The 54,957-nt window shown below is 69.5% G+C and carries 55 protein-coding genes and 1 tRNA gene (1 of these 56 only partly in view); 38 read left to right on the top strand and 18 right to left on the bottom strand.

Annotated features, from left to right (window positions below; all coding sequences use genetic code 11):
* From ACILR4_RS14705 to ACILR4_RS14605, 21 genes are all read left to right on the top strand, one after another.
* A protein-coding gene (locus tag ACILR4_RS14705) for a TIGR03759 family integrating conjugative element protein (protein WP_298432652.1) crosses the window boundary here: on the top strand, positions 1-183 show its 3' end. 540 nt of this gene lie to the left of the window's left edge; only the last 183 of its 723 coding nucleotides appear in the window; its start codon lies off the left edge, out of view; its stop codon occupies positions 181-183.
* Entirely contained in the window at positions 168-752 is a 585-nt protein-coding gene (locus tag ACILR4_RS14700; protein WP_298432654.1) for a transglycosylase SLT domain-containing protein, read from the top strand. Before ACILR4_RS14705 ends, ACILR4_RS14700 begins: the two co-directional genes overlap by 16 nt.
* Positions 749-1,303: an integrating conjugative element protein gene (locus tag ACILR4_RS14695; protein ID WP_298432656.1), complete on the top strand. Its 555-nt coding sequence runs from the start codon at positions 749-751 to the stop codon at positions 1,301-1,303. The genes ACILR4_RS14700 and ACILR4_RS14695 overlap by 4 nt, the downstream gene beginning before the upstream one ends.
* Before the next feature lie 28 nt (positions 1,304-1,331).
* Positions 1,332-3,491 carry a type IV conjugative transfer system coupling protein TraD gene (gene traD / locus ACILR4_RS14690; RefSeq protein WP_324384418.1) on the top strand — a complete coding sequence of 720 codons (2,160 nt, stop codon included), beginning with the start codon at positions 1,332-1,334 and terminating at the stop codon, positions 3,489-3,491.
* Entirely contained in the window at positions 3,488-4,237 is a 750-nt protein-coding gene (locus ACILR4_RS14685) for a TIGR03747 family integrating conjugative element membrane protein (RefSeq protein WP_395701601.1), read from the top strand. The genes traD and ACILR4_RS14685 overlap by 4 nt, the downstream gene beginning before the upstream one ends.
* A gap of 114 nt (positions 4,238-4,351) precedes the next feature.
* Positions 4,352-4,738 (top strand): RAQPRD family integrative conjugative element protein, encoded by a 387-nt coding sequence (locus ACILR4_RS14680; protein WP_298432662.1) that lies wholly within the window; start codon positions 4,352-4,354, stop codon positions 4,736-4,738.
* The gene (locus ACILR4_RS14675) at positions 4,735-4,974 is read left to right on the top strand and encodes a TIGR03758 family integrating conjugative element protein (RefSeq protein ID WP_298432664.1); all 240 of its coding nucleotides are present in this window, start codon (positions 4,735-4,737) and stop codon (positions 4,972-4,974) included. The genes ACILR4_RS14680 and ACILR4_RS14675 overlap by 4 nt, the downstream gene beginning before the upstream one ends.
* A 23-nt stretch (positions 4,975-4,997) precedes the next feature.
* Complete coding sequence (locus tag ACILR4_RS14670) at positions 4,998-5,363, top strand: TIGR03745 family integrating conjugative element membrane protein (protein WP_127805064.1); 366 nt, start codon at positions 4,998-5,000, stop codon at positions 5,361-5,363.
* A 12-nt stretch (positions 5,364-5,375) separates the two neighbouring features.
* Positions 5,376-5,804: a TIGR03750 family conjugal transfer protein gene (locus ACILR4_RS14665; RefSeq protein ID WP_298432666.1), complete on the top strand. Its 429-nt coding sequence runs from the start codon at positions 5,376-5,378 to the stop codon at positions 5,802-5,804.
* Entirely contained in the window at positions 5,801-6,493 is a 693-nt protein-coding gene (locus tag ACILR4_RS14660; protein ID WP_298432669.1) for a PFL_4703 family integrating conjugative element protein, read from the top strand. The genes ACILR4_RS14665 and ACILR4_RS14660 overlap by 4 nt, the downstream gene beginning before the upstream one ends.
* Complete coding sequence (locus ACILR4_RS14655) at positions 6,490-7,410, top strand: TIGR03749 family integrating conjugative element protein (RefSeq protein ID WP_395701600.1); 921 nt, start codon at positions 6,490-6,492, stop codon at positions 7,408-7,410. The genes ACILR4_RS14660 and ACILR4_RS14655 overlap by 4 nt, the downstream gene beginning before the upstream one ends.
* The gene (locus ACILR4_RS14650) at positions 7,400-8,869 is read left to right on the top strand and encodes a TIGR03752 family integrating conjugative element protein (RefSeq protein ID WP_324384428.1); all 1,470 of its coding nucleotides are present in this window, start codon (positions 7,400-7,402) and stop codon (positions 8,867-8,869) included. The genes ACILR4_RS14655 and ACILR4_RS14650 overlap by 11 nt, the downstream gene beginning before the upstream one ends.
* Complete coding sequence (locus tag ACILR4_RS14645) at positions 8,850-9,284, top strand: TIGR03751 family conjugal transfer lipoprotein (protein ID WP_127805054.1); 435 nt, start codon at positions 8,850-8,852, stop codon at positions 9,282-9,284. Before ACILR4_RS14650 ends, ACILR4_RS14645 begins: the two co-directional genes overlap by 20 nt.
* Complete coding sequence (locus ACILR4_RS14640; protein ID WP_395701599.1) at positions 9,284-12,166, top strand: conjugative transfer ATPase; 2,883 nt, start codon at positions 9,284-9,286, stop codon at positions 12,164-12,166. Before ACILR4_RS14645 ends, ACILR4_RS14640 begins: the two co-directional genes overlap by 1 nt.
* A gap of 13 nt (positions 12,167-12,179) precedes the next feature.
* Complete coding sequence (locus tag ACILR4_RS14635; RefSeq protein WP_395701598.1) at positions 12,180-12,926, top strand: DsbA family protein; 747 nt, start codon at positions 12,180-12,182, stop codon at positions 12,924-12,926.
* A gap of 194 nt (positions 12,927-13,120) precedes the next feature.
* Positions 13,121-13,615: a DNA repair protein RadC gene (gene radC / locus ACILR4_RS14630; protein WP_395701597.1), complete on the top strand. Its 495-nt coding sequence runs from the start codon at positions 13,121-13,123 to the stop codon at positions 13,613-13,615.
* Positions 13,616-13,771: 156 nt separating this feature from the next.
* Positions 13,772-14,218 (top strand): TIGR03757 family integrating conjugative element protein, encoded by a 447-nt coding sequence (locus tag ACILR4_RS14625; protein ID WP_395701596.1) that lies wholly within the window; start codon positions 13,772-13,774, stop codon positions 14,216-14,218.
* Positions 14,215-15,165: a TIGR03756 family integrating conjugative element protein gene (locus ACILR4_RS14620; protein WP_395701595.1), complete on the top strand. Its 951-nt coding sequence runs from the start codon at positions 14,215-14,217 to the stop codon at positions 15,163-15,165. Before ACILR4_RS14625 ends, ACILR4_RS14620 begins: the two co-directional genes overlap by 4 nt.
* Before the next feature lie 9 nt (positions 15,166-15,174).
* The gene (locus tag ACILR4_RS14615; protein WP_395701594.1) at positions 15,175-16,578 is read left to right on the top strand and encodes an integrating conjugative element protein; all 1,404 of its coding nucleotides are present in this window, start codon (positions 15,175-15,177) and stop codon (positions 16,576-16,578) included.
* Positions 16,575-16,928, top strand: a complete 354-nt coding sequence (locus ACILR4_RS14610) for a hypothetical protein (protein ID WP_006411722.1) — start codon at positions 16,575-16,577, stop codon at positions 16,926-16,928. Before ACILR4_RS14615 ends, ACILR4_RS14610 begins: the two co-directional genes overlap by 4 nt.
* 15 nt (positions 16,929-16,943) lie before the next feature.
* Positions 16,944-18,461, top strand: a complete 1,518-nt coding sequence (locus tag ACILR4_RS14605) for a conjugal transfer protein TraG N-terminal domain-containing protein (RefSeq protein WP_395701593.1) — start codon at positions 16,944-16,946, stop codon at positions 18,459-18,461.
* Between the two features lie 5 nt (positions 18,462-18,466).
* Here the strand turns inward: ACILR4_RS14605 and ACILR4_RS14600 are convergent, their stop codons facing one another.
* From ACILR4_RS14600 to ACILR4_RS14590, 3 genes are all read right to left on the bottom strand, one after another.
* Positions 18,467-18,838: a DUF3742 family protein gene (locus ACILR4_RS14600; RefSeq protein ID WP_395701592.1), complete on the bottom strand. Its 372-nt coding sequence runs from the start codon at positions 18,836-18,838 to the stop codon at positions 18,467-18,469.
* An 86-nt stretch (positions 18,839-18,924) separates the two neighbouring features.
* The gene (locus ACILR4_RS14595) at positions 18,925-19,389 is read right to left on the bottom strand and encodes a type II toxin-antitoxin system YhaV family toxin (protein WP_395701591.1); all 465 of its coding nucleotides are present in this window, start codon (positions 19,387-19,389) and stop codon (positions 18,925-18,927) included.
* Positions 19,389-19,706: a type II toxin-antitoxin system PrlF family antitoxin gene (locus ACILR4_RS14590; RefSeq protein WP_003454724.1), complete on the bottom strand. Its 318-nt coding sequence runs from the start codon at positions 19,704-19,706 to the stop codon at positions 19,389-19,391. The genes ACILR4_RS14595 and ACILR4_RS14590 overlap by 1 nt, the downstream gene beginning before the upstream one ends.
* Before the next feature lie 313 nt (positions 19,707-20,019).
* Between ACILR4_RS14590 and mobH the strand changes: the two genes are divergently transcribed.
* A complete protein-coding gene (gene mobH, locus ACILR4_RS14585) occupies positions 20,020-21,867 on the top strand; it encodes a MobH family relaxase (RefSeq protein WP_395701590.1) in 1,848 nt (615 codons plus the stop codon).
* Between the two features lie 26 nt (positions 21,868-21,893).
* On the opposite strand, the gene ACILR4_RS14580 is transcribed toward mobH, so the two are convergent.
* A complete protein-coding gene (locus tag ACILR4_RS14580; protein WP_003454714.1) occupies positions 21,894-22,199 on the bottom strand; it encodes a helix-turn-helix domain-containing protein in 306 nt (101 codons plus the stop codon).
* Between the two features lie 104 nt (positions 22,200-22,303).
* Between ACILR4_RS14580 and ACILR4_RS14575 the strand changes: the two genes are divergently transcribed.
* Positions 22,304-22,930, top strand: coding sequence for a substrate-binding domain-containing protein (locus ACILR4_RS14575; protein ID WP_395701589.1), 627 nt, complete (start codon positions 22,304-22,306; stop codon positions 22,928-22,930).
* 22 nt (positions 22,931-22,952) lie between these two features.
* On the opposite strand, the gene ACILR4_RS14570 is transcribed toward ACILR4_RS14575, so the two are convergent.
* The 3 genes from ACILR4_RS14570 to dacB all read right to left on the bottom strand — a co-directional run bounded on the left by ACILR4_RS14570 (position 22,953) and on the right by dacB (position 26,720).
* On the bottom strand, positions 22,953-24,806 hold the full coding sequence (locus ACILR4_RS14570) for a tyrosine-type recombinase/integrase (RefSeq protein ID WP_395701588.1): 1,854 nt from the start codon (positions 24,804-24,806) through the stop codon (positions 22,953-22,955).
* 239 nt (positions 24,807-25,045) lie between these two features.
* A tRNA-Gly gene (locus ACILR4_RS14565) sits at positions 25,046-25,119 on the bottom strand.
* Between the two features lie 26 nt (positions 25,120-25,145).
* Positions 25,146-26,720 (bottom strand): D-alanyl-D-alanine carboxypeptidase/D-alanyl-D-alanine-endopeptidase, encoded by a 1,575-nt coding sequence (dacB, locus tag ACILR4_RS14560; protein WP_395701587.1) that lies wholly within the window; start codon positions 26,718-26,720, stop codon positions 25,146-25,148.
* Between the two features lie 96 nt (positions 26,721-26,816).
* On the opposite strand from dacB, the gene trmB reads away from it, so the two are divergent.
* A complete protein-coding gene (gene trmB, locus ACILR4_RS14555; protein ID WP_395701610.1) occupies positions 26,817-27,515 on the top strand; it encodes a tRNA (guanosine(46)-N7)-methyltransferase TrmB in 699 nt (232 codons plus the stop codon).
* A gap of 9 nt (positions 27,516-27,524) precedes the next feature.
* On the opposite strand, the gene ACILR4_RS14550 is transcribed toward trmB, so the two are convergent.
* Complete coding sequence (locus ACILR4_RS14550; RefSeq protein ID WP_395701586.1) at positions 27,525-28,349, bottom strand: undecaprenyl-diphosphate phosphatase; 825 nt, start codon at positions 28,347-28,349, stop codon at positions 27,525-27,527.
* A 114-nt stretch (positions 28,350-28,463) separates the two neighbouring features.
* Between ACILR4_RS14550 and ACILR4_RS14545 the strand changes: the two genes are divergently transcribed.
* The 5 genes from ACILR4_RS14545 (at position 28,464) to ACILR4_RS14525 (ending at position 35,737) form a co-directional block, all read left to right on the top strand.
* Positions 28,464-29,111 (top strand): TetR/AcrR family transcriptional regulator, encoded by a 648-nt coding sequence (locus ACILR4_RS14545; protein WP_395701585.1) that lies wholly within the window; start codon positions 28,464-28,466, stop codon positions 29,109-29,111.
* 45 nt (positions 29,112-29,156) lie between these two features.
* Positions 29,157-30,332 carry an efflux RND transporter periplasmic adaptor subunit gene (locus tag ACILR4_RS14540; protein WP_395701584.1) on the top strand — a complete coding sequence of 392 codons (1,176 nt, stop codon included), beginning with the start codon at positions 29,157-29,159 and terminating at the stop codon, positions 30,330-30,332.
* Positions 30,333-30,350: 18 nt separating this feature from the next.
* Positions 30,351-33,515, top strand: a complete 3,165-nt coding sequence (locus ACILR4_RS14535; protein ID WP_395701583.1) for an efflux RND transporter permease subunit — start codon at positions 30,351-30,353, stop codon at positions 33,513-33,515.
* A 64-nt stretch (positions 33,516-33,579) separates the two neighbouring features.
* A complete protein-coding gene (locus tag ACILR4_RS14530) occupies positions 33,580-34,233 on the top strand; it encodes a protein-L-isoaspartate O-methyltransferase (RefSeq protein WP_395701582.1) in 654 nt (217 codons plus the stop codon).
* Positions 34,234-34,387: 154 nt separating this feature from the next.
* Positions 34,388-35,737 carry a TolC family outer membrane protein gene (locus ACILR4_RS14525; RefSeq protein ID WP_395701581.1) on the top strand — a complete coding sequence of 450 codons (1,350 nt, stop codon included), beginning with the start codon at positions 34,388-34,390 and terminating at the stop codon, positions 35,735-35,737.
* A 4-nt stretch (positions 35,738-35,741) separates the two neighbouring features.
* On the opposite strand, the gene ACILR4_RS14520 is transcribed toward ACILR4_RS14525, so the two are convergent.
* Both ACILR4_RS14520 and ACILR4_RS14515 read right to left on the bottom strand, forming a co-directional pair.
* Complete coding sequence (locus ACILR4_RS14520; RefSeq protein WP_395701580.1) at positions 35,742-37,025, bottom strand: 3-deoxy-D-manno-octulosonic acid transferase; 1,284 nt, start codon at positions 37,023-37,025, stop codon at positions 35,742-35,744.
* Positions 37,026-37,077: 52 nt separating this feature from the next.
* Positions 37,078-38,466, bottom strand: a complete 1,389-nt coding sequence (locus ACILR4_RS14515; RefSeq protein ID WP_395701579.1) for a phosphomannomutase/phosphoglucomutase — start codon at positions 38,464-38,466, stop codon at positions 37,078-37,080.
* A 122-nt stretch (positions 38,467-38,588) separates the two neighbouring features.
* Here ACILR4_RS14515 and ACILR4_RS14510 point away from each other — a divergent pair, with 122 nt between their 5' ends.
* The 5 genes from ACILR4_RS14510 (at position 38,589) to ACILR4_RS14490 (ending at position 43,351) form a co-directional block, all read left to right on the top strand.
* On the top strand, positions 38,589-39,662 hold the full coding sequence (locus ACILR4_RS14510; protein WP_395701578.1) for a sensor histidine kinase: 1,074 nt from the start codon (positions 38,589-38,591) through the stop codon (positions 39,660-39,662).
* Positions 39,663-39,673: 11 nt separating this feature from the next.
* Positions 39,674-40,432 (top strand): LytR/AlgR family response regulator transcription factor, encoded by a 759-nt coding sequence (locus tag ACILR4_RS14505; RefSeq protein ID WP_395701609.1) that lies wholly within the window; start codon positions 39,674-39,676, stop codon positions 40,430-40,432.
* Between the two features lie 89 nt (positions 40,433-40,521).
* Entirely contained in the window at positions 40,522-41,976 is a 1,455-nt protein-coding gene (locus tag ACILR4_RS14500; protein WP_395701577.1) for an AlkA N-terminal domain-containing protein, read from the top strand.
* On the top strand, positions 41,973-42,470 hold the full coding sequence (locus ACILR4_RS14495) for a methylated-DNA--[protein]-cysteine S-methyltransferase (protein WP_395701576.1): 498 nt from the start codon (positions 41,973-41,975) through the stop codon (positions 42,468-42,470). Before ACILR4_RS14500 ends, ACILR4_RS14495 begins: the two co-directional genes overlap by 4 nt.
* Positions 42,467-43,351 carry a DMT family transporter gene (locus ACILR4_RS14490; RefSeq protein ID WP_395701575.1) on the top strand — a complete coding sequence of 295 codons (885 nt, stop codon included), beginning with the start codon at positions 42,467-42,469 and terminating at the stop codon, positions 43,349-43,351. The genes ACILR4_RS14495 and ACILR4_RS14490 overlap by 4 nt, the downstream gene beginning before the upstream one ends.
* Before the next feature lie 6 nt (positions 43,352-43,357).
* Here the strand turns inward: ACILR4_RS14490 and ACILR4_RS14485 are convergent, their stop codons facing one another.
* Complete coding sequence (locus tag ACILR4_RS14485; protein ID WP_395701574.1) at positions 43,358-44,605, bottom strand: hypothetical protein; 1,248 nt, start codon at positions 44,603-44,605, stop codon at positions 43,358-43,360.
* Between the two features lie 55 nt (positions 44,606-44,660).
* Between ACILR4_RS14485 and argG the strand changes: the two genes are divergently transcribed.
* On the top strand, positions 44,661-46,013 hold the full coding sequence (gene argG / locus ACILR4_RS14480) for an argininosuccinate synthase (protein ID WP_395701573.1): 1,353 nt from the start codon (positions 44,661-44,663) through the stop codon (positions 46,011-46,013).
* Between the two features lie 12 nt (positions 46,014-46,025).
* On the opposite strand, the gene ACILR4_RS14475 is transcribed toward argG, so the two are convergent.
* The 5 genes from ACILR4_RS14475 to rimO all read right to left on the bottom strand — a co-directional run bounded on the left by ACILR4_RS14475 (position 46,026) and on the right by rimO (position 50,717).
* Positions 46,026-46,691, bottom strand: a complete 666-nt coding sequence (locus ACILR4_RS14475) for an AAA family ATPase (RefSeq protein WP_395701572.1) — start codon at positions 46,689-46,691, stop codon at positions 46,026-46,028.
* Positions 46,692-46,718: 27 nt separating this feature from the next.
* Positions 46,719-47,090, bottom strand: a complete 372-nt coding sequence (locus tag ACILR4_RS14470) for a type II toxin-antitoxin system prevent-host-death family antitoxin (protein WP_395701571.1) — start codon at positions 47,088-47,090, stop codon at positions 46,719-46,721.
* A gap of 99 nt (positions 47,091-47,189) precedes the next feature.
* Positions 47,190-48,107: a diguanylate cyclase gene (locus ACILR4_RS14465; RefSeq protein ID WP_395701570.1), complete on the bottom strand. Its 918-nt coding sequence runs from the start codon at positions 48,105-48,107 to the stop codon at positions 47,190-47,192.
* Between the two features lie 23 nt (positions 48,108-48,130).
* Positions 48,131-49,297 (bottom strand): PLP-dependent transferase, encoded by a 1,167-nt coding sequence (locus tag ACILR4_RS14460; RefSeq protein ID WP_395701569.1) that lies wholly within the window; start codon positions 49,295-49,297, stop codon positions 48,131-48,133.
* 19 nt (positions 49,298-49,316) lie between these two features.
* On the bottom strand, positions 49,317-50,717 hold the full coding sequence (rimO, locus tag ACILR4_RS14455) for a 30S ribosomal protein S12 methylthiotransferase RimO (protein ID WP_395701568.1): 1,401 nt from the start codon (positions 50,715-50,717) through the stop codon (positions 49,317-49,319).
* Positions 50,718-50,945: 228 nt separating this feature from the next.
* On the opposite strand from rimO, the gene ACILR4_RS14450 reads away from it, so the two are divergent.
* From ACILR4_RS14450 to phaR, 3 genes are all read left to right on the top strand, one after another.
* A complete protein-coding gene (locus ACILR4_RS14450) occupies positions 50,946-52,070 on the top strand; it encodes a hypothetical protein (RefSeq protein ID WP_395701567.1) in 1,125 nt (374 codons plus the stop codon).
* The gene (locus tag ACILR4_RS14445) at positions 52,067-53,299 is read left to right on the top strand and encodes a hypothetical protein (RefSeq protein ID WP_395701566.1); all 1,233 of its coding nucleotides are present in this window, start codon (positions 52,067-52,069) and stop codon (positions 53,297-53,299) included. The genes ACILR4_RS14450 and ACILR4_RS14445 overlap by 4 nt, the downstream gene beginning before the upstream one ends.
* Positions 53,300-53,365: 66 nt before the next feature.
* Complete coding sequence (gene phaR / locus ACILR4_RS14440) at positions 53,366-53,953, top strand: polyhydroxyalkanoate synthesis repressor PhaR (protein ID WP_395701565.1); 588 nt, start codon at positions 53,366-53,368, stop codon at positions 53,951-53,953.
* Between the two features lie 7 nt (positions 53,954-53,960).
* On the opposite strand, the gene ACILR4_RS14435 is transcribed toward phaR, so the two are convergent.
* Both ACILR4_RS14435 and ACILR4_RS14430 read right to left on the bottom strand, forming a co-directional pair.
* Positions 53,961-54,602 carry a PEP-CTERM sorting domain-containing protein gene (locus ACILR4_RS14435; RefSeq protein WP_395701564.1) on the bottom strand — a complete coding sequence of 214 codons (642 nt, stop codon included), beginning with the start codon at positions 54,600-54,602 and terminating at the stop codon, positions 53,961-53,963.
* A 44-nt stretch (positions 54,603-54,646) separates the two neighbouring features.
* Positions 54,647-54,957 (bottom strand): hypothetical protein (locus ACILR4_RS14430; RefSeq protein ID WP_395701563.1); only part of this gene is annotated, 311 nt, incomplete at its 5' end.

The following is a 54,957-nucleotide window of genomic DNA, read 5'->3' as shown; positions in this document are numbered from 1 at the left end:
GGTAGCCGCCAGGACGACGCCCGCATCCGCCAATGGGCGACGCAGGCTGGCATCGACGCCGGCCGCGTGCGCTCGCGCGCCATCACGCTCAACCATGACGCCGGGCGCTGGCTGTCGCTTGGCCTGCCCGGCGATCTGCCCGCCGTGGTGCGCGAGGTCAACGGCCAATGGCAGCGGCAGTAACCCACCGCGCGGGCTGCGCGGCCCTGGTCCTCGGCCTCAGCGCCCATGCCGCCATCGCCTTCGGCCAAGAAGTGCCACCACCGGCCTACCAGCTCGCCGCCCAGCAGGCGGGCGTGCCATCGCCGGTGCTCTACGCGTTGGCGCTGCAAGAGAGCGGCGCACGGCTGCGCGGCCGGCTGATCCCCTGGCCGTGGACGCTCAACGTCGCCGGCCGCGCCGAACGCTACGCGACACGCGCCGATGCCTGCGCAGGCATCCGCCGGGCGCTGGCACGCACGCCGGCCAATCGCATCGACGCCGGTCTCGGTCAGGTCAACCTCGGCTACCACGCGCACCGCTACGCGCATCCCTGCGATCTGCTCGACCCCTACCGCAACCTCGCCATCGCCGCGGAAATCCTGCAAGAGCAGCACACGCCGGGCGAGGACTGGCTGGTCGCCATCGGCCGCTACCACCGCCCCGCAGGCGGTGCGCCGGCCGCCCGCTACCGCCGCAGCGTCCACCAGCACCTGACCCGCGTGCTCGGGCCGGGCGCTTCACTTCCCTCTGCCCGGAGTTCCATGCCATGAACCGCATCCTCCTTGCCGCGACCGCGGCGCTGCTGGCCGCCACCGCCGACGCGCAGGATCGCGGCCCCGCCACCAAGAGCAGTTCCCCGCCGCTGATCGTGGTCGAGGACAAGGGCGGCACCTCGGCGCTGCCGTACTACCGGGCCTTGAACCCGCAGGATACGCAGCCAGGCCAACCGACCACGCTGCAACCAGTACCCCGCATCGGCAGTCCTGCCAAAGCCGAGGCGGCCATGTTGCCCGTGCGGTCGGCGCGGCTCACACCGGGCGACGAGCCGCGCCGCGTGATCCGCGCGCCGGGCCTGACGCCGCTGTTCCTGGTCGGTGACGACGACCGCTCGCGCGCCTGGCTCAAGCAGCGGCGCGTGGAGCTGCAAGCGCAGCGCGCCGTGGGCCTAGTGGTCAATGTCGCAACACCCGAGGCACTGGCCGCGCTGCGCCGCCTCGCGCCGGGTCTGGTGCTGTCCCCGGCCTCGGGCGACGACCTGGCACACCGCCTGGGCATCAAGCACTACCCGGTGCTGATCACCGCCACAGGCATCGAGCCCTGACGCGGTAGAGCCAGGTGAAGCGCCCACCATGGCCCACTCCCAAGCCGTCGAAGTCTTGCTGCGGCCAGCGGTGGAGCTTTACACCGTCGCGGTCTGTGCGGGCGCCGCGCTTCTGTGCCTGGTGGCCCCGTGGTCGCTCGCGCTGAGCCCCTTGCTCGGCCTGGGCAGCGCGCTGGCCTTCCTGACCTTCGGTGCGATCCGCTTCCGGGACGCCTGGGCGATCCTGCGCTACCGGCGCAACATCCGGCGCCTGCCGCGCTACGTGATGACCAGCCGCGACGTGCCGGTCAGCCAGCAGCGGCTATTCGTCGGCCGGGGTTTCCGCTGGGACCAACGCCACACGCACCGGCTGATGCAGACCTACCGGCCGGAGTTCCGCCGCTATGTCGAACCGACGGCGATCTATCGGGCGGCACGGCACTTCGAGGAGCGCCTGGAGTTCGCACCGTACCCCCTGTCCAAGCTGGCGAAGGCCCTGGCCTGGGACAGCCCGCTCAACCCGGCGCGGCCGCTACCGCCAGTCGGTGGTCTGCCGCGCCTGCACGGCATCGAACCGCACGAGGTTGACGTCACCCTGCCTTTGGCCGAGCGCGTCGGCCATTCGCTGGTGCTCGGCACCACCCGCGTCGGCAAGACCCGCCTGGCCGAACTGTTCATCACCCAGGACATCCGCCGCAAGGTGGGCGGCCAGCACGAGGTCGTGATCGTCTTCGACCCCAAGGGCGACGCCGATCTGCTCAAGCGCATGTACGTGGAAGCCAAACGCGCCGGACGCGAAGGCGAGTTCTACGTCTTCCATTTGGGCTGGCCGGACATCAGCGCCCGCTACAACGCCGTGGGGCGGTTCGGGCGCATCAGCGAAGTCGCCACGCGCATCGCGGGCCAGCTCTCCGGTGAAGGCAATTCGGCCGCCTTCAGGGAGTTCGCGTGGAGGTTTGTCAACATCATCGCTCGTGCTCTGGTCGAGCTGGGGCAGCGGCCCGACTACCTGCTGATCCAGCGCCACGTCATCAACATCGATGCGCTGTTCATCGAGTACGCCCAGCACTACTTCGCCAGGAGCGAGCCGAAAGCCTGGGAGGTCATCGTCCAGCTCGAAGCCAAGCTGAACGACAAGAACATCCCGCGCAACATGATCGGGCGGGAGAAGCGCGTCGTCGCGCTGGAGCAGTACCTCTCGCAGGTGCGCATCTACGACCCGGTGCTTGACGGGCTGCGCAGCGCGGTGCGCTACGACAGGACGTACTTCGACAAGATCGTGGCGTCGCTCCTGCCGCTGCTGGAGAAGCTGACCACCGGCAAGATCGCGCAGTTGCTCGCGCCGAACTACTCGGACCTGGGCGACCCGCGGCCGATCTTCGACTGGATGCAGATCATCCGGAAGCGGGCCGTGGTCTATGTCGGGCTGGATGCGTTGTCGGACGCTGAGGTCGCGGCCGCAGTGGGAAATTCCATGTTCAGCGATCTGGTGTCGGTCGCCGGGCACATCTACAAGTTCGGTATCGACGATGGCCTGCCGGGCGCGTCGGCAGGCGTGAAGGTGCCGATCAACGTGCACGCCGACGAGTTCAACGAGCTGATGGGCGACGAGTTCATTCCGATGGTCAACAAAGGCGGCGGCGCCGGGGTGCAGGTCACGGCCTATACGCAGACCATGAGCGACATCGAGGCCCGCATCGGCAACCGCGCCAAGGCCGGCCAGGTCATCGGGAACTTCAATAACCTGTTCATGCTGCGCGTGCGCGAGACCATCACGGCCGAGCTGCTGACGCGGCAACTGCCCAAGGTCGAGGTCTACACGACAACGGTGATGAGCGGTGCCACCGACAGTTCCGACCCGACCGGCAACACCGCGTTCACGTCCAACACGCAGGACCGCATCAGCAGCAACAGCGTTCCGCTGATCGAACCGGCACACGTCGTCGGCTTGCCCAAGGGGCAGTGTTTTGCGCTGATCGAGGGCGGCCACCTGTGGAAGGTGCGCATGCCCTTGCCGGCGCCCGATCCCGACGAGGCCATGCCCAAGGATTTGCAGGAGCTGGCCGGCTACATGCGCCAGCACTACGTCGAGGCCGGCGACTGGTGGGACAGCAAGGGGCTTCCCGGCCTGCAGGATCAGGCGCTGCCCGACGATCTGCTGGCGGACTTCAAGCAGATGGCGAGCGTGGATGAAGGGGCCGCGGCATGAGCGACCCCGCCGTCGCCGTCCAGCGCCAGCAGGTCCGCCAGCAGGGCCTGATCGCGGGGCTGGTCACGCTGCCGTTCCGGCTGTTCGGCGTGCTGTGTGGCTCGCTGCTGCTGTGCATCGTGATCGAGTGCATCGGCATGCACTTCTTCTGGCCCGAGCAGGGCTGGCGCCACGCGCAGGGCATGCTGAACTACGAGCTGTCACAGGTCTCGGAGCATTTCACGCGCAGCGTGCTGGTGCAGGAACCGGGGCGCAGTGCACGGCAGCTCGTCGAGTGGGCCTACCAAGGACTGTTCGTGAAGACGGGACTGCTGGACTGGATACGCGATGCCGCCTCGCAATCCCGTGCCGGCGCCCACAGCCAGGTGCAGGACTTCCGCCACTACCTCGGACAGGTCTACGTGCACGTGGAGAGCTACCTGATCGCCTCGGCCTACACCGTGTTGGTGTTCCTCGTGCGGCTGCTGGTGCTGATCCTGATCCTGCCGCTGTTCGTGATGGCTGCTTTCGTCGGCCTGGTCGATGGGCTGGTGCGCAGGGACGTGCGCGGCTTCGGCGCCGGGCGCGAATCGGGCTTCGTCTATCACCGGGCCAGGGCGAGCCTGATGCCGCTGGCGGTGCTGCCCTGGGTCACGTACCTCGCGCTGCCGGTCAGCGTGCATCCGCTGCTGATCCTGCTGCCCAGCGCGGCGCTGCTGGGCGTTGCCGTGGCCATCTCCGCGGCCACCTTCAAGAAGTACCTGTAGGCGCGTCGTTCCTTGCGCTGCCGGAAAGCGGTGGCGGGCCGGTTCCGATTGATTGCAGCGCCGGAAGACCGGGCGTTCGAGCATGAGCCATCCGCATCCCCGGAGAACGGCTCGATGGAAACCTTCCGCAGTCCTGCGCATGTCCGGCGCCACGCCATCGCCGCGCTATTGGCCGCGCTCCTGCTCGCCGCTGCGGGGCTTCAGCCGGCCGTCGCTGCCGATGCCGCCGACAACGCCGCAGAGCGCGAGATGCTCGCCGCGGTAACGCGCCAGCTCGAACTGCTGGATCGCCTCGCCGAGCGTGGAGCCACCACCGCACCGCAGGAGCGCGCCCGCTACCACTTCGACTACGCCCGGCTGCGCGCCGACCTGCAGCGCATGCGCGCAGGCTTGCGGGACTACCTCGTTCCCCAGCGCGCCCAGCCGCGCGATCCCGTGCCGCTGGCCGGCGACTACACGCGAAGCGGCGCGGCCAGCGACAAGGAGGCGCCGTCGCCATGACGCCTTCCGCCGATCAGGTCGCCGCCTTCCAGGCCAACGGCGGGGTCGCGCCCGCGGCCGTCTCCACCGTCGTGCTCGGTTTCGTCTTCGCCGTTCTGCTGCTGTGGGGCGTGTGGGCGATGCGCACCGCCTATGTCGGCTGGGCCGAGCACCACCTGACCCAACGCCAGTTCCTCGGCGTCATCGTGCGCTTCGTCGCGATGTACCTGGTGCTGGGCTTCTTCCTCCTGTCCTGACCACCATGAAAGGGTGTATCACCATGAACGCTTCGCTGATTCCTCGTCGCCCCGCTGCGCGCATCGCAGCCATGCTTGCCCCGCTGGGCCTCGCTGCCACGCCGCTCGTCTCGCTGGCGGCCCTGCCCACCTTGGAAGACCCGTCGCGCGGCACCGGCAGCGGCATCATGCAGACGCTGCAGAACTACGGCTACGACATCGTGCTGCTGATCGCGCTGCTCGTGGTCGCCTCGATGTTCGTCGGCGTCTGCTACCACGCCTACACGCGCTACGCGGAGATCCACACCGGCCGCGCCACCTGGGGCCAGTTCGGCCTGACGGTGGCGGTCGGCGCGATCCTCCTGGTCGTCGGCATCTGGCTGCTGACCAAGGCCACCGGCGTGCTGTAAGGGCCGGCAACCATGGCTGGCGCCCTGGAGAGCCCGCCGCGCGACGGGCTCGTGACCTTTATGCCGCATCGCCTGAACCGCCATCCGGTGGTCGTGCGCGGGCTCACGGCCGACGAGCTGTGGGTCTGCGCCGGCCTGTCGGGCGCGGTCGGGTTCGTGGCCGGCGTGCCGCTGGCCTGGCTGACCCACAGCATTGCGATGGTGCCCACGCTGGTCGTCGCCGGCATCGGCATCGGCGTCTTCGTGGGCGGCGGTCTGTTGCGGCGGTGGAAGCGCGGCCGGCCTGACACCTGGCTGTACCGCCAGCTTCAGTGGCGGCTCGCGCTGCGCTACCCCGCGCTGGCGGCCCACACGGGCGGTGGGCAACTCATCACCCGCTCGGGCTGGTGGTCCACGCGGCGCCTGCGGCCCAACCCGTCCCTGCGTCGAGGTACAGCATGAGCCGATTCAAGAACGAGGTCGCGCACCTGCAGGCGCATGTGAAGACCTTGCGCCTGGCCGGCGCCGCGCTGTTCGTGGTGGCGCTGCTACTCGGCTTCGGCTGGTGGAGCGCACCCAAGAGCCTGACCATCCACGTGCCGCCCGACCTGCGCTCGGGCAGCACCCGCAAGTGGTGGGACGTGCCGCCGGAGAGCGTCTACGCCTTCACCTTCTACATCTGGCAGCAGGCCCAACGCTGGCCGACCAACGGCGAGCAGGACTACCCGCGCAACCTGCATGGGCTGTCGGCCTACTTCACGCCGAGCTGCCGGGCCTTCCTGCAGCAGGACTACGAATTCCGGCGCAGCAACGGTGAGTTGCGCCAGCGCGTGCGCGGCATCTACGAGATTCCCGGCCGCGGCTACGGCGACGATCCCGCCGCGCGCGTGCGCACCGTGTCGGCGAACGACTGGATCGTCACGCTGGACGTGAGCGCCGACGAGTACCTGGGCGCCGAGCAGGTCAAGCGCGCACTCGTGCGCTACGCGCTGAAGGTCGTGCGCATCGACATCGATCCCGAGCGCAATCCCTTCGGCCTCGTTCTGGACTGCTATGCACGTGCGCCCGAGCGCATCGAAACCCCGCCGCCCCCGGCGCCAGCCGCCAAGCCCGCCAGCCCCGGTGCCAATCTGCAGGGAGACACCCCATGAAGCGCTGCTTCCTTCCGGCCCTGGCCGGCGTCCTGTTGTGCCTGGGTTTCGTGCCCGCGGGCCATGCCATCGAAATCCTGCGCTGGGAGCGCCTGCCGCTGGCGGTGCCGCTCGTGGTCGGCCAGGAGCGCGTGGTCTTCATCGAGCGCAACGTGCGCATCGGCGTGCCGGCCGGCGTCGGCGAGCAGTTGCGCGTGCAGAGCGCCGGTGGCGCGATCTACCTGCGCGCCAGCGCGCCCATCCCGCCCACGCGGCTGCAACTACAGGACGTGGAATCCGGCGCGCTGATCCTGCTGGACATCGCCGCCGAGCCGGCCAAGACGGGCCAGCCTGCGCTCGAACCCGTGCGCATCGTCGAGGGCGATGTGCCGGCCACCCGCTACAGCGAGCCGGCCAGCCCCTCGGCCACCGTGGACGACGATGCGCAGCGCCCGACACCAGCCGCCCGCCGCGCAACGCCGGTGGCCGTGGTGCTGACGCGCTACGCGGCGCAGAACCTGTACGCGCCGCTGCGCACCGTGGAGCCCATGGCCGGCATCGGCCGCGTCAACCTGCGCCGCAACCTCGCGCTGGACACCTTGCTGCCCACGCTGCCGGTGCGCGCGCAGGCGCTGGCCGCGTGGCGGCTCGAAGACCAGTGGGTGACGGCCGTGAAGCTCACCAACACCTCCGGGCGCTGGCTCGATCTCGACCCGCGGGCGCTGCAGGGCGACTTCCTCGCCGCGACCTTCCAGCACCCGACCCTGGCGCCGGCCGGCCGCGCGGCCGACACCACCGTGGTCTATCTCGTCACCCGTGGCCACGGCCTGGCCGAGTCGCTGCTGCCCAAGGTGGCGCCGATCGACGCGACGGTGAACCTGCCTCCGGCGGCGGCGGCCGGCCAGGCCGAAGGAGGAGGAGCGCGCGATGAAAAGTAACCCCCTCCTGAAGTGGCTGCTGATCCCGATGGCGCTGGTGCTGGTGTTCGTCGGCATCAAGCTCTTCTCGGGCGAGCGCAGCGCCAGGCCGGCACCTCCCGGCAGCGCCAACCCGCTCACGCCCGAAGAGATGAAGGCGCTGGGCATCGAAGGCGATACGCCGCGCGATACCGTCGCCACGCTGGTGGCCCAGGTCAAGCAGTTGCGCAACGAACTGCAGACGGCGCTCAACGATAACAAGAACCAGAAGACCGAGAACGAACGCATGCGCGCGAGGGAAAGCGCGATCGACCAGCGCATCCAGTCCGCGCTCGACGGCGAGCGCGGCCGCCTGCAGCAGGACCGCGAGCAGTTGGCCGGCGACCGCCAGCAGACCCAGGGCCTGCTGCAAGACCTGCAGCGGCGCCTGGACGGCCTCTCCGGCAAGAGCGGCCAGGCCGACCTGCCGGTGGGCCTCGGGCTGGAGGAAGGAGACGGCAAGAACTTCGGCGGCAACCAGAGCGGCAGTGCGCGCAACACCAACGGCACGCGCTGGGTGGAGCCGGACGATGCGAAACCCTCGGCGAAGAACGGCAGCAGCGGCGGCTTGAACTTCCCGACCAGCTTCGGGCCGGCGCAGAAGACGCTTTCCGACACGGCCGACGGCGTGGCAAGCACCGTCGCGGATGCGGGCAGCCGCGCCGTGGGCGCGTCGGCCAAGCCGGTCTACACGGTGCCGTCGAACTCGACGCTGATGGGCTCGATCGCGATGACGGCGCTGATCGGCCGCGTGCCAATCGACGGCACGGTCAACGATCCGTATCCTTTCAAGGTGCTGATCGGCCCCGACAACCTCACCGCCAACGGCATCGACATCCCCGACGTGGCCGGTGCGGTGGTCAGCGGCACGGCCTCGGGCGACTGGACGCTTTCCTGCGTGCGCGGCCAGATCCGCTCGGTCACGTTCGTCTTCAACGACGGCACGATCCGCACCGTGCCGGAGGACGGCAATCGGAATCGGAGCAGCGGCAGTCAGGGCAACAGCGCGAACAGCACGACGCAGGGCGGCCTGGGCTGGATCAGCGACCCCTACGGCATCCCGTGCGTCTCGGGCGAGCGGCGCAGCAACGCGCAGCAGTACCTGGGTTCGCAGGCGCTGATCACCGCGGCCGGCGCCGGCGCGGCCTCGCTGATCAAGTCGGACAACGGCAGCGTGGCCGTGGTCGCCAACAGCAACGGCTCGCTCGGCACCGTCGGTATCAGCGGCAACGAGGCGATGGGCCGCATCCTGGCCGGCGGCGTGCGTGACATGGCCGATTGGGTCAACAAGCTCTACGGGCAGGCCTTCGCCGCGGTCTACGTGCGGCCCGGCGCCAAGGTCGCCGTGCATCTGGAGCAGCCGCTCAACATCGACTACGACGCCAAGGGGCGGCGGGTCAATCACCGCATCGGAGGCGCCCATGCGTCGGATTTGGATTGAATCGGCCGCGGCCCTGTGCGCGGTCATGGTGCTGGGCGGCTGCGCGACCAGCAAGGACGAGCTGCTGCCGCACGGCGAGCACACCATGCTCGACGTGTGGAACCAGGAGACGGGCGGCAGCGCCGGTGGCGGACAGGCGGCGCGGCAACTGCTCGATGCGCGTCAGGGCCTGCGCCGGCCGCTGACCGAGGCCGACGTGCAGGCGGCGCCCGCCGCCGCTGCCGCCTACACGCGCACCGCGGCCAACGAGATTTACCGCCAGTTCCACCGGCTGCCGAACCCGGACCTGGTGATGTACGTGTTCCCGCACCTGGCCGGCACCGACCCGGTGCCGGTGCCCGGCTACACCACCGTGTTCCCGCTCTACCAGCGCGTGCAGTACGCGATGCCCGGCGAGCGCCTGGAGGACTACTGATGGCCTGGTCGTTGCCCTGGGCACGCAAGGCCGCCACGCCTGCCGGCCCCGACCTGGATGCCGATGACGCCTGGGCGCAGCATGTCTCGACGCTGGCCGCGCACGGTATTCCCGAGCCCGGTAGCGCGGTGGGCGGCCAGCCGCGCCGGCCGGCCACCGAGGCGGACTTGCAGGCGCTCTACGGCGTGGCGCCGTCCTTCGCCGACCTGCTCCCCTGGGTGGAGTACCTGCCCGATTCCAAGAGCTTGCTGCTGGAGGACGGACAGTCGGTGGCGGCCTTCTTCGAGCTGGCGCCGGTCGGCACCGAGGGTCGCGAGATGGCCTGGCTGTGGCAGGCGCGCGATGCGTTGGAGAACGCGCTGCAGGACTCGTTCGACGAACTCGACGAGAACCCCTGGGTGGTGCAGCTCTACGCCCAGGACGAAGCAACCTGGGACAACTACCTGCGCGGGCTCACGAACTACGTGCGGCCGCGCGCTCAGGGCAGCGCCTTCACCGAGTTCTACCTGCGCTTCTTCGGGCATCACCTGCGTGCGATCGCCAAGCCCGGCGGCCTGTTCGAGGACACGACGGTGACGCGCCTGCCGTGGCGCGGCCAGGTGCGGCGCGTGCGCATGGTGGTCTACCGGCGCGCGAGTGCGTCTGGCGCGTCCCGGCGCGGCCAGTCTCCCGAGCAGGCGCTGACGACGATCTGCGACCGGCTCGCAGGTGGCCTCGCCAACACGGGCGTGAAGGCCCGGCGCATGGAGGCGAGCGACATCCACGACTGGCTGCTGCGCTGGTTCAACCCGCACCCCACGATGCTTGGCCCCGCCGCCGCCGACCGCGAACGGTTCTACGCGCTGACCCGCTACCCCGAGGAAGCCGAGCAAGGCGGGATTGAGCTGGCCAGCGGCGACTTCGCGCAGCGCCTGTTCTTCGGCCAGCCGCGCTCGGACGTGGCGAACGGCACCTGGGTCTTCGACGGCATGCCGCACCGGGTCATCGTGATGGACCGCCTGCGCATGCCGCCCGCCACGGGCCACGTCACCGGCGAGACGCGCAAGGGCGGCGACGCGGTCAACGCGCTGTTCGACCAGATGCCCGAGGACACGGTGATGTGCCTGACGGTCGTCGCGACGCCGCAGGACGTGCTCGAAGCGCACCTGAACCACCTGAGCAAGAAGTCGGTCGGCGAGACGCTGGCCTCGGAGCAGACGCGCCGCGACGTGCAGGAAGCGCGCGGGCTGATCGGCAGCGCGCACAAGCTGTACCGCGGCGCGCTGGCTTTCTACCTGCGCGGGCGCGACCTGGCGCAGCTCGACGCCCGCGGCCTGCAACTGGTCAACGTCATGCTCAACGCCGGCCTGCAGCCGGTGCGCGAGGAAGACGAAGTGGCGCCACTCAACAGCTACCTGCGCTGGCTGCCGTGCGTGTTCGACCCGGCCGCCGACAAGCGCCAGTGGTACACGCAACTGATGTTCGCTCAGCACGCGGCGAACCTCGCGCCGGTGTGGGGCCGCAGCCAGGGCACCGGCAATCCGGGCATCACATTCTTCAACCGCGGCGGCGGGCCGATCACCTTCGACCCGCTGAACCGGCTCGACCGGCAGATGAACGCTCACCTGTTCCTGTTCGGTCCCACCGGCTCGGGCAAGAGCGCCACGCTCAACAACATCCTGAACCAGGTGACGGCGATCTACCGGCCGCGGCTGTTCATCGTCGAGGCGGGCAACAGCTTCGGCCTGTTCGGCGACTTCGCGGCGCGGCTGGGCATGAAGGTGCATCGCGTCAAGCTGGCCCCCGGTGCCGGGGTGAGCCTCGCGCCGTTCGCCGACGCCCACCGGCTGGTCGAAACGCCCAGCCAGGTGCAGACGCTGGATGCCGACGCCCTGGACGAGGACCGCGACGAGGCGGCACAGGCAGCGGATGCCGACGAGCAGCGTGACGTGCTGGGGGAACTGGAAATCACCGCGCGGCTGATGATCACCGGCGGCGAGGACAAGGAAGAGGCGCGCATGACGCGCGCCGACCGCAGCCTGATCCGCCAGTGCATCCTCGATGCGGCCCAGCGTTGCGTGGCCGACCAGCGCACCGTCCTCACGCGCGACGTGCGCGATGCGCTGCGCGAGCGCGCCCGCGATACGGCACTGCCCGAGGTGCGGCGCGCGCGGCTGCTGGAAATGGCCGACGCGATGGATATGTTCTGCCAGGGCGTGGACGGCGAGATGTTCGACCGGCCCGGCACGCCCTGGCCCGAGGCCGACATCACCATCGTCGATCTGGCGACCTTCGCACGCGAGGGCTACAACGCGCAGCTTTCCATCGCCTACATCAGCCTCATCAACACGGTCAACAACATCGCCGAGCGCGACCAGTTCCTCGGCCGGCCGATCATCAACGTGACGGACGAGGGGCACATCATCACCAAGAACCCGCTGCTTGCGCCCTACGTCGTCAAGATCACGAAGATGTGGCGCAAGCTCGGCGCCTGGTACTGGCTGGCGACGCAGAACATCGACGACCTGCCCAAGGCCGCCGAGCCCATGCTCAACATGATCGAGTGGTGGATCTGCCTCTCGATGCCGCCCGACGAGGTGGAGAAGATCGCGCGCTTCCGCGAGCTGAACGCGGCGCAGAAGGCGCTGATGCTGTCGGCCCGCAAGGAGGCCGGCAAGTTCAGCGAGGGCGTGATCCTTTCCAAGAGCATGGAGGTGCTGTTCCGTGCGGTGCCGCCCAGCCTGTACCTGGCGCTGGCTCAGACCGAGCCGGAGGAGAAGGCCGAGCGTTTCCAATTGATGCAGCAGTACGGCATCGGCGAACTGGACGCCGCTTTCAAGATCGCCGAGAAGATCGACCGCGCCCGCAGCATCGAGCCGCTGGCGCTCGATGCGCTGGCGTGACGGGGAGTCCACGATGCGCATCCCTCGATTCGCGCCGTCCCGCACCGTCCTTATCGTCGCGCTGCTGGTGGCCGCGGCCCTGACCACGGCCGCGTGGCTCGGCCTGCAGCCGCCGTCGCCGCCCGCCGAGCCCGCTTCTCCTTCGGCAGAAGCAACGCCTACGCCGGCAACGGCACCAGCCGGCCCGCCCTGGCGCTATGGCCGCGCCGATGCGCGCTTCACGGTGGTCGAGTACGCCGACCTGGAATGCCCGTTCTGCCGCGCGTACTTCGCGGTGCTCAAGCGCTGGATCGACGCGCACCCTGACGTGAGCTGGCAATGGCATCACCTGCCGTTGCCGTTGCACGAGCCGGCCGCGTCCGCCGATGCGCGCCTGGTGGAGTGCGTCGGCGAGGCCGGCGGCCAGGCGGCGTTCTGGCAGGCCGCCGAGTGGGTCTACACGCACACCCGGGGCGACGGCCAGGGCCTGCCCGAGGGCCTGCGCTATCCCGACCTCACGCCGGCCGCGCAGCAATGCCTCGACAGCGACCGCCCCGATGCGCTGATCCGCGCACAGTCGGCGAGCGCGGCGCAGGAGGGCATCAAGGTCACACCCACGCTGCGCCTGCAGGATCGCCAGTCCGGCAAGACGCTGCTGCTGCACGGCTCGGTCGAAGGAGATGCCTTGCTGTCCGCGATCGACCTGCTGGCGGCCAGTGCAGCGGCCGAGCCCGCATCGAAGGAAATGCCTGCCGAGTCTCTCGGCGACATGCCCAGGTAGCCACGATCTTCAAGGCTACGACGCGGCCTGGCCGCGCTGATCGACCCCGTTCGCTTCGCATCCCTGGACGCGAAAAGCCACTGCGCATGTGGTGGCGGATGCCCGCTCTTCTGCCGCTCGTTCTTCATCGTCCCCCGGAGGGTTTGTCCCTTCCGGGACAGGCGTCCTCCGACTTCATTCCGTGGAGGTTCGCCATGTCCTATGTCGTCGCCGACTCGCGTCCCGAGTCGCTCAGCCTGATCGCCGCCCAGCACGAAGACTGGATCATCCGCCAGGCCATCACCTTGCTGGAACAACGCATCTTCAAGGCCGGCCCGATGCTGAACAGTCCCGCCGCCGTGCGCGACTACCTGCATCTGAAGCTGGTCGCGGAGCCCAACGAGGTCTTCGCCGTCGTGTTCCTCAACTGTCAGCACCAAGTCCTCGCCTACGAGCCGATGTTCAAGGGCACGGTCGATCAAACCTCGGTGTACCCGCGGGTGCTGGTGCAGCGCGCCCTGGCCCTCAACGCCTCGGCGGTCATCCTGGCCCACCAGCATCCATCCGGCATGACCGTGCCTTCGGCCGCCGATCAGGCGCTGACCGACCGGCTCAAAGCCGCCCTGGCGATGGTCGATGTCCGGGTGGTGGATCACTTCATCGTCGGCAAGGGCACGCCGTACTCCTTCGCCGAATCCGGCCTGCTGTAGCGGCGCTGACCGCCTGGTCCCCGCGGGAGCTTCGGCTTCCGCTTTTCTTTCGCCTGTCTGCCCAAAGCGGAGCGCGCGCGGTGCGCATTCCTTGTCGCGGGCGGACTGCCTTCGGCGTTCGACTAGAGCCTTGCTCTCATTCCCAGGATGCCCACTATGACGGCTCCCTTCTTGAAACCCATCCCGCGGCTGCGGGCCACGCGCGTCGCCTGCGCAGGAGGGCTGCTGCTGTGCCTGCTCGGCCAGGACGCATCCGCGGCCGACGTGCTGGTCGTGACCGACAGCCGCCATCCCGTGCAGTCCGCATCCGGCGCGCGCGTGATCGAGCTGGACCTGCCCGAGCGCATCGAGGCCGAACTGGCCGCGGGCCTGCCTGCCGATCCGGGCCGCGCGGCCGCGCTCGTGCAGCAGCGTCTGCGCGACGGCGGCCAGGCGCTGCAGCGCCGCATCGGCAGCGCCTATCAGGGCGTCGCCGATGCTTGGGGCTTGGGGCTGGCCAAGGTGCCCGCCGTGGTGGTCGATCGCCGCTACGTGGTCTACGGCGAGACCGATGTCGCGCGCGCCGTGGCCCGCATCGAATCCCACCGGAGGGCACAGCCATGAACCGTCTGCTGTCCGCGTCATCGCGCCGGGCCCGCCTTGCCATCGCCTCGGTGCTGCTCGGCGGCGCCGCTTCGAGCTTCGCGCTGAACACGGCCACCATCGTGTCCTCGGCCCTGTCGCCCGACTGCCTGGAATACCGCGTCGTCGGCATCTGCTACTGGCTGTTCTGCACGTGGACGGGCTGCACGGTTCGCACCTCGGTGAAGGTGCGCCACTACGTGCCCGACGCCGTGGTATCGAGCTACAGCAACACCGGCGAGAACCCGTGGATCGAAGTGCGCGCCATGAGCATGCCCAACCCCACGGCGCAGGCCGGCGGCGACGGGACGACGAACCACGACAACGAGAACAACCTGGCGAAGTTCAAGAACGCCGACGTGATCGGGCATCCCGGTGGTTCGGTGTTCAGCCAGTTCGCCAGCGCCTCCGGCTACGCCTGCCAGGGCGCGGGCACGGCCTTCATGCCGTACCTGCTGAGCACGCTCGACACGCTGGCCTGGCGCTACAACGTGCCGGAGATGGTGTACCCCGAGGCGCTGATCCCCGGCATGCGCGAGATCGGCGGCCGCACGACGCTGAACCTGTGGGGCAACGTCTATCCGCGCGGGGGCTTCCTGCACCAGACCGACGACTACAAGAGCGGCGCCGTCGTCGCGCAGCGCGCGGGCGATGTCGTCACGCGGCGCATGCAGCCGCACGTCTACCAGCCGCTGCTCGCGAGTTCGAGCGACGGCTACTGGCCGGCCGGCACCCTGGTGGAAAGCGACGCTTCCACCGGCAAGTGGCAGGAGCTGACGCCGGCCCTCTCCAACTCCTGCGCGGTGTTCCCGCACTCAAACACGCGCGTGCAGGCCCAGCAAGGCGACTACGCCTGGGCGCTGTGGCGGCCCTATGCCTGCTGCCAGCGCCGCGGCCAGGTCTTCCTCGGCAGCGTCGATTTCCTCTGAGGTGTTCCCATGAAAGCGTCTCTCTCCCGTTTCGCACAGCGCGCCAGGCCCTACGCGCTCAGCATCGCGCTCGCCTGCGCCGTCACGGCAGCAGCAGGTGTCGCCTGGGCGCAGACCCGCATCAGCCCCACCGGCGTCGGCGTGAGCGGCAGCGTCATCGGCGACGACGTGCTCTACAGCATCGGCGGCGGCCGGGCCGTGTCCATGGGCGGCGCCGGGAACATGCAGAGCATCGGCGTGGGCATCGGCTGGAACAGCAACCTCATCTGCGGCGACATGAGCATCACGACGACGCTGCAGAACCAGTTGAACGGCATCACCAACGGCTTCCAGCAGATCATGAGCAACGTGATCCAGAGCGCGACCAGCGCCGTGGCTTCACTGCCCGCGCTGATCATCCAGCGCGCCGATCCGGGCCTCTACAACCTGCTGACCAACGGCGTGCTGCAAGCGCGGCTCGACTTCGACCGCAGCAAGCTGACCTGCAAGGCGATGGCCAACCGGATGGCGGACATGGCTGGCGGCCAGGCTGGGTGGGACCAGCTCGCCGAAGGCTTCGCGCTGCGCGACGCGGTGAGCAGCACCGACGCGGTGTCGGCCGTGGAGCAGGCCGAATCCAACAAGGGCAACAATGGCGTGCCCTGGGTCGGCGGCGGCAACGCGGGCGGTTCGGGCCAGGGCTCGATCAAGGTGGTCGGCGACGTGACCCGCGCCGGCTACAACCTGCTCAACAGCCGCGGCGTCACGGACACCTCATCCATTCCGCGCGCGTCCTGCGGCAACCGGCTGACCTGCCAAACCTGGTCTTCGCCGCAGGCCGCCGCCGACTTCGCTACCCGCGTGCTCGGCGAGCGCGAGCAGCGTACCTGCGAGACCTGCACCAAGACGCAGACGACGCCCGGCGTCGGCCTCACGCCGGTGATTCAGGAAGAGTACGAGACCAAGCTGCAGGCATTGCAAGGCCTGGTGACGGGCTCGACGCAAATGACGGTGGCGAACCTCGAAGCCGCCGGCAGCAACTCGCTGCCGATCACGCGCGGCGTGATCGAGGCGTTGCGCGATGAGCCCGATCAAGACCTGCTGGGCAAGCGCCTGGCGTCCGAGGCCGCGCTGTCGAGCGTGCTGGAGAAGGCCCTGCTGTTGCAGCGCACGCTGCTGACCGGCAAGAAGGAGCCGAACGTCGCCGCCAACGAGTTGGCCGTGAAGGCGGTCGATCAGGAGAACACGGCGCTGGAGCAGGAGATCAACAACCTCAAGACCGAGCTGGAGCTGCGGCGCACGCTGGCCGCCAATTCGGCGATGGCGATCGTGCAGCGCCACGGCACTCGCGCTGCGGGCTCGCGCGGCATCTTCGAGGGCGACACGACGCGCGACCGGCTCAAGGAAGTGCAGAAGCCGCGGAGCGGGCCATGACCAGCCGGGCCTGGCTGCGGCCGGCATGGCTGCTCGGCCGCCGCGTCGGCATCGTGCTGCTGTGGGTGCTGCTGGTGGCGGGCATCGCGGTCGGTGTGAACGTCGTCGGCCTCCATGTCGTCGGCAGCATCGACGGCTGGGAGCAATGGCTGCGGGAGCACTCGGGCCACTTCCTCGTCTGGCGGCTGCTGCTCTACGCAGCGACGGCCTACGGCTGGTGGTGGATGCGTCGGCGCCTGCGCGAACGTGAGCCGTCGGCCGAGACCCATCAGCGCCTGCTGCGCGTCGAGATCGCGGCCGTCGCCACCCTCGTGCTGCTCGAAGGCAGCCAGCTACTGCGCAATGGCTGAGCCCCGGAGAACGCCATGACGCTCAACACAACGGACTACCTGGAGTATTACCTGACCCTGGTCGGGTGGATCGTCAGCAACGGCATCTGGAACATCCTCGTGGCCAGCGGCGTGTTCGCGCTGCCGTTCGTGGTCATGGTGGTGCAGGAATGGCTGCGCGCGCGGGCCGAAGGCGCGGACGAGGGCAACAAGGGGGTGCTGTCCTCGATGCGCATCGAGAACCGCGTGTGGGTGGCGATCGTCGTCATCCTGTTCGCCGGCATCCCCTTCATTCCGGTCGACCTCAGCACCATCAAGTTCGACACGACGCGCTCCGCGCAATGTCAGGTCAGCGTCCCGCAGCCCACCGACACGGGCTGGTCGAACGCCTACACCACGCTCAACAACCAGAGTGCGCTGGTGCCGGTGTGGTGGTTCTTCATGCACGCTATCTCGAAGGCGGTGACGGGCGGCGCCGTGGCGGCGATCCCCTGCGGGACGGATCTGCGTCAGATGCGCATGGACGTGGATGCCACGCGCATCGATGACCCGGTGCTGGCCCAGGAGGTTGGCGACTTCGTGCATGACTGCTACGGCCCCTCGCGTGCCAAGCTGTTCATGTCTCGGCCCACGCTCTCCGACGAGCAGATGAACGACGTGACCTGGATCGGTTCGAGCTACTTCCTGAACAACGCGGGCTTCTACGACACCTACCACTCCAACACGCCGCGCACGGCCTGGCCCTACGACGCGACGCGCGATGCGGGGCTGGCCCAGGTGGATAGCGGCGGGGGCTACCCCACGTGCCGGCAGTGGTGGTCAGATGGCGGCAGCGGCCTGCGCGCGCACCTGCTGGCCCAGGTGGATCCCGACCTGCTGACGCGCATCGGCCGCTGGGCGGGCTTCCTGTCGCAGGGCGAGGTGAACGACTCGGTGATCCGCGCCGTGGTCTCTCCGCGGCAGCAGAAGATGAACCAGGGCTCGGTCTATACGGACTACGGCGGCCAGATCGAGAAGACGCTGCCCAACGTCGTGACGCGCGGCGCCGGCGACCTGGGGCTGACCATGGGCTCGCTGGGCTTCTTCCCGGCGATGGACGTGGTGCGCCAAGCGCTGCCGATGGTGCTGTCGCTGCTCAAGATGGCGCTGGTGATCTGCATCCCGCTGGTGCTGGTCTTCGGCACCTACGAGCTGAAGGCGCTGGTCGCCGTGAGCTGCGTGCAGTTCGCGCTGTTCTTCGTGGACTTCTGGTTCCAGCTCGCGCGCTGGCTCGACAGCACGATCCTCGACGCGCTCTACGGCTGGGGGTTCGGCGCGAACCGGCCGCACAGCAACTTCGATCCGCTGATCGGCCTGAACAACGCCTTCGGCGACATGCTGCTGAACTTCGTCATGGCGACGATGTTCATCGTGCTGCCTACCTTCTGGGTGGCTGCGCTGGGCTGGGTGGGCGTGCGCGCGGGAACGGCAATTCAAGGGCTGGCGGCAGGAACCAGGGACGCCCAAGCCGCTGGCGGCAGGGGTGCGGGTGTCGCTATGAAAGCAGCGAAGTAACGCCTCTAGGCTTGCTCGTCTTCTGGATCGTGGGGGTCGATCCGGTAGTCGTCATGGGTGTAGAGGCCGTACCCGGCAGGGCCGTATCGCCATTCCGGCTTGTGTTCCTCGTCGTAGCTCCCATCGTCGTTGCGGACTACCCAGGCGCCGACCAGCGCGAACGCAAGCAACAGCGCCAGCCAGAACGCGGTGTAGAGCAGGACACCGATCGCAGCGAGCTTGACGGCCAGCAGCGCGGCCTTGGCAATGCCAGGCGCCCATCCCCGCGCGAGCAGCCAGCCCTGCGCCCGCCAATCCAGACGCGCGCAGCTTCGCCACGCCCGGCCCAGTGTCCGGCCGAGACGTTCTGCGAAGGTGGTCTGTGCGGCGGTCTTCATGGTGGCTACCTCATGTTCATCCTGTCGTGTGGCTGTGATCCCTGTCCATATCGCGATTGAATCCTGTGCAGTTCTTCAACCGCGGCCTAGCCTTTGTCCGTTGCTCGCCAGTCGGCCTTGCTTGCGGCCACCAGCGCCGCCCAATCGTCCGGCGGGTTGCCGCGGCCCAACATCTTCTCGAACACCGCATAGGGGTCGGACTTGCTGCCCGCCGACCGCAAGGTCTGCTCGTCGTTGACCCAGGCGAACACGATCGCCTTGGCCTTGGAGTCGTAGCGGAAGAACAGTCGGAACCGCCGACCGATCTTCGCGCGCCGCCAGTGCCGGTAGGCCGGCCCCAAGGTGTTGCCCTGGCGGAATTCGTCGCGCGCGGGATCGCTCGGCACGGCATCCATGATCAACTGGCTCAACGCCCGGAACAGCTTGACGTTGGCGTTGCTCTCGAACCCCTGCGGGTCGTTCTGTTCGGCCCGTTCCGCGGCCGCGTGCAGCTTGCGCAACTGCTCGATCACGCCCTCGTGGAACAGGAGCATCCAGCCGTGCCGCTGCATCAGAGCGCCACTTCGCCTTCGATGTCTTCATCGAGGTTCACCGCGTGGTGCGCGTTGGCCAGCATGGCCCGCGCCAGATCGTCCGGCAGGGACTGGACGTGTCGCCCGGCCCGGATGTCCGCTTCCAGCAGCCCCAGGAAAGCGCCGATGGCCGGGTCTTCATGGTCGGCGTCGGCGCGGGTTACGACGACTTCGCCGCCGCGCAGGTCGAACGCCACTTTGCCGCCGGTGTCCACGCCCAGCGCCTGCCGGATGGACTTGGGCAGCGTGATCTGACCCTTGGAGGTCAGCGTCGCGACTTCGTGGATTTCGGGCATGGCGGCACTCCTGATGGCAATGCCTGAATGGTAAGGAAATTTCCTTACCTTGTCAATCTGGGTGTGCATGGTGCTCCGTCCGGTCGATGAAACGGCTCCATCGTAGGGGCGGCACAGCCAGCCTTCCCGTATCAATCCGACTTGGGCCAAACCCGCATTGGTTGTGGTCTGGCAGGCGTCGTTGCCCTATATCCAAAGGTTTCCGTAAAGGCCAAAGGGCTGGGGAAGGGGCAAGGGAATGGGGCCAAGGGGAAAGGCCCTACCCGAAAAGGCCAAAAGGCTCTCCCGACCGGCCCGCCGTCCGGGGTTCGCCATGCTCTCGCTGTTCCAACGCAAACGGGTGCCGCCCGCCGCCAGTGCGCCGACGCCCAAACCTTCCGCCGAGCCCGGCAAAGGGCTGATGCGGCCGGAGCCGGCCGCATCGCTGCTGGCGACACCCCGCCGGCAGAAGCTGCTGGAGCACATCTGGCAGCGCACCTCGCTCTCGCGCCGGCAGTTCGCCACGCTATACCTCGCCCCGCTGGAACGCTACGCCGAGTTGGTCCAGCAATTTCCCGCGTCGGAGGCCCATCACCACGCCTATCCGGGCGGCATGCTGGACCACGGCCTGGAGATCGTCGCCTACGCGCTCAAGCTGCGGCAGTCGCATCTGCTGCCCGCCGGCGCCACGCCGGAGGCGCAAGCCGCCCAGGCCGAGGCCTGGACGGCCGGCACCGCCTACGCGGCGCTGTTGCACGACATCGGCAAGATCGCGGTCGACCTGCACGTCGAGTACGCGGACGGCACGGTCTGGCACCCCTGGCACGGCCCGCTGCGGCGGCCGTACCGCTTCCGCTACCGCAGGGAGCGCGAATATCGGCTGCACAGCGCCGCCACCGGGCTGCTCTACGCCCGGCTGCTCGATCCCGGCATCTTCGACTGGCTCGCCGGCTATCCCGACCTCTGGGCCGCGCTGCTGTACGTGCTGGCCGGCCAGTACGAGCACGCCGGCATGCTCGGCGAACTGGTCGTGCAAGCGGACCAGGCATCGGTCGCCCAGGAACTCGGCGGCGATCCCAGCAAGGCCCTGGCAGCACCCCGGCACGCATTGCAGCGCAAGCTGCTCGATGGCCTGCGCTACCTCCTGAAGGAAGAGTTCAAGCTGAACCAGCCCCAGGCCTCGGATGGCTGGCTGACCCAGGACGCGCTCTGGCTGGTGAGCAAGACCGTCTCGGACAAACTGCGCGCGCATCTGCTGTCTCAGGGCATCGACGGCATCCCGGCCAACAACACGGCGGTGTTCAACGTGCTGCAGGATCACGGTTTCGCCTTGGCCACGCCAGACGGCAAGGCGATCTGGAAGGCCACCGTCACCAGCGATGCCGGCTGGTCGCACAGCTTCACCTTTTTGAAGCTGTCTCCGGCCATGGTCTGGGATGCGGCAGACCGGCCGGCACCGTTCGCGGGTCGCGTACAGGCCGACGCGGAACAAGGGGTGCCGACGCCACAGGCACCGGCAGCCGAAGCGCCGGGCCTGGAAAGCGCCGATACCGTGCCACCGAGCACCGCGCCGACCGCGCCCGTGCCCGCCGACAACGGCGTGGCTGCGTTGCTCGATCTGCTGAGTGACACGGCCCCACCCGTAGCGCCGGAGCCCCCGAGCGACCCCGAGCCGGCCTCGCCACCGTCGCCTACGGTGCTGCCGCAGGTGAGCCCCGCGCCATCTCGGGATCGGCCGGAGCCTTCCGGCGAGCATTTCATGGCCTGGCTGCGTCAGGGCATCCAGACGCACAAGCTCATCATCAACGACGCCAAAGCCCTGGTGCATAGCGTCGCGGGAACGGCCTACCTGGTGAGCCCCGGCGTCTTCCAGCGGTATGCGCAAGAACATCTGCAAATTGCCGCACTGGCGAAACCGGAGAACCTGGAGGGATGGCAGTGGGTGCAGAAGCGTTTTGAGAAACTGAGCCTGCACCGCAAGCAAGCCAGCGGGTTGAATATCTGGACCTGCGAAGTCACGGGGCCGCGCAAATCCAGGCGACTGCACGGCTACCTGTTGAGCGCTCCCGAAGCGCTGTTCCAGGAAATGCCTCCGGACAATCCATACCTGCGCCTCCTCACCGAGGCCGTAAAGCGCGAAAATTCAGCCGCCGGTAATAAGAACGACAACGAACAGGGGTAGACAAGGGGCCACGGCGCGGGCCGGCTTCAGTCCGCAGACTTGGGCGGAGCCGTCTCTGCCAGCTTGGCTTCAGTCAGCGCCATCAAGTGGGCAGAACTGCATTTCAGCGCACGGGCGATTTTGAGAATGAGGGGGAGCGTGGGGACATGCTCGCCACGCTCGATCTTTCCCATGTGCGAACGCTCGATTCCTGACAGATGGGCCAGCGTTTCCTGGGCGATGCCTTGACTGGTTCTTTCTTCGCGCACGGAGGCCCCAAACGCGATGGCTGGTTCCGCTTCGTAGGTTGTTGTGCCGGTGGGCCGGCCTCTCTGAATCGAACGCTTTTGCATTGCCAAAAGCGTCGAGGATTGACACGATATAAACCACGTTAAACTTAACTCACGAGAAGCGACTTCATCGGTCGTCGCGAGTTCACTGCCTGGGGGAACTGGACGTGAAATCGAGCGATGCCTCCACTGAAATCCGGGTGGCTGTGCTCGGCGAGTGGGTGCCTTCACCGCTTGCCGACTTGCTGGCGTTACAGCGCGCCGAAGAGCCAGAAACCGCCACTGCTTTGATCGGATGCAGTGCCACGGCGCAGGCGCAGGAACTGCCGCACGATAACTTTGACCTAGCCCTGTCCACAGCCGCCTGGGAGTGGCCGGGCTGGGTGTGCGAACCGTTGTGGCATGACACGCTGGCGGTCGCCGTCGCCAAGCGCTCGCACCTGCTGTCCTACCGTGAAGTGCCTCGCCAAGAACTGCTCAAGCAGCCGTTGATCTGCGCGCAGTCAACGGCCGACGAGCCGTGGCGCGCGGTGGCGCAGCGCCTGTTCGAGGACGAGCTGCAGGGCCGCGAGCAGGTGGTCAGCACCTTCGACATGGCCATGACGCTCGTTGCAGCGGGCTACGGCATCGCCTTTGCGCCTGTCGCAAGGCTGGCCAGCTACCTGTGCCGAGGCATCGCCGCGCGGCCGCTGGCCGGCTCACCGGCCATCGTGATGGCCTATCTGCTGCGTCCCTGCACGTCCTTGACCGAGCCCCAGGAGCGATTCGCGCGCCGCGCCCGTTCCGTGTCCTGATGAGGGGCGCAGCGCAAGGCTGCTATGCGAACCCCACCACCTTCTCCTGATCCCACTCGCTTGCCTTCACGCTCGTGACCACGGCCATGATGATCTTGTCGAGATTGTTGGCGGTGGCGCCCTCCAGGGCCGAGCGGCCGCGCAGCATCGCACGCGGCTGCAGCAGCGCGTGGTAAATCTGCCAAGGGTCCGCGCCCCGGCTCAGCTTCATGACGGACTGGACCAGCTCGTGTTTGAGCGGGTCGAGGTGCCAGTCCGGCACCCGCTGGCCGCGGTTTCCCAGGTTCAGTGCCAGCAGGTTGCCCGCCTTGATCTCGTAGCTGATCCACCGGCGCGACTTGCCCGCCATCTTGGCGAACTCGACGACCGGAAGGTTGTGCGGCGACTCGAAAACATCGACGAGTTCCATCCGCTTGCGTTGAACGTCGGACAGTGGCTGCTCCATCACCGAGCGCGGCGCCGTGACCGCCGGCAGCCGCTGCGCCGCAGCTGACACCAGCGGCATCGCATCGCCAGGCTTGGTCACGAGCAGGATCGGCGTCGTCGCCGCCCTGGGCGGTGCGCTGTCAGCGGGATCGCCCCCGATGGCGGGCACGCCTTCCAGGTGAATGGTGAGCGGCATGCTCGCCGCTTCGACCATGTTCTGCTCAAAGAGGTCGAGGCGGTCGGCCCAATCCTGCATCATGCGGCGGCGCTGCTCCACGTACTCGGCGTGGTTGTACGTGCTGCTGACCTTGTTGGGATCGACGTGGGAGAGTTGCGCGTCCACCCAGGCTTTCGGATAGCCGAACTCGTTGAGCGCGGTGGACATCGTGGCCCGGATGCCGTGCCCGGTCAGCAGGTCACGGTAGCCCATGCGCTTGAGCGCGCCGTTGAGGGTGTTCTCGCTCATGCGCTTCTTCAGGTCGTTGTCGTGCCGGAGCAGATAGCGCTGGGCCGGCTTGAACTCCTCCAGCATGTGCCGGACGATCTCGACGGCCTGCACCGACAGCGGCACGATGTACGGTGGAATGTCCTGCGGCCGCTGGCGCTTCCTGCGCATGTCCACCTGCAACTGTTTCACGACGTCGGGCGGGATGATCCACAACCCCTTGTCGAGGTCGAACTGATCGGGCGTCGCCAGCCGCAACTCGCCCGTGCGCACGCCGGTCAGGCACAGCAGCCGCAATCCAAGCTGGGTGCGCAGCCTGCCGCGGTACTTGCGCAGCCGCTGCAACAGTTTCGGCAGATCCTCCATGCGCAGGAACGGGTTGTGGTTCACCGGCGGCAACGGCACGGCGACCACATCGAGGTCGGACGCCGGGTTTTGCTCCAGCCCCGGCACGATCACCAGCGCGTAGCGAAACAAGTGGTTCAACCACGTCCTGACCTTCTCGGCGACGGAGAGCGCCTTGCGCTTCTCGATCTTGGCGATCACGTCCAAGAGGTCGGAGCGCTTGATCTCGTAGATCGAGCGCTTGCCCAGGTAGGGCAGTACATCCTTGTCGAAGACGCGCGGGAGGATGGAGTGCGTGGTCTGCCGGCCCTTCTTGAGGCTGAGCGCACGATGGGCAAACCACTTCCTGTAGATGACCTCGAAGGTGTGCTCGCCGGCGAGCTTGACCGCGGCGCGCTTCTGCTTGCGGTGAACACGGGGGTTGATGCTCTTGGCCACCAAGGCGCGCGCCTCGTCGCGCAGCGCGCGGGCTTCGAGCAGCGATACCTCGGGATAGGTGCCGAACGACATCCGCTTGGGCTCCTTGAGCCAGTAGTAGCGGAAGTGCCAGGTCTTGCCTCCCGTCGCTGCAACAGCGAGGGAGAGGCCCAACGTGTCGGGGAGGGTGTAGTCCTTGCCGGTGGCTTTGGCGCGTCGAACGGCCAGGTCGGAAAGTGCCATGCTTCTAGCTCCTGAACGTGAGTCAGGAACTCGATGCTGGTCACATCACCTGCGCGCCTCTACAAACAATCCGGAAGCGGTCGTGCCCGCAAAAATGGACACAATCATGGACATAAAAGTCCTGGCTTCAGGCGGATTTCCGTGGATGACAGCATAACATCAAAGAGAGAGAAAACCGTTGCGTGACAACGACTTGCAGACTCCCTTGGATTTCAGCGGACCTCCGCAGAAAGATGCAGTGGAGCGGGTGAAGGGAATCGAACCCTCGTATGAAGCTTGGGAAGCTGCCGTTCTACCATTGAACTACACCCGCCACGCGGCAACGATTATCACCAAAGTTCAGCCGTTGCGCGCCACCCATTCGATCAGGCCGTCCAGGCTGGGCAGCGCACGCGTGGCCTCGGGATGGTTGACCAGCGCGGCCACCGCATAGGTCTTGCCGCTGCCGGCCTTCACGTAGCCGGCCAGTGCGCGGGTGTCGAGCAAGGTGCCGGTCTTCAGGAAGGCCGCGCCGGTGGCCCGCCCATTCGTCATGCGGTGCGCCAGCGTGCCGTCAACGCCCGCGATGGGCAGCGAATCGATGAAGGCCTGCGCCTGCTGCGAGGCCCAGGCATTGCGCAGCAGCTGCACCATCGCGCGCGGCTTGCCGCGCTCGGCCCGCGACAGGCCGGAGCCGGTTTCGAGCGCGATGTCGCCCGGCTGCAGGCCCTGGCGGCGCAACCAGCTGTCGACACGCTGCCGCGCCTCGGCCATCGTCGCCGCCCGCGAAGGGAAGCCGCGCACCAGCGACAGCATCAGGTTGCGCGCCGCCATGTTGTCGCTGGTCTTGTTGATCTCGCGGATCACCTGCGGCAAGGGTTCCGACAGGTGCACCGAGAACGGCAGCTGCGGCTCGCCGTCGGGCCCGTTCGGCAGCAGCTGATCGCGGTCGGGCGCACGCTTGTCCAGCACCTTGCCGCGCAGCTTGCCGCCGGCCTCGCGCCACAGGCCCTCGACCGCGCGCACGGTGAACTCTTCATGCGACATCGGCGCCAGCACGATCTCGCGCGAGCCGCAGCCGGCGCCCCACTGGCCGCGCACCGCCAGCACCTGCGTGCCGGGTTCCGACCTGGCCGGCGCCGAGGCCGGATGCGCCCACACCGCGCAACCGCCGGCCCCCAGGTCGCTCACCACCTTCACGCCCGCCAGCGGCGGTATCAGGCTGACCACCGGCTTGCCGCGCGCACCGGCCTGCACCACCACCTGCAACTGCCCTTCGTCGAGCGTCAAGGCGTCGGGACGCGAATGGTGCGGCCGGTCGATGGCCGGCGGCGGCGTGTTGGCGAAATCGTCGTCGCGCAGGCGGAACGCGAAGCGGTCGAGCACGATGTTGCCCCACACCTCGCGCAGGCCCTGCTGCTGCATGCGCAGGAACCAGGCCTGCAGGTCGGCGCTGCGCAGGCGCGCGTCGCCGCCGCCGACGATCAGCAGGTCGCCGAGCAGCCGGCCATTGGTGAGCACCCCGTTGGTGAAGGCATAGGTGCGCCAGCGGTAGTTGGCGCCCAGCAGATCGAGCGCGGCCAGCGCCGTCACCACCTTGGCGGTGGAAGCCAGCTGGTAGGGCAGCTCGGCGTTCAGCGCGGCCAGCAGGCGGCTGCGGCCCTCCACCTCCTGCACCTGCACGCCGATGCAATGCGCCGGCAGGCCGCTGCCGGCCAGCACCGGGCGCAGCGGCGCCGGCACGGCGCTCCAGTCCACCGGGCCGGGGCCGGAGGCCGGTCGGGCAGGCGGGGCCGCAGCGGCCTTCGCTGCGGTCGACGGCACGGGCTTGGCGCTGGCCCCTGCATCGAGCCCGAGGCCCAGGCCCACACAGGCCGCCGCCGCGCGCAGGCAGCGCCGGCGCTGGGCATCGATGTCGGCAGTGGGGTCGGACACGGGGCTTCGGGCAGAATCTCGCACCCTGCCAAGCCTAGTGCCCCGATGCGCGCAGCATCAATGGAACAAAGGCATATGCCCTCCCCAGTTGAATCGATGACCGCCGACTCGCCAGACGACGCGGCGCCGCCGCGCCGCCCCATTCGCAGTTTCGTTCTGCGTGGCGGCCGCCTCGGGCCCGGCCAGCAGCGCGCGCTGCAGCAGCTCGGCCCGCGCTTCCTGCTGCCGTACCAGCCGCAGCCGTTCGATGCGACGGCCACCTTCGGCCGCGCGGCGCCGCTGGTGCTGGAGATCGGCTTCGGCATGGGCGACGCCACCGCGCAGATTGCCGCGGCCCAGCCGCAGACCGACTTCCTGGCGGTGGAGGTGCACGAGGCCGGCGTCGGCGCGCTGCTGAAGCTGATCGGCGAACGCGGGCTGGAGAACATCCGCATCGTGCAGCACGATGCGGTGGAGGTGCTGCACAACATGCTGGCGCCCGATGCGCTGGCCGGCGTGCACATCTTCTTTCCCGACCCCTGGCACAAGAAGCGGCACCACAAGCGTCGGCTGATCCAGCCGCCACTGGTGGCGCTGCTGGCCTCCCGGCTGCGCCCGGGCGGCTACCTGCACTGCGCCACCGACTGGCAGGACTACGCGGTGCAGATGCTCGAGGTGCTGGGCGCCGAGCCGCTGCTGCAGAACACGGCCGACGGCTATGCGCCGCGGCCCGAGCACCGTCCGCTGACCAAGTTCGAAGCCCGCGGCCAGCGCCTGGGCCACGGCGTGTGGGACCTGGTGTTCAGGCGGCGCTGAGCCTGGAGCTCAGTCGGCCCAGACGACCCAGCCCGTGAAATACGTGAGCAGCACCAGCCCGCCGAAGGCGATGCGGTACCAGGCGAACGGCGTGAAGGTGTGCGTCGCGATGTAGCGCAGCAGCCAGCGCACGCACAGCCATGCGAACAGGAACGAGAACAGAAAGCCGACCGCGAACATCGGCACATCGGCCACCGAGAGGTTGCCGCGCTCCTTGTAGAGGCTGTACACACCGGCACCGATCAGCGTCGGGATCGCGAGGAAGAAGCTGAACTCGGTGGCCACCTGGCGCGACAGGCCCAGCAGCATGCCGCCGATGATCGTGGCGCCCGAGCGGCTGGTGCCGGGAATCATGCCCAGGCACTGCACCAGCCCGACCTTCAGCGCGTCCAGCGGCGTCATCGCATCGACCGACAGGATGCGCGCACTGCGCTGCTCGCGCCGTTCGGCCCACAGGATGATCAGGCCGCCGACGATGAACGAGGTGGCCACCACCGGCCCGTTGAACAGGTGCGCCTTGATGGTCTTGTAGACCAGCACGCCCAGCACCGCGGCCGGCAGGAAGCCGATCAGGACGTTGACGACGAAGCGTCGCGCCGCTGCGCTGCTGCCCAGGCCGCCGGCCACGTTGGCCAGGCGCTGCCAGTACACCAGCACCACCGCGAGGATCGCACCGGTCTGGATTGCGATGTCGAAGACCTTCGCCTTCGCATCGGCCAGGCCCAGCAGCGAGCCGGCCAGGATCAGGTGGCCGGTCGACGAGATCGGCAGGAACTCGGTCAGGCCCTCGACCACGCCCATGATCGCGGCCTTGATCAGCAATACCAGGTCCACCGTACTCCTCTCGGCCTTGCGCCAGCGCAAAGCCGCGGATCATAGCGGCGCAGGGTGACCGGTTGACCGCTGGCGGTCGCAGCCGGTACATTACTGACCAGTCAGTCAGTAACCATGAACGCACCCGATCCTTCCCTCCGCCGCCGCCGCAAGGAAGCGCGGCCGCAAGAGCTGCTGGACGCGGCGCTGTCGCTGTTCGTCGAGAAGGGCTTCGCGGCCTCCCGCGCCGAAGAGGTGGCGGCGCGCGCCGGCGTGTCCAAGGGCACGCTGTACCTGTACTTCCCCAGCAAGGAAGAGCTGCTGAAGGCGGTGATCGCGCATTGCCTGTCCGAGCGCATCGCCGAAGGCGCCGCCAAGGCGGCCGATTTCACCGGCCCGGCCGCCGACCTGCTGCGCGACCTGCTGGCGCAATGGTGGGAACACGCGTACGACAGCCCGGCCGGAGCCGTCTTCAAACTGGTGATGACCGAGGTGCGCAACTTTCCGGACATCGCCGAGTTCTACGTGCACGAGGTGATCGGCCCGGCCCAGCAATTGCTGGCCAGCATCCTGCAGCGCGGCATCGACAACGGCGAATTCCGCGAGGTCGACCTGGGTGTCGCGGTGCATTCGCTGGTGCTGCCGCTGATCATGGTCTGCGTCCACAAGTATTCGATCGGCGCCTGCCAGGTGGAGGGCGCGTGGCCCTTCGATGGCCGCGCCTTCATCCGCCAGCACATCGAGCTGGTGCTGCAGGGCCTGCTGCGGCCGGCCGCTGCCTGATGGCGCTTTCGCCCACCGCTGCTGTCCTGCCCGCTTTCGACCACCATGACCTCACGTTCACTTCGCTGGCTGTTGGCGCTCGTCGCGCTGTCGCTGCTCGGCTTTGGCATTGCCCGCGCGATCCAGACGCGCAAGGCGGCGTCCGCGGCCATTCCGTTGGCCGCTTCCAGTGCGGTGTCGCAGATCGAGCTGGCGCCGCAGGACCTGATCACCGTGTCGCGCCAGCCCCTGGCGCGCGGCATCGAGGTCTCGGGCAGCCTGAAGGCCGTGAATTCCGCGGTCGTCAAGGCCAAGGTCGCGGCCGAACTGCAGTCCCTGCGGGTGCGTGAAGGCGACGCCGTGCGACCCGGCCAGGTGCTGGCGCAGCTGGACACCACCGAATTCGACTGGAAGCTGCGCCAGGCCGAGCAGCAGGCCGCCGCCGCGAAATCGCAGCTCGAGATCGCGCAGCGCCAGCTCGCCAACAACAAGGCGCTGGTGGCCCAGGGCTTCATCTCGCCGACCGCGCTGGAGACCTCCATCTCCACCGAAAGCGGCGCGCAGGCCACGCTGCAGGCTGCCATCGCCGCGGTGGAACTGGCGCGCAAGGCGCGTGCCGATGCCACCGTGGTGGCGCCGATCGGCGGCATGGTGTCGCAGCGGCTGGCGCAGGCCGGCGAGCGGGTGGCGGTGGATGCCAAGCTGATCGAGATCGTCGATCTCTCGCAGCTGGAAGTCGAGGCCGCGATCCCGCCCGAAGATGCCGCGTCGCTGCGCGTGGGCAACCCGGCGCGCCTGATGGTCGATGGCAGCAGCGAGCCGCAGACGGCGAAGGTGGTGCGCATCAACCCCAGCGCGCAGGCCGGCTCGCGCGTGGTGCCGGCCTACCTGGCGGTGCAGCCGCACCCCAGCCTGCGCCAGGGCCTGTTCGTGCGCGGCTGGGTCGAGCTGGAGCGGCATGACGCGCTGGTGATCCCGACCTCCGCGCTGCGCACCGACCAGGCCCGGCCCTATGCCATCCGCGTGGCCGCGGGGCGCACCGAGCGCCGCGTGCTGCAGCTGGGCGCCCGCGGCCGGATCGACGGCACCGAGGTGGTCGAGGTGCTGGGCGGCCTGGTCGAGGGCGACCAGGTGCTCGGCGCCGCCGCCGGCCTGGTGGCCAGCGGCGTCACGGTGCGCATGGCCGCCACGGCACCGGCCGCCGGCACCACCGCGGCCTCCAGCGCCGCGGCCTCCCGATAACTCACAAGGCGAGCGGCCATGTGGTTCACGCGCGTTTCGATCGCCAACCCCGTGATGGCGGTGATGGTGATGCTGGCCTTCGTGGTGCTGGGCCTGTTCAGCTACCAGCGCCTGAAGGTCGACCAGTTCCCCGACATCGACTTCCCCACGGTGGTGGTGCAGATCGACTACCCAGGCGCCTCGCCCGAGATCGTCGAGTCGGAAGTCACCAAGAAGGTCGAAGAGGCGGTCAACACCATCGCCGGCATCAACCAGCTGTTCTCGCGCAGCTACGAGGGCACCTCGGTCGTCATCGTGCAGTTCAACCTCGACGTCAATGGCCGCAAGGCGGCCGACGACGTGCGCGAGAAGCTCTCGGTCATCAAGGCCAACTTCCGCGACGAGGTGAAGGAGGCGCGTGTCTCGCGCTTCGACCCCGCGTCGCGCCCGATCTTCTCGCTCGCCCTCACCTCGCCCGACGGCTCGCGCAGCGTGCAGGAGCTCACCACCTACGCCGACCAGGTCGTCAAGAAGAAGCTCGAGGTGGTGCCCGGCGTCGGTTCGGTCACGCTGGTGGGCGGCGTCAAGCGCGAGATCAACATCTACCTGAAGCCGCTGGCGATGGAAGCCTTCGGCGTCGGCGTCGACACCGTGATGAGCGCGGTGCGCACCGAGAACCAGGACCTGCCCGCCGGCGCGCTGCGCTCGAAGGAGTCCGAGCGCAGCGTGCAGATCCAGGGCCGGGTGAAGGACCCGCAGGACCTGAAGAACATCATCGTCGCCCGACGCAATGCACAACCGGTGCGCCTGTCGCAGGTGGCCGACGTCGTCGACGGCCCGGAAGAGATCGAGACGCTGGCGCTCTACAACGGCCAGCGCACGCTGGCGCTGGAAGTGCAGAAGAGCCAGGGCGAGAACACCATCGAGGTGGTCGACGGGCTGCTCGCGGTCAGCGCCAAGCTGAAGGCGCAGTTGCCCAGGGGCATGGCCGCCGAGGTGGTGCGCGACAACTCGCGCGCCATCCGCGTCTCGGTGGCCAACGTCAAGCGCACGCTGATCGAAGGTGCGCTGCTGACCATCGGCATCGTGTTCCTGTTCCTCAACAGCTGGCGCTCCACCGTCATCACCGGGCTCACGCTGCCGATCGCGCTGATCGGCACCTTCCTGTTCATGTACGCCTTCGGCTTCTCGATCAACATGGTCACGCTGATGGCGATGAGCCTGTGCGTGGGCCTGCTGATCGACGACGCGATCGTGGTGCGCGAGAACATCGTGCGCCATGTGCAGATGGGCAAGGGCCCGCGCGAGGCGTCGCTCGCCGGCACCAACGAGATCGGCCTGGCGGTGCTGGCCACCACACTGTCGATCGTCGCGGTGTTCATGCCGATCGGCTTCATGGGCGGCATCATCGGCAAGTTCTTCCACGAGTTCGGCATCACCATCGTCGCGGCGGTGATGATCTCGATGTTCGTGAGCTTCACGCTCGACCCGATGCTCAGCTCGATCTGGCACGACCCCGCCATCGACCGCGAAGGCCAGCCCTTCAAGGCGGAAGGCCTGTACGACCACACGCTGGGTCGCGTCACGCACTGGGTCGACCGCATGTCGCACAAGCTGGGTGACGGCTATGTCGCCGCGCTGGACTGGTCGCTCTCCCACCGGCTGGCCACGATGGGCATCGCCATCGCCAGCCTGCTCGGCAGCTTCGCGCTGATGCCGCTGCTGGGCACCGAGTTCGTGCCCAAGGCCGACTACTCGGAAACCTCGGTCAGCTTCTACACGCCGGTGGGCACCGCGCTCGAAACCACCGAGCAGCGCGCACGCCAGGTCGACGCGATCCTGCGTGCGATGCCCGAGGTGCGCTACACGCTGGCCACCGTGAACACCGGCCAGGCCCAGGGCCGCAACTACGTCACCTTCTACGTGCGCCTGGTCGACCGCCACCTGCGCAGCCGCAATGTCGACCAGATGTCGGCGCCGCTGCGCGACCGTCTGGCCCAGGTGGCCGGCATCACCGTCACGCACGTCGGCCTGCTCGACGCGGTGGGCGGCAGCAAGCCGATCTCGCTGTCGATCCAGGGCCAGGACCTGCGCGTGCTGGAGCGCCTGACCGCCGACCTGATGCCGCGGCTGGCGCGGGTGGCCGGCGTGGTGGACCTGGACAGCAGCATGAAGCCGCCCAAGCCGACGGTCTCGATCGACGTGCGGCGCGACGCGGCCTCCGACCTGGGCCTCTCGGTGGGCAGCATCACCAGCACCTTGCGCGCGCTGGTGGCCGGCCAGACCGTGGGCGACTGGCGCGCCGCAGACGACCAGAACTACGACGTGAAGGTGCGCCTGGCGCCGCAGGCGCGCAACAGCGCGGCCGATCTCGAGCGGCTGGGCATCGTGGCCGGCACCAATGCCGATGGCTCGATGCGCATCGTGCGCCTGTCGCAGGTGGCCGACGTGCGGGCCGACTTCGGCGCCAACCAGGTCAACCGGCGCGACCTGAACCGCGAATCGGAGATAACGGCCAACACCGCCGGCCGCGGCCTGGGCGAGGTGTCGGCCGACATCCGCAAGGTGCTGGACGCCTACCCGCTGCCACCGGGCTACAGCTACCGCTTCGGCGGCTCCACCAAGGACATGCAGGAATCCTTCGCCTACGCCGTCTCGGCGCTGGCGCTGGCCATCGTCTTCATCTACATGATCCTGGCCTCGCAATTCCGCAGCTTCCTGCAGCCGCTGGCGCTGATGTCCTCGCTGCCGCTCACCCTGATCGGCGTGGTGCTGGCGCTGCTGTTCTGGCGCTCCACCGTCAACATGTTCTCGATCATCGGCATCGTGATGCTGATGGGCCTGGTGACCAAGAACGCGATCCTGCTGATCGACTTCGCGATCCGCGCGCGCAGCGAGGGCCTGAGCCGGCACGACGCGCTGCTGCAGGCCGCCAAGGTGCGGCTGCGGCCGATCCTGATGACGACGCTGGCGATGATCTTCGGCATGCTGCCGCTGGCGATGGCGCTGACCGAAGGCTCCGAGCAGCGCGCGCCGATGGGCCAGGCCGTGATCGGCGGCGTGATCACCTCGTCGCTGCTGACGCTGGTGGTGGTGCCGGTGATCTACTGCTGGCTCGACGACCTGGGCCAATGGGCCAGACGCCTGCTGCGCCCACGCCATGCGCCGGCCGGCACCGCGGCCGAGCCGATGGCGGCCGAATAGCGGCAACACACCGCCCCTAGAATTTGCGGTTTTCCAAGAACGAACTGCGTAGGACCCCCGAGCCATGAACGTCGAACAGGCCCGCTTCAACATGATCGAGCAGCAGATCCGCCCCTGGGATGTGCTGGACAGCGGCATTCTTTCCCTGCTGGCCATGGTGCGCCGCGAAGACTTCGTGCCGCCGGCGTACAAGGCGCTGGCCTTCGTCGACACCGAGGTGCCGCTGCCCGCCGGCCAGTGCATGCTGGCGCCGCGCGTCGAGGCCCGGCTGCTGCAGGAAGCCCATGTGCAGCGCCACGAGCGCGTGCTCGAGATCGGCGCCGGCTCGGGCTTCATGGCCGCCCTGCTGGCGCACCGTGCGCAGAGCGTGGTCTCGCTGGAACTGGAACCGGCGCTGGTGAAGATGGCCAGCGACAACCTGCGCCGCGCCGGCGTGGCCAATGCCAGCGTGCGCCAGGCCGATGGCTCGAAGGGCCTGCCCGGCGAGGCGCCGTTCGACGTGATCATGCTGTCCGGCTCGGTGGCCGTGGTGCCGCAGGCGCTGCTGGACCAGCTGAAGGTCGGCGGCCGGCTGGTCGGCATCGTCGGCGGCGAGCCGGTGATGCGCGCGGTGAAGATCACCCGCACGGCCGAACGCCAGTTCGACACCGTCGCGCTGTTCGACACCGTCGTGCCGGCGCTGCAGGGCTTCGAAGCCCCGACGCGATTCACCTTCTGATCCGCACCGCGCATGCAATCCATCCGCGGTTTGCGCGCACCCAAGGCGTTTTGCCGGCAGTGCGTCGCAAGCGGCTTGTCCTGAAGGCGGCCCGCCGCGTACAAAGCGAGCCGCCCGTCTTTCCACAACGCATACCCCCGCGAGGAACCCCTTCATGCCCAGCCTGAACCTGCGACCCCTGACTCCGCGCCTGCACCTCCTGGCACTGGCGATCGGCATGCTGGGCGCCGCCTCGGCCCAGGCGCAGAGCCTGAAGGAGCTGTACGAGATTGCGCGCAACTACGATGCGCCGGTGCTGGCCGCGCGGGCGCAGGCCGATTCGACGAAGTACAAGGTGGCGCGTGCCGAAGGCTCGCTGCTGCCCAGCGCCAGCCTGAACGGCTCGGCCAACCGCGCCGAGTCCGATCCGGCGGGGCCGGTCGGCACGCTGGGCACCACCACGCAGAAGCTCGAGCTGCAGGCCAAGTACCCGCTGTTCAATCGCACCAATGCGGTTTCGCTGGAGCAGGCGAAACGCGCCGACGAGATCGCCCAGGCCGACCTGGCCACCGCCGAGCAGGACCTGATCGTGCGCCTGGCCCAGGCCTATTTCGACGAGCTGACCGCACAGGACGCGCTGTCGGCCGCCTCGGCCAACAAGAAGGCGATTGCCGAGCAGCTGGCCTCGGCCAAGCGCAACTTCGAGGTCGGTACCGCGACCATCACCGACACCCGCGAGGCCCAGGCCCGCTATGACGGCGCCGTCGCTTCCGAGATCGCCGCCGAGAACGACCTGCGGACCAAGCGCATTGCGCTCGACCAGTTGGTGGGCCAGGCCAATGTGACGCCCAAGCCGCTGGCCGTGCCGATCACCTTGCCGACGGTGTCGCCGTCGAATGCCGAGGAATGGGTGACGATGGCCGATGGCTCGCACCCCTCGATCCGCAAGGCGCGCCTGGGTTATGACGTGGCCAAGCTCGACACGGAACTGGCACGCGCCGCCACGCTGCCGACCGTGGACCTGGTGGGCGGTGTCAGTGGCACCTACGCCAGCGGCAGCGGCGTGATCGCCTCGGGCGGCAGGCCCGGTACCACCAAGTCGGCGCAGATCGGTGTGCAGGCCAGTTACACGCTGTTCGCCGGCGGCTCGCTGGACGCCCGCATCAAGGAAACCGTGGTGCTGGAAGACAAGGCGCGCAACGACCTCGAGAACGCCCGCCGCAGCGTGGCCCAGGGCACGCGCCAGGCCTTCTACAGCACGCAGTCGCTGCAGGCGCAGGCCAAGGCGCTGGAAGCCGCCGAAGCGTCGAACAAGCTGGCGCTGGAAGCCACGCAGCTGGGCTACAAGGTCGGCGTGCGGGTGAACCTGGACGTGCTGAACGCGCAGACGCAGCTCTTCAACGCCCAGCGCGACCTCTCCAAGGCCCGCCACGACACCATCGTCACCTCGCTGAAGCTGCGCCAGGCCGCGGGCCAGCTGAGCCCGCAGGACGTCCAGGCCGTCGACGCGCTGCTGGCGCGCTGATCCCTCAGTCGCGCGGGCGCAGCGCCAGCACGTGCTGCGCCATCAGCTGCGCCGCGCCGCGGTGCGAAGCGGCGAAGTCGAAGGCGCGCTGCACCCATTCGTTGCGCTGCGGGTCCTGCGCCAGTGCCAGCGCCGCCGCCACGCCGGCGGCGATGTCCTCGACCCGCACCGAGGCGCGTGCGGCGAGTGACAGCTCGGCCGCCTGCGCGAAGTTGAAGGTGTGCGGCCCCATCACCACCGGGCAGCCGCAGGCCGCGGCCTCGATCAGGTTCTGGCCGCCCAGCTTCTCGAAGCTGCCACCGAGCAGCGCCACGTCGGCCAGCGCGTAGTACAGCGGCATCTCGCCCAGCGTGTCGCCCAGCCAGACGTCGGCCTGCGCGGCGGCATCCGGCGGCGTCTCGGCCCACTCGTGCCGGCGCGCCAGCGTCAGGCCCTGCGCCAGCACCAGTGCGGCCACTTCGTCGAAGCGCTGCGGATGCCGCGGCACGATCACCAGCAGCGGCCGCGGCTGCGGCAGCTGGTGCCATACCGCCAGCAGCGCCTGCTCTTCCCCTTCGCGCGTGCTGGCTGCCAGCACCACCGGGCGCGACAGGCCCTGCCGCCACTGCAGCCCGCGCGCCAGCAGCTTGGGGTTGGGCGTCATGTCGTACTTCAGGTTGCCGCCCACCATCACCTGCGGCGCACCGGCGGCGCGCAGCCGGCCGCCATCGTCGGGCGTCTGCGCCAGCACCAGCGTCAGGCGCCGTGCGGCCGGGTGCATCAGCGCGGCCAGGCGGCGGCCGCGCCGGGCGCTGCGCTCGGAGAGCCGTGCATTGGCCAGCACCATCGGCACGCCCAGGCGCTCGGCCTCGCGCATCAGGCTGGGCCAGACCTCGGTTTCCATCAGCACGCCGATGCTGGGCCGGTAGTGGCGCAGGAAGCGGTGCGCCGCGCCCGGGGTGTCGTAGGGCAGCCAGGCCTGCAGGTCGCCCTCGCGCAGCAGCGCCTTGCCGGCCTGGCGGCCGGTGGCGGTGCCATGCGTGAGCAGCAGGCGCAGGCCGGGCTGCTGCTGGCGCAGCGCGTCGATCAGCGCGGCCGCGGCGCGCGTCTCGCCGAGAGACACCGCGTGCAGCCACAAGGCCCCGGGCGCCACGCTGCCCGAGTACCAGCCCAGGCGCTCGTTCCAGCGCTGGCGGTACAGCGGCTCGCGGGCACCGCGGCGCCACAGCCGGTACAGGTACAGCGGCAGGCCCAGCAACAGCAGCAGCGCGTACAGCCCGCGCGCCACGCGGTGCATGACAGGCGTCATCGCCTTCGATTCATCGCCCCGGCAGCGGCCTGCCGCGGCAACCGGTCAAGCCTCAATGCGCCGCCTGCGCCACCTGCGCGTCGGGCTTCACCGAGCGCAGGGCGGCCATGAAGTCGGTTTCGATCCGGTGCAGCGCCTCGGGCGTGTGGCCCTCGAAGCGCAGCACCAGCACCGGCGTGGTGTTGGAGGCGCGGATCAGGCCGAAGCCGTCCGGGTAGTCGGCGCGCAGGCCGTCGATCGTCACCAGCTCGGCACCGGGGAAGCTGGCCTTCTCCAGCAGCGCCTGCACCACCCGGGCGGGCTCGCCTTCGGCGCAGGGCACGTTCAGCTCGGGCGTGTTGTAGGCCGTGGGCAGCGCGTTCAGCACCGCGCTCGGGTCGGCGCTGCGCGACAGGATCTCGAGCACCCGGGCGGCGGTGTACATCGCGTCGTCGAAGCCGTACCAGCGCTCGCCGATGAAGATGTGGCCGCTCATTTCACCCGCTATCGGCCCGCCGATCTCGGCCAGCTTGGCCTTGATCAGCGAATGCCCGGTCTTGTACATCAGCGGCTTGCCGCCGGCGGCGCGGATCACCTCGGTCAGGCGCTGGCTGCACTTGACGTCGTAGATGACGGTGGCGCCGCGATGGCGCGCGAGCACGTCGCGCACCAGCAGCATCAGCTGGCGGTCGGGGTAGATGATGTTGCCGTCGCGCGTGACCAGGCCCAGGCGGTCGCCGTCGCCGTCGAAGGCGATGCCCAGTTCGGCCTCGGTGGCATGCACCACCTTGATCAGGTCCTGCAGGTTCTCGGGCTTGCTGGGGTCGGGGTGGTGGTTCGGGAAGTCTCCGTCGACCTTCGAGTACAGGTCGATCACCTCGCAGCCCAGCGCCTTCAGGATGGCCGGCGCGCTGGCACCCGGGATGCCGTTGCCGCAGTCGACGACGATCTTCATCGGCCGCGCCAGCTTCACGTCGCCGACGATGCGCTGGCGGTACTCGGCGAAGATGTCCATCGTCGCGCTGCGGCCGCGGCCGCGGGCGTAGTCCTCCGCCTCCATGCGCTGGCGCAGCCGCTGGATCGCCTCGCCATAGATGGCCTTGCCCGAGAGCACCATCTTGAAGCCGTTGTAGTCCTTCGGGTTGTGGCTGCCGGTGACCTGGATGCCGCTGGTGCAGCCGTGCTTGGCCCGCGTGGCGGCCACGTAGTACAGCATTGGCGTGGTCACGGGTCCGAGATCGACGACATCGAGCCCGGTGGACACCAGGCCGCGGACCAGCGCGGCCACCAGGCCCGGGCCCGACATGCGACCGTCGCGCCCCACCACCACGGCCTTCTCGCCGGCGGCCACCGCCTCGCTGCCGAACGCACGCCCCAGGTGCTCGGCAAAGGTCTCGTCGAAGCCGGCGCCGACGACCCCACGGATGTCGTAGGCCTTGAAGTTCGAAGCTTTCACTTGCATGGGGCAGCCGTTGCTTGGGAAGAATGAACGGTCATTCTAGGAGCCTGTCGATCCGGCGCCCCGGCTGGCGATTCGTCGCACGCGGCGCCAGCGGATGCCGCCGGCTTCCTAAACTTGTCCGCATGACCACGCTGCGCAGTCTGGAACCCTGGCCCTGGCGCCGCACGCTGGCGATCACCGCGGCGATGGCGCTGGCGTTCACCGTCATCGCCTTCGCGCTGAACGGCGGCAGTCCCGGCGACGGGCACAACGGGCTGCGCTGGCTGCAGGTCTATGCCGTCAACTTCGTCATCGCCGCCTGCGTCGGGCTGGCGATTCGACTGCTGTTCGTCCTGCTGCTGCGGCTGTTCGGCGCCGCGCGCATCGCGCGCTGGAGCCCGGCGCGGCGCGCGGTGTTCTTCTCCGGCGTCCCGATGCTCGGGGTGGCCGTGGGCGCACCGATCGGCGTGCTCCTCTCCGGCCAGGGTGAGCGCGTGTGGTTCGACCTGCGCGATACGCACGCGCTGGTGGCGAGCCTGCTGCTCTCGGTGCTGATCTGCACGATCTTCTTCCTGATCTTCAATGCCCGGTCGCGCCAGGCCGAAGCCGAACAGCGCGCGGCCGAAGCCCAGCTGCGCCTGCTGCAGGGCCAGATCGAGCCGCATTTCCTGTTCAACACGCTGGCCAACGTGGCCGCGCTGATCGAGGCCGATGCGCCGAAGGCGCGCGCGATGCTGGAGTCCTTCACCGACTACCTGCGCGCCAGCCTCGGCTCGCTGCGCGGCGGACAGAGCACGCTGGTGCGCGAGATCGGCCTGGCCCAGGCCTACCTGGCCGTGCTGAAGTCGCGCATGGAGGAGCGCCTGGCCTTCAGCATCGAGCACGACCCGGCGCTGGCCGACGCGCCGATGCCCGCGCTGCTGCTGCAGCCGCTGGTGGAAAACGCGGTGCACCACGGCCTGGAGCCCAAGCTCGAAGGCGGCCGGGTGCAGGTGAAGGCCCGCGCCGAAGGCCGCACGCTGGTGCTCGAAGTGAGCGACGATGGCCAGGGCCTGGCCGCCGCCGCGGCCCGCCGGCGCAAGGGCCATGGCCTGGCGCTGGCCAACCTGCGCGAACGCCTGCAGACGCTGTACGGCGCCCAGGCCAGCCTGTCGCTCGACGCGCTGAACCCGGGCACGCGCGCCACGCTGCGCCTGCCGATCGACACCCCCCCATGACGCCCCTGCCGATGCATGCCACCGCCCTGATCGCCGACGACGAACCGCACCTGGCCCACGCGCTGCAGGCCCAGCTGGCCACGCTGTGGCCCGGCCTGCGCATCGTGCACAGCGCGCGCAACGGGGTCGAGGCCGCCGAGCGCATCGGCGCACTGCAGCCCGACATCGCGTTCCTCGACATCCAGATGCCCGGCCTCAGCGGCCTGGAGGTGGCCGAGGGCATCGAAGGCCGCACGCGGGTGGTGTTCGTCACCGCCTACGACCAGTACGCGATCGAGGCCTTCGAGCAGGCCGCGCTCGACTACGTGCTCAAGCCGGTCGGCAGCGAGCGCCTGGCCCGCACGGTGCAGCGGCTGCAGCAGGCCCTGGCCCAGGGCACCGACGAAGGCGAGGGCCTGGCGACGACGCTGCGCCGCCTGGGCCCCGAGGCGCCGGCGACGACGGCGCCACTGCGCTGGATTCGCGCCAGCCAGGGCGACCTGGTGCATCAGATCGACGTCGGGCAGGTGCTGTTCTTCCGCGCCGAGGACAAGTACACGCTGGTCCGCACCGCGACAGCCGAGCACCTGATCCGCACGCCGATCCAGGAACTGGCGCAGCAGCTGGACGGCGAGCGCTTCTGGCAGGTGCACCGCTCGACGGTGATCAACGTCGAACGGCTGGCCAGCGCCCGCCGCGACGACGCCAGCCGGCTGTGGCTGCGCCTGCAGGGCTGGGACGGCGAGCTGCCCGTCAGCCGCGCCTACGTGCATCGCTTCAAGGCCATGTAGGCCTGCTGCCAGCACGCTGGCCGCAGGCACACCAGGAACAGGTCCGAAAACGGCGAGTCAGCGCCGGCCGGCTGCCTATGATCGCCGGCATGATGCTGCAAGACGACGCCGCCTACCGCGTGATCACCGCGCACGACGCCCGCTTCGACGGGCGGCTGTTCGTCGGCGTCACCTCCACCGGCATCTACTGCCGTCCGGTGTGCCGGGTGCGCATGCCGCGGCGCGAGAACTGCCGCTTCTTCCCGAATGCCGCGCTGGCCGAGTCGCAGGGGTTCCGGCCCTGCCTGCGCTGCCGGCCCGAGATGGCGCCGGGCCTGTCGCTGATGGACTCCTCCCAGGTCCTGGCACAGCAGGCGGCGCTGATGCTGTCGCAGGCCGCGCACGACGGGCTCGACCTGGCCCTGCCCGAGGTGGCGGCGCGGCTGGGCGTGACCGACCGCCACCTGCGCCGCATCTTCGCGCAGGCGCATGGCGTGACACCGATCGACTACCTCACGACGCAGCGCCTGCTGCTGGCCAAGCAGCTGCTGACCGACACGCAGCTGCCGGTGACGCAGGTGGCGCTGGCCACCGGCTTCGGCAGCCTGCGCCGCTTCAATGCCGCGTTCATCGAGCGTTATCGGATGAGCCCGAGTGCGCTGCGCCGCGAAGGCGGCCAGGGAACGCCGGGCGATGCGGTGCCCACGCTGCGCCTGGCCTACCGCCCGCCCTACGACCTGGACGGCGTGCTGCGCTTCTTCGCGAACCGCGCGATCGAGGGCGTCGAGGCGGTCGAAGGCCTGGCGCTGCGCCGAACGCTCGCGCTGCAGCACCGCGGCCAGTGGGTCGCCGGCTGGGTCGAGGCTCGTTTCGTGCCGGATCGCCACGAGCTGCGGCTGAGCGTGGCGCCTGCGCTGGCCCCGGCGCTCGGTGCGGTGGCGCAACGGCTGCGCCAGTGCCTGGACCTGGATGCCGACCCGGCCCAGATCGACCCGGTGCTGGCCGCGGTGCCGGGTGGCGAGCGCGCCGGCGTCCGGCTGCCAAGCGGGCTCGACGGCTTCGAGATCGCGGTGCGGGTGATCCTCGGCCAGCAGGTCACGGTGGCCGCGGCGCGCACGCTGACCCGGCGGCTGGTCGAGCGCTTCGGCCAGCCGATCGAGACGCCGTTCGCATCGCTGCACCGGCTGTTCCCGTCGGCCGAGGTGCTGGCCGGGGCCGACCCCGAGGTGATCGGCAAGCTCGGCATCGTGCGCCAGCGGGTGCGCGCGCTGCAGGCGCTGGCCGCGGCCGTGGCCGAGGGCAGGCTCGCGCTGCACCGCGCCGCACCGCTGCAGCCCACGCTGGAGGCGCTGCTGGCGCTGCCCGGCATCGGCGACTGGAGCGCGCAGCTGATCGCGATGCGCGCGCTGGCCTGGCCCGATGCCTGGCCGGCCAGCGACATCGGCATCCTCAACGCGCTCAGCACGCGCGACGCGAAACTCGGCACCGAGCTGGCCGAAGCCTGGCGGCCCTGGCGCGCCTATGCGGTGATGAAACTCTGGCTCAACCTGGAACCCACGACATGAAACCCACCCACCTGAGCGCGCAGGCGCGCATCGCCACCCCGCTCGGCACCATGACCGCGGCCGCCACCGAGCGTGGCCTGGCCGGCCTGTGGTTCGACGGCCAGCGCCACCATCCCGGTCCGCTGGACGCGCCCGACAATCCCGAGCAGCGCTGGCTGCAGGCCGCGGCGCGCGCCCTGGACGCGTACTTCAAGGGTCATGACATCGACGAACCCTTGCCGTTCGACCTGCAGGGCACGCCGTTCCAGCGGGTCGTCTGGCAGGAACTTCTGAAGCTGCGCGCGGGCCAGACCCGCAGCTATGCCGAGCTGGCCGAACGCAGCGGCCAGGCGCATGCGGTGCGCGCGGTGGGCGCCGCCGTCGGGCGAAACCCGGTGTCGGTGCTGGTGCCCTGCCACCGCGTGCTGGGCCGCGACGGCTCGCTCACCGGCTATGCCGGCGGGCTGGATCGCAAGCGGGCCTTGTTGACGCATGAGGGCGTGACCCTCCCATGAAAGCACGCGACACGCTGGACCTGATCCTGCTGGCGGCCATCTGGGGCGCGTCCTTCCTGTTCATGCGCATTGCCGTACCGGCCTTCGGGCCGGTGGCGCTGGCCTTCGTGCGCGTGGCCGGCGCGGCGCTGATGCTGCTGCCGCTGCTGGCCTGGCGCGGCGAGTTCGGCGCGCTGCGGCGGCACTGGCGCCCGCTGCTGGTGGTGGGCACGACGAACTCGGCCCTGCCCTTCATCTGCTTCGGCTACGCCACGCTGTCCATCACCGCCGGCCTCGCCGCGATCTTCAATGCCGCCACGCCGCTGACCAGCGCGACCTTTGCCTGGGCCTGGCTGAAGGAGGCGATGACCCGCTGGCGCCTGCTGGGCCTGGCGCTGGGCTTTGCCGGCGTGCTGGGACTGGCCTGGCACAAGGCCGGGTTGCGCGGCAGCGGCGTCGACCTGGCGGTGCTGCTGGCCATCGTGGCCTGCCTGGCCGGCACGCTGCTGTACGGCTTTTCAGCCAGCTTCACGAAGCGGCAGCTCACCGGCGTGCCGGCGATGGCGCTGGCGGCTGGCAGCCAGGGCGCCGCGGCGCTGGTCCTCGCGCCGCTGGCCTGGAAGCAGTGGCCCACCGTGCCGCCCGGCGCCGGGCCCTGGGCCGCCGCCATCGCCGCGGCCCTGCTCAGCTCGGGCCTGGCCTACGTGCTGTATTTCCGCCTGATCGCGCGCATCGGCCCGACCAACGCGGCCTCGGTGACCTTCCTGGTGCCGGTGTTTGCGGTGGTCTGGGGCGGCTGGCTGCTCGACGAGGCGATCACCCCGGCCATGGTGCTGGGCGGGCTGGTGATCATCGCCGGTACCTCGCTGGTGCTGGGGCTGCTGCCCCGGCGCCGGGCCTGACACCCCTCAGCGGTACAGTGGCAGCCGGTCGAGCCGGGACTCGATCTCGGCCACCATGCGCAGGTGGCCGGCGCCCTGCGGGCCGCCATAGCGCGCCAGGTACGCGTCCTCGGGCATGAACTCGGGCAGGTCGGCGGCGGGCGGCATCAGCCCGGCATCGCTGAGGCCGGCCGCCACCCGGGCCTGCAGCTGCGCAGGCGCGCGCACCGCCTGCTCGCCGAAGCGCACGCCGGCGCGGTCGGCCACCAGGTCCTGGTAGCTGAAGCCGCTGCCGCCACGACGCGCATCGGCCAGCTCCTTCCAGGTGCCCACCGCGTCGGCCAGCGGCGTGCCGGCCTCGGCGGCGATGACCGCCGAGACCAGGAAGTGCAGCGGGAAGTCCTCTCGCTGCTGCAGGCTGATGCGCAGGCGCTTCGGCCGCGCCCAGCCTGCCGCTTCCGGCAGCCAGTCGGCCAGCGGCTGCTGCAGTGCATAGGCCGCCAGCACCAGCAGGGCCGCGCGGTTCTCGGCCGCGGCGTCGCCATCGGCCGTGGCGCTGCGCTCGGCGGCCAGGCGGATCAGCGGCGGCAGCAGGTCGGCCAGCGACGCACTGTCGCTCTGCCAGGCGCGCGTGATCGCCGCCAGTTGCTCGGCATGGGCCTTGAGCCGCAAGCGCTCGTCCGGCGGCAGCAAGGCGCTGCGCAGCTGGTTCAGGGTCTGCGGCCCGATGCGGTAACTGGCCAGCAGCCGGCCCTGGAACAGCAGCACCTGCTCCAGCCCGTCGGTCGCCCGCCAGGCTTCGGGGGGCACGCCGTGGCGTGCCGCCGCGAAGCGCAGCAGCGGCAAGGCCCAGCGGCCCGGCAACGGCAGGTGGCCGATGCGCAGGTGGTCGACCGCCGGCACCCCGGCGGTCTGGCGCAGGCCCAGCTCGGCGTTCACCCAAAAGCCCAGCGGTGCGGGCAGGCTGGCCTGCACCGTCAGCGCGCCCGGCTGCACCTGCACGCGGGTGCGGGCCGCGAACCAGCGCCGCGCCGCCTGGTGCAGCAGCAGGTCGAGATCGCGCTCGCCCAGCGCCACCCAGCGCAGCTGGCCCGGCTGCATGCGGCGCGGGTCGTGCTGCCGCGCAAGCGCGACACCCCGCGCCACATCGGCGGGCGACACCTGTTCGCGCGCCGCCACGCGCGGCGCGCGCTCGAGCGCCAGCAGCAGCGCCAGCAGCACCGCCAGCAGCGGAAGCAGGCAGGCCGCCAGAACCCAGGGTCTAACCGATCGCATCCGGCTCCTTGTACCCGAACTCGGTGGCCAGGCGCTGCTGCGACAATCGCGCCCCATGAGCACGACCATCCTTCCCTCCCTTCCTGTCGGCGAGCGCGTCGGCATCGCGTTCTCCGGCGGCCTGGACACCAGCGCCGCGGTGCACTGGATCCGCAGCAAGGGCGCGATCCCCTGCGCGTACACGGCCAACCTGGGCCAGCCCGACGAGAGCGACTACGACGACATCCCCCGCAAGGCCAAGGCCTACGGCGCTGAAATTGCGCGACTGGTCGACTGCCGCCCGCAGCTGGTGGCCGAAGGCATTGCCGCCATCCAGTGCAACGCCTTCCACATCTCCACCGGCGGCGCCACCTACTTCAACACCACGCCGCTGGGCCGCGCCGTCACCGGCACCGCGCTGGTGGTGGCGATGAAGGAAGACAACGTCAACATCTGGGGCGATGGCAGCACCTACAAGGGCAACGACATCGAGCGCTTCTACCGCTACGGCCTGCTCGCGAACCCGGCGCTGCGCATCTACAAGCCCTGGCTGGACCAGCGCTTCATCGACGAGCTCGGCGGCCGCAAGGAGATGAGCGAGTACCTCATCGCCAACGGCTTCGACTACAAGATGAGCGTCGAGAAGGCCTACTCGACCGACAGCAACATGCTCGGCGCCACGCACGAGGCCAAGGACCTGGAGTTCCTGAACAAGGGCATCAGCATCGTCAACCCGATCATGGGCGTGGCCTTCTGGCGCGAGGACGTGGCGGTGAAGCCCGAGACCGTGTCGGTGCGCTTCGAGGAAGGCCAGCCGGTGGCGATCAACGGCATGACGTTCCCGAACACGGTGGCGCTGTTCGAGGAAGCCAACCGCATCGGCGGCCGCCATGGCCTGGGCATGTGCGACCAGATCGAGAACCGCATCATCGAGGCCAAGAGCCGCGGCATCTACGAGGCCCCGGGCATGGCGCTGCTGCACATCGCCTACGAACGGCTGGTCACCGGCATCCACAACGAGGACACCATCGAGCAGTACCGCATGAACGGCCGCAAGCTCGGCCGCCTGCTGTACCAGGGCCGCTGGTTCGACCCGCAGTGCATGATGCTGCGCGAGACCGCGCAGCGCTGGGTGGCGCGCGCCGTCACCGGCGAGGTGTGGCTGGAGCTGCGGCGCGGCAACGACTACTCCATCGTCGACACGCAGAGCCCCAACCTCACCTACGCGCCCGAGCGGCTGTCGATGGAAAAGGTGGAAGGTGCCTTCACGCCGGCCGACCGCATTGGCCAGCTGACGATGCGCAACCTGGACATCCAGGACACGCGGGAGAAGCTGGGCATCTACCTGCGCACCGGCCTGCTCGGTGCGAAGGAAGGCACGATCCCGCTGCTGACCGGCTCGGTCGGCGAGGACGAGCCCAAGGGCTGAACGCCCGCCGCTTCAGCGGGCGGCGTCCAGTTCGAACGCCGCCTGCACGACCGGCCGGGCCCAGGCCGGCGTCGCGGCCAGTGCGGCGGCGTCGCCCGGCGCCGGGTGCAGCACCCGGCCGCGGGCCATCTCCAGCACCAGCAGCGGATCGGGAATCGGCTTGCCGAGCGCCACCTGCGCGCTGTTGTCGAACACCTGCAGGCGCGCCAGGTGCGGCAGCAGGCGCACGAGGTTGGCGCGCGAGCTCATCCAGCGCTCGCGGATCTTGGCCTCGGGAATGTCGTGCCCGCCCTGCGCGACGCGCTGCTTCACGCGCTGCAGGTGCAGCTCGGCCGAGGCCAGGCCGCAGAACAGCATCATCACGTCGTGCGTCCTGGCGGCCTGCACCAGCAGCTCGGGGATGGTGCTGGCGCCCAGCGTGGTCTCGAAGGCATGGTTGCGCCCTTCGCGCAGCGCGGCCTCGAGCCGGTCGCGGCCGATGGTCCAGGCGCGGGCATTGGCCTCGGTGCCGTCCAGGCCCAGCTCGGCGACCAGCTCGCGCGCCAGCGTGTCGGGGTTGAACCAGGCCAGGCCCTGCGCCGCCAGCATCGCACCGGCGACCGAGCTCTTGCCGGCGCCATTGACGCCAGCCAGCACCAGGATGAAGGGCCGCGCCGCGCGCGCCGTGCGGCGAGCCATCAGCGGCGTGCCATCAGCGGCCGCGCGTCAGAACGAGGCGCCCGCCTTGGGCCGGCGCGCGGCCTTGCCGGCGGCCGGACCGCTCAGGCGGCCCCGGGCGGCGAACAGCGCGTCCACCTGCGCCGGCGCCTCGGGCTGCTGCAGCGCGGCCAGGCGCTGCTCGAAGCGCTGCGCCAGTTCGTCCAGCTGCGATTGCCGCTGCACCTTCAGCGCCTGCAGCTGCTGCGCCACCTGCTCGTAGGTGGCCGCGGGCAGCAGCACCATCTCGACCTGGGCGTGGTTGGTGATGGCCACGCTGCCGGACTGCCGCACCAGCCGCACCACCTCGCCCCAGCGGTTCTTCACCTGCGTGGCGTTCTGGCGCGGCAATTGGTCGAGCTGGCGCAGTTCGGCGGTCATGGCAAGGCCTCGGAAGTTGAGACCATTTTAGGGCGCGGCGGCCAAATGAGCCAAATTGGCTAATTTGGCCAGGATGGCAAGGGGCTCGCCGCTTCCGCTTCAGACGCTGACGCGGTTGCGCCCGCCGCGCTTGGCGCGGTAGAGCGCCTGGTCGGCCAGGTCGAGCATGCCGCTCACGTCCTTCACCTCGGGGCCGATCTGCGCCACGCCCAGCGAGATGGTCTGCCGGTGCGTGAGCTCGGTGCGTTCCGCCTGCCCCTGGAAGGCCAGCGCGAAGCCATGGCCCTCGACCGCGGCGCGGATGCGCTCGGCCAGGTCGACGGCCTCGGCCAGCGCGGTGCCGGGCAGCACGACGATGAACTCCTCGCCCCCCAGCCGGCCCAGCACGTCCTGCTTGCGCACCACCTGCTTGACGACGTTGGCGCTTTCCTTCAGCACCAGGTCGCCGGCGCCGTGGCCGTAGCTGTCGTTGACCTGCTTGAAGTGGTCCAGGTCGTAGTAGATGACCGACAGCGGCCGCATCGTCAGGCGCGCGATCTTCAGCTCGCTCTTGAGCACGTCGGTCAGGTACTGGCGGTTGAAGATCTCGGTGCCGGCATCGACGGTGGCCATGCGGTAGATGCGGTCGTGCAGCAGCGCGTCCAGGCTCTCGTGCTCGTAGAACTTCAGGAACACCTTGCCCAGGCGGATCAGGTCACCGTCCTTCAGCACCACCGTGCCTTCGATGCGCTGGTCGTTGACATGCGTGCCGTTGGACGAACCGAGATCGCGGATGGTCACCGTGTCGGGCGAGATCGCCAGCTCGGCATGCCGGCGGCTGACGCTGGGGCTGTCGATGTAGATCTCGGTCTCGGCCAGGCGGCCGATGGTCATGGCATGCGAATCGAGCACGAAGCGCTTGCCCGTCTCGGTGCCGCTGTACAGGATGAGGCAGGAGCGGCGCTTGCCCGCATCCGCCAGCTCGCGGAACAGCGTGACCTCTTCGGTCTTCAGCAGGACGGTGGTGTCGGTGGACATGCGCGGGCTCGGATTCTTGCGCCTCAACCCAGATGCCGCAAGGCCTGGGCCAGGTCGGCCTGCAGGTCGGCAACCGCCTCCAGGCCGACGGAAAAGCGCACCAGATGGCCCTTCAGCTCGCCGACCCCGCTGCGCATCGAAGCCAGATCGTAGGGCACGACCAGGCTCACCGGACCGGCCCAGGAGTAGCCGAGTTCAAAAAGTCGCAGGCCATCGCAGAAGGCATCCACCTGGGCCTGACTCAAGCCCGGGTCCAGCAGCACCGAGAACAGCCCCGCTGCCGCGCTGCAGCTGGCACGCCAGTGCGCATGCCCGGGCGAGCCTTCGAGCGCCGGATGCAGCACGCGCGCCACGCGCGGCTGGGCTGCCAGGAATTGCGCCAGCTGCCGACCTGCCGCGTCCTGCGCGTGGTAGCGCAGCGCCAGCGTGGGCAGCGAGCGCAGCAGCATTTCGGCATCGTTGCCGGCCACGCCTAGCCCCAACCGCATGTGGGCCTGCAGGATGCGCTGGTGCAGCGCCTCGTCGCGCGTGACGACCGAGCCCATCAGCACGTCGCCGCCGCCCGAGGGGTACTTGGTCAGCGCCTGCATCACGATGTCCAGGCCCAGGTCGAAGGCGCGGAAGGCGATGCCGGCGCCCCAGGTGTTGTCCAGCGCCGTGGTCACGCCACGCGCCCGGGCCGCGGCCACCAGGCCGGCCAGGTCGGGGAACTCCATCGTCACCGAGCCCGGTGCCTCGATCCACACCAGCTTCGTGCGCTCGGTGATGCGCGCGGCCAGGTCGGCCGCGTCCAGCGGGTCGTAGAGCTGGTGCGTGATGCCCCAGTCGGCCAGCAGCGTGCGGGCCATCTCCTTCGAGGGGCCGTACACATTGGCCGGTAGCAGCACCTCGTCGCCCTGCTTCAGCAGCGCGACGTTGGTCATCGTGATCGCCGCCAGGCCGCTGGGCGCCAGCGCGCAGAAGCGGCCGCCCTCGAGCGTGGCGATGCGCTCCTCCAGCGTGAAGGTGGTCGGCGTGCCATGCAGGCCGTAGGTGTAGCCGGCCTTGCTCTTCCAGCTGCGCGCACGCATCGCGGCCACGTTGGCGAAGGTCACCGTCGAGGCCTTGTGGATGGCCGGCATCACCGCGCCGAAGCCGGCCGGCGGTTCGTAGGCATGGTGGATCAGGCCGGTGCTCAGGTCGTCGCTCATCGTCGTTCGGTCCGGTCGGTCAGATCGGCTGGCCGATCAGGTCGTGGCCCTCGGTGGCCACGATGCGGGCTTTGGTGAATTCACCCACCTTCAAGGTCTTCGAGGCCTTCTCGGGCGGCAGCAGGCGCACGGTGCCGTCGATCTCCGGCGCATCGGCATAGCTGCGGCCGACGCCGCCCTTGCGGCCCAGCGCCGGCGCGCGGTCGACCAGCACCTGCATCGTCGCGCCCACGCGGCGCTGCAGCCGCGCCGTGGAGACCGCCTCGGCCACCGCCATGAAGCGCGCGCGGCGCTCTTCGCGCACTTCGGCCGGCAGCGCGCCCGGCAAGTCGTTGGCCGCGGCACCGGCCACCGGCGAGTAGGCGAAGCAGCCGGCACGGTCGATCTGCGCCTCGCGCACGAAGTCGAGCAGGTGCTGGAACTCTGCCTCGGTCTCGCCCGGGAAGCCGGCGATGAAGGTCGAGCGCACGATCAGCTCGGGGCAGGCCTCGCGCCACTTCTGCAGGCGCTCGAGGTTGCGCTCGCCGCTGGCCGGGCGCTTCATGCGCTTGAGCACATCGGGGTGCGAATGCTGGAACGGCACGTCCAGGTAGGGCAGCACGCGGCCTTCGGCCATCAGCGGCAGCACCTCGTCGACATGCGGGTACGGATACACGTAGTGCAGCCGCACCCAGGCGCCGAAGGGCTCGGCCAGCTTCGCCAGCTCGGCGCACAGCTCGACCATGCGCGTCTTCACCGGCTTGCCGTCGAAGAAGCCGGTGCGGTATTTCAGGTCGACGCCATAGGCGCTGGTGTCCTGGCTGACCACCAGCAGTTCCTTCACGCCCGATTCGAACAGCGCGCGCGCCTCGGCCAGCACGTCGCCCACCGGCCGCGACACCAGGTCGCCGCGCATGCTGGGGATGATGCAGAAGGTGCAGCGGTGGTTGCAGCCCTCGCTGATCTTCAGGTAGGCGTAGTGCTTCGGCGTGAGCTTGATGCCGGCCACCCCGCGAAACTCCGCTCTGGCCTCGGGCACCAGGTCCACGAACGGGTCGTGCGGCTTCGGCGCATGCTGGTGCACCGCGTCCATCACCTCCTGCGTGGCATGCGGGCCGGTGACGGCCAGCACCTTCGGGTGGATGCTGCGCACCAGGTTCGCGCCGCCCTCGCCCTGGCGCGCGCCGAGGCAGCCGGTGACGATGACGCGGCCGTTCTCGGCCAGCGCCTCGCCGATGGTGTCCAGGCTTTCCTTCACCGCGTCGTCGATGAAGCCGCAGGTGTTGACGATCACCAGGTCGGCACCGGCGAAGCTCTTGCTGGTCTGGTAGCCCTCGGCGCTGAGTTGCGTGAGGATCAATTCGGAATCGGTCAGCGCCTTCGGGCAGCCGAGCGAGACAAAGCCCACCTTGGGCGGCGGTGCAGGGGAAATCGGGTCCATCGCGCGATTGTCCGCGACATCGCCCCCCCGAGGCGCCCCGAGGCGCCCCACGGGGCCCCAACGGGGCCCGTCCGCGCTCGGCCACACGCCGGGCAGCCTGGCGAGCGGCCCTGGGGAAAAGCCTCCCCCGCGTTCTCGCCAATTTTCTCTGAGAGAACTCTTGAAGTTGTTATGAAGGACGTCTAGAGTCGCCGCACCCCTTCCTCCACGCCTGACGGAGCTGCCCCGATGCCGCTGAATCCCATGCCTCTGTTGCGCCGCGCCGTGGCGCTGGCCGCCCTGCTGCCGCTGTGCGCCGCCGCGCAACAGCCAGCGCTGGCGCTGCTGCCGGTCGGCCCCGGCTACATCACCGGCCTGTCCGACGACGGCCTGGCCGCCACCGGCCAGCTCTACGCCGACTACCAGACCTTCCGCTGGTCCCTGCGCGACGGCCTGCAGCCGCTGGGACGCGGCACCTTCAGCACGCTGTCGATCATCTCGGGCATGCCGGCGATCTCCGGTGACGGCAAGACCATCGGCTCGACCGTGCTCGACGACAGCGGCAGCGTCGCCACCTTCGGCCGCTGGACCGTGCAGGGCGGCTGGCAGCAGCTGGCGCCGCCCCTGCCGCCCGGCGGCGGCGTGATGGACCAGCAGGACAGCGGCGTGTTCGGCATGTCGCGCAACGGCCAGGTGGTCACCGGCCTGTTCTGGCGCCCGGGCCAGAGCGGCGGCTCGGCGCATGGCACGGTGTGGACCGCTGCCACGCAGATGGTCGACATGGGCAGCGACGGCTATTCCAGCCGCATCGACGGCGCCAGCGCCGACGGCTCGGTGCTGGCCGGCTGGGACGAGCATCCGAGCTACGGCACGCGGCGCGCGGCGGTGTGGGTCAATGGCGTCAAGACGATCCTCGACCCGTCCGACTGGCCGAGCGAAGCGGCGGCGGTCAACGGCGCCGGCACCTTGATCGTCGGCCAGTCGGCCGACCCCGCCAACAACTACCGCGAGACCGCCACGCTGTGGGCCTGGGACGGCAGCCAGTGGCAGCGCCGCTTCCTCGGCGTGGTGCCGGACTCGCGCGCCAACAGCGTGAGCTATGCCAGCGGGCTCAGCGACGACGGTCGCATCATCGTCGGCTCGGCGCGGCGAAATGCCAGCAAGCCCACCAGCGTCGGCTTCGTCTGGACCGAGGCCGATGGCATGATGGATGCGATGGACTACCTGAAGGCCCGCGGCCACGACCTCCATCGCAAGCTCGATGTCTTCAGCGTGCCGCGCGTCACGCCCGATGGCCGCTCGCTGGCGATCAACGGCACGCTGCCGCGCCCGCCCTACGCCGTGCAGTCGCTGATCGCGCGCCAGCGCCAGTGAGTTCCTCCCGGTCGCCCGACGCGCCGCCGATTGCCGCGCTGGCCACCGAGCTGCGCGGCCAGCTGCAGCCGCTGCTGGCGCGCCTGGCCGGCACACCGCCACGCGGCGTGCGGCTGACGCGCGGCATCGGGCTCGACAAGAGCCTGGCCAGCCGCCTGGTGCAAGCCTGTCGCGCCGGCAGCGACGCCGAGTTCCTGCACGCCGTGCCCTCGCCCACCGGCCTGCGCATCCTGTGCGAGAAGGCGCAGGGCCAGGCGCCGGCCGGCAGCCTGAAGGCGCTGGGCCGCACCATCGAGCGCTTCGAAGTCCTGCTCGACAGCCTGCCCGGCGGCCGCCAGGGCCTGGACGCGCAGATCGGCACCGAGGCCCCGGTGGCGCACGAGCGGCGCGAGCAGGTCGCGCGCCAGGCCGCGTTCAAGGCCACCTCTTTCCTGTTCGGCCACTTCTGCGACACCCTGGTCAGTTCGCTGTTCGTATCGCCTGCGGCCGATGGCCGCTGCATTGACGTGCTAGAGATCCATCGCCGCATCGGCCTGCAGCGCGTGGTGCCCGGCACGCCGCTGCCGCTGCTGAGCGTGCAACTGCTGAACGCCGAGGCCGGCGCAGGCACCGGCACGCCGCGCATCGCCGACATCGACGGCCACAGCGAGGCACGCGGCGCCACGCAGTTCATCATCGACGGCGGCGAACGGCTGGCGCTGCAGCTGGTTCACGAGGGCCTGCTGACCACCTTCGTGATCGGCGCGGACACCGCCACGCTGCCGCCGCGGCTGAGCACCGCGCTGCGCGTGTACGGCGCCGCACCGCGGGAGCCCGGTGCGCCCTACCGCACCTTGCGCAACTACATGCTGCACACGCCGTGCCGCACGGTGGTGCGCGAGGTCTTCGTCGCCGGTGGCCTGTGGCCCGATGCGCAGGCCGAACTGGGCCACTACCTGCCCGGGCCCAGCGGCACGCCGGCGCTGCAGATCGACCCCGCGCTGCCGAGCCTGCGCCGCGTGAACCTGGTGGCGCGCATCGAGCAGCTGCCTGCGGGCGAGAGCGGCTGGGCCCTGGCCGGGCTGCCCGACCATGCCGCGCTGCTGGCCCGGGCCCTGCAACGAGCGGGCCTGCCCGCGACCGGCTGGCGCGGCTGGCGCAGCCGCATGCCCTACCCGGTGCCCTTGATTGAAACGCAGGTCGGCTTCCGCTTCGCGGCGGCCGGCGTGCCACCATCAGCGCCCGGGTAAGCCCTGCCGGGTGGTGGCGAGCACGCTCCTTAGAATCTTTTCGCACTGCACAAGGAGTTTTCCGCGATGCCCTCCTCCCGCCGCAGCACCGCCCCAGGCGGTGCTGAAGGGGCCGCTGCCAGCGGCCCGCGCGTGCTCAAGAAGTACCCGAACCGCCGCCTCTACGACACGCAGACCAGCAGCTACATCACGCTGGCCGACGTCAAGCGCATGGTGCTCGATGGCGAGACCTTCGAGGTGCGCGACGCCAAGACTGCCGAAGACCTGACCCGCAGCATCCTGCTGCAGATCATCCTCGAGGAAGAAACCGGCGGCGTGCCGATGTTCAGCACGCAGATGCTGGCCCAGATCATCCGCTTCTACGGCCATGCGATGCAGGGGCTGATGGGCTCCTACCTCGAGAAGAACCTGCAGACCTTCGTCGACCTGCAGGGACGCTTCGCCGAGCAGACCAAGGGCCTGTACGACCCCAAGAGCTTCACGCCCGAGATGTGGTCGCAGTTCCTGACCGGCCAGGCGCCGCTGATGCAGGGCCTGATGGGCAACTACCTCGAGCAGAGCAAGCACCTGTTCGAGCAGATGCAGGACAGCATGAAGGCCGGCGGCCTGTTCCCCGGCATGCCGGGCTTCCCCGGCAGCGGCACCAAGCGCTGAGACCGACTCAGGCTGAGGCAGCGGCGCGGCGCCGGCGCGCCGCGGCGGCCAGGCCGGCCAGCGCCACGCCCACCAGCGCGACCGAGCCCGGCTCGGGCACATTGGCCACGTCGATGGTCCAGGCGTAGTCCCAGGCGGCCGCCTGGCCCCAGTTGATGCCGCCCAGCTGGCCCTGGAACAACAGGTAGGTGCCCTCGCCGATGGGCGCGCCTGCCTGCAGCGAACCGGCGATCGGATTGGACGGGTCCATCACCCGCATCTTTTCGTGCGCGACGACGCTGATCACCGGCCAGGTGTCGATGAAGGTGTCCGCGTAGAGCGTCTGCGCCGGGTTGCCGATGGTGTCGGTCAGCTGCGTCATCAGCGAGATGCCGGTGACCTTCATGCCCTGCGGCACCACGAAGCGGTAGCTGTCGAAGTCGTAGGACAGCGTGGCCGTGCTGGCATCGAACCACTGGTGGCCGCTGATCGTGTTGCTGCCCAGGTCGAGCTGCAGGACCTGGGTCTGGCCGGCCAGTTCGGCGAGGTCGCCATCCACGTTCTCGTGGTAGTTCACCGGCACGGCCTGGGCCAGGCCGGCCGCGGCACACAGGGTCGCGCCCGCCAGCATGCTGCGGGCCCAACGCGTCGTCGTCATCGAAGTGTTCATGTCTCGTTCTTTCAAGAGGGATCGGGGTTGAAGCGGGTTCGGCCTCACAGCCGCGAAAGCAGCAGCTGGCGGATCTCGTTGTCGCCATGCATGCCCTCGGTGCGCAACGCGTAGGCACAGGCCATCTCGAGCACGCCGCCTTCGAAGCGCATCGCCATGTCGGCCTTGGACTTGACGTTGCGCAACTTCACCAGGGTGAGTCCTTCGCGCACGGCCTCCTTGCCCATGTCGTCGAGGCAGATCACCCGCAGCGCCATGTTCAGGCGGTGGCACGACAGGTTGTCGACGAAGTTCAGCGCCTCCAGGTCGTCGGCGAAGCTGTCCCAGTCCACCTCGTAGCGGATGGCCTGGCCGC

It is taken from the genome of Aquabacterium sp. (assembly GCF_044226965.1).
Lineage (GTDB): Bacteria > Pseudomonadota > Gammaproteobacteria > Burkholderiales > Burkholderiaceae_C > Pseudaquabacterium.
Note: the sequence above shows the minus strand (reverse complement) of the source record. Positions and strands in the feature narration are given on the sequence as shown.

Coding starts and splice junctions, on each gene's coding strand:
- ACILR4_RS14700 (WP_298432654.1), top strand. CDS start 168: ATGGCAGCGGCAGTAACCCACCGCGCGGGCTGCGCGGCCCTGGTCCTC.
- ACILR4_RS14695 (WP_298432656.1), top strand. CDS start 749: ATGAACCGCATCCTCCTTGCCGCGACCGCGGCGCTGCTGGCCGCCACC.
- traD (WP_324384418.1), top strand. CDS start 1,332: ATGGCCCACTCCCAAGCCGTCGAAGTCTTGCTGCGGCCAGCGGTGGAG.
- ACILR4_RS14685 (WP_395701601.1), top strand. CDS start 3,488: ATGAGCGACCCCGCCGTCGCCGTCCAGCGCCAGCAGGTCCGCCAGCAG.
- ACILR4_RS14680 (WP_298432662.1), top strand. CDS start 4,352: ATGGAAACCTTCCGCAGTCCTGCGCATGTCCGGCGCCACGCCATCGCC.
- ACILR4_RS14675 (WP_298432664.1), top strand. CDS start 4,735: ATGACGCCTTCCGCCGATCAGGTCGCCGCCTTCCAGGCCAACGGCGGG.
- ACILR4_RS14670 (WP_127805064.1), top strand. CDS start 4,998: ATGAACGCTTCGCTGATTCCTCGTCGCCCCGCTGCGCGCATCGCAGCC.
- ACILR4_RS14665 (WP_298432666.1), top strand. CDS start 5,376: ATGGCTGGCGCCCTGGAGAGCCCGCCGCGCGACGGGCTCGTGACCTTT.
- ACILR4_RS14660 (WP_298432669.1), top strand. CDS start 5,801: ATGAGCCGATTCAAGAACGAGGTCGCGCACCTGCAGGCGCATGTGAAG.
- ACILR4_RS14655 (WP_395701600.1), top strand. CDS start 6,490: ATGAAGCGCTGCTTCCTTCCGGCCCTGGCCGGCGTCCTGTTGTGCCTG.
- ACILR4_RS14650 (WP_324384428.1), top strand. CDS start 7,400: ATGAAAAGTAACCCCCTCCTGAAGTGGCTGCTGATCCCGATGGCGCTG.
- ACILR4_RS14645 (WP_127805054.1), top strand. CDS start 8,850: ATGCGTCGGATTTGGATTGAATCGGCCGCGGCCCTGTGCGCGGTCATG.
- ACILR4_RS14640 (WP_395701599.1), top strand. CDS start 9,284: ATGGCCTGGTCGTTGCCCTGGGCACGCAAGGCCGCCACGCCTGCCGGC.
- ACILR4_RS14635 (WP_395701598.1), top strand. CDS start 12,180: ATGCGCATCCCTCGATTCGCGCCGTCCCGCACCGTCCTTATCGTCGCG.
- radC (WP_395701597.1), top strand. CDS start 13,121: ATGTCCTATGTCGTCGCCGACTCGCGTCCCGAGTCGCTCAGCCTGATC.
- ACILR4_RS14625 (WP_395701596.1), top strand. CDS start 13,772: ATGACGGCTCCCTTCTTGAAACCCATCCCGCGGCTGCGGGCCACGCGC.
- ACILR4_RS14620 (WP_395701595.1), top strand. CDS start 14,215: ATGAACCGTCTGCTGTCCGCGTCATCGCGCCGGGCCCGCCTTGCCATC.
- ACILR4_RS14615 (WP_395701594.1), top strand. CDS start 15,175: ATGAAAGCGTCTCTCTCCCGTTTCGCACAGCGCGCCAGGCCCTACGCG.
- ACILR4_RS14610 (WP_006411722.1), top strand. CDS start 16,575: ATGACCAGCCGGGCCTGGCTGCGGCCGGCATGGCTGCTCGGCCGCCGC.
- ACILR4_RS14605 (WP_395701593.1), top strand. CDS start 16,944: ATGACGCTCAACACAACGGACTACCTGGAGTATTACCTGACCCTGGTC.
- ACILR4_RS14600 (WP_395701592.1), bottom strand. CDS start 18,838: ATGAAGACCGCCGCACAGACCACCTTCGCAGAACGTCTCGGCCGGACA.
- ACILR4_RS14595 (WP_395701591.1), bottom strand. CDS start 19,389: ATGCAGCGGCACGGCTGGATGCTCCTGTTCCACGAGGGCGTGATCGAG.
- ACILR4_RS14590 (WP_003454724.1), bottom strand. CDS start 19,706: ATGCCCGAAATCCACGAAGTCGCGACGCTGACCTCCAAGGGTCAGATC.
- mobH (WP_395701590.1), top strand. CDS start 20,020: ATGCTCTCGCTGTTCCAACGCAAACGGGTGCCGCCCGCCGCCAGTGCG.
- ACILR4_RS14580 (WP_003454714.1), bottom strand. CDS start 22,199: ATGCAAAAGCGTTCGATTCAGAGAGGCCGGCCCACCGGCACAACAACC.
- ACILR4_RS14570 (WP_395701588.1), bottom strand. CDS start 24,806: ATGGCACTTTCCGACCTGGCCGTTCGACGCGCCAAAGCCACCGGCAAG.
- trmB (WP_395701610.1), top strand. CDS start 26,817: ATGACCGCCGACTCGCCAGACGACGCGGCGCCGCCGCGCCGCCCCATT.
- ACILR4_RS14545 (WP_395701585.1), top strand. CDS start 28,464: ATGAACGCACCCGATCCTTCCCTCCGCCGCCGCCGCAAGGAAGCGCGG.
- ACILR4_RS14540 (WP_395701584.1), top strand. CDS start 29,157: ATGACCTCACGTTCACTTCGCTGGCTGTTGGCGCTCGTCGCGCTGTCG.
- ACILR4_RS14535 (WP_395701583.1), top strand. CDS start 30,351: ATGTGGTTCACGCGCGTTTCGATCGCCAACCCCGTGATGGCGGTGATG.
- ACILR4_RS14530 (WP_395701582.1), top strand. CDS start 33,580: ATGAACGTCGAACAGGCCCGCTTCAACATGATCGAGCAGCAGATCCGC.
- ACILR4_RS14525 (WP_395701581.1), top strand. CDS start 34,388: ATGCCCAGCCTGAACCTGCGACCCCTGACTCCGCGCCTGCACCTCCTG.
- ACILR4_RS14520 (WP_395701580.1), bottom strand. CDS start 37,025: ATGACGCCTGTCATGCACCGCGTGGCGCGCGGGCTGTACGCGCTGCTG.
- ACILR4_RS14515 (WP_395701579.1), bottom strand. CDS start 38,466: ATGCAAGTGAAAGCTTCGAACTTCAAGGCCTACGACATCCGTGGGGTC.
- ACILR4_RS14510 (WP_395701578.1), top strand. CDS start 38,589: ATGACCACGCTGCGCAGTCTGGAACCCTGGCCCTGGCGCCGCACGCTG.
- ACILR4_RS14505 (WP_395701609.1), top strand. CDS start 39,674: ATGCATGCCACCGCCCTGATCGCCGACGACGAACCGCACCTGGCCCAC.
- ACILR4_RS14500 (WP_395701577.1), top strand. CDS start 40,522: ATGATGCTGCAAGACGACGCCGCCTACCGCGTGATCACCGCGCACGAC.
- ACILR4_RS14495 (WP_395701576.1), top strand. CDS start 41,973: ATGAAACCCACCCACCTGAGCGCGCAGGCGCGCATCGCCACCCCGCTC.
- ACILR4_RS14490 (WP_395701575.1), top strand. CDS start 42,467: ATGAAAGCACGCGACACGCTGGACCTGATCCTGCTGGCGGCCATCTGG.
- ACILR4_RS14485 (WP_395701574.1), bottom strand. CDS start 44,605: ATGCGATCGGTTAGACCCTGGGTTCTGGCGGCCTGCCTGCTTCCGCTG.
- argG (WP_395701573.1), top strand. CDS start 44,661: ATGAGCACGACCATCCTTCCCTCCCTTCCTGTCGGCGAGCGCGTCGGC.
- ACILR4_RS14475 (WP_395701572.1), bottom strand. CDS start 46,691: ATGGCTCGCCGCACGGCGCGCGCGGCGCGGCCCTTCATCCTGGTGCTG.
- ACILR4_RS14470 (WP_395701571.1), bottom strand. CDS start 47,090: ATGACCGCCGAACTGCGCCAGCTCGACCAATTGCCGCGCCAGAACGCC.
- ACILR4_RS14465 (WP_395701570.1), bottom strand. CDS start 48,107: ATGTCCACCGACACCACCGTCCTGCTGAAGACCGAAGAGGTCACGCTG.
- ACILR4_RS14460 (WP_395701569.1), bottom strand. CDS start 49,297: ATGAGCGACGACCTGAGCACCGGCCTGATCCACCATGCCTACGAACCG.
- rimO (WP_395701568.1), bottom strand. CDS start 50,717: ATGGACCCGATTTCCCCTGCACCGCCGCCCAAGGTGGGCTTTGTCTCG.
- ACILR4_RS14450 (WP_395701567.1), top strand. CDS start 50,946: ATGCCGCTGAATCCCATGCCTCTGTTGCGCCGCGCCGTGGCGCTGGCC.
- phaR (WP_395701565.1), top strand. CDS start 53,366: ATGCCCTCCTCCCGCCGCAGCACCGCCCCAGGCGGTGCTGAAGGGGCC.
- ACILR4_RS14435 (WP_395701564.1), bottom strand. CDS start 54,602: ATGAACACTTCGATGACGACGACGCGTTGGGCCCGCAGCATGCTGGCG.